54 protein-coding genes (2 of these 54 cut by a window edge) are annotated in these 57,671 nt (G+C 49.7%); 37 read left to right on the forward strand and 17 right to left on the reverse strand.

All coding sequences use genetic code 11. From position 1 onward, the window contains the following. The 9 genes from ffh to GUA87_RS05605 form a co-directional block, all read left to right on the forward strand. Positions 1–855 carry the 3' portion of a signal recognition particle protein gene (gene ffh / locus GUA87_RS05565; RefSeq protein WP_193715505.1) on the forward strand. Its footprint begins 507 nt before the window's first position, so the window shows 855 of its 1,362 coding nt (coding positions 508–1,362); its start codon lies beyond the left edge, outside the window; its stop codon occupies positions 853–855. Between the two features lie 35 nt (positions 856–890). After that, on the forward strand, positions 891–1,298 hold the full coding sequence (gene rpsP / locus GUA87_RS18320; protein ID WP_193715506.1) for a 30S ribosomal protein S16: 408 nt from the start codon (positions 891–893) through the stop codon (positions 1,296–1,298). Between the two features lie 11 nt (positions 1,299–1,309). Further along, positions 1,310–1,888 (forward strand): ribosome maturation factor RimM, encoded by a 579-nt coding sequence (rimM, locus tag GUA87_RS05575; RefSeq protein ID WP_193715507.1) that lies wholly within the window; start codon positions 1,310–1,312, stop codon positions 1,886–1,888. Continuing rightward, the gene (gene trmD / locus GUA87_RS05580) at positions 1,885–2,631 is read left to right on the forward strand and encodes a tRNA (guanosine(37)-N1)-methyltransferase TrmD (RefSeq protein ID WP_193715508.1); all 747 of its coding nucleotides are present in this window, start codon (positions 1,885–1,887) and stop codon (positions 2,629–2,631) included. Before rimM ends, trmD begins: the two co-directional genes overlap by 4 nt. A gap of 11 nt (positions 2,632–2,642) precedes the next feature. Next, positions 2,643–3,029, forward strand: coding sequence for a 50S ribosomal protein L19 (gene rplS / locus GUA87_RS05585; RefSeq protein ID WP_193715509.1), 387 nt, complete (start codon positions 2,643–2,645; stop codon positions 3,027–3,029). Between the two features lie 109 nt (positions 3,030–3,138). Then, a complete protein-coding gene (gene leuC / locus GUA87_RS05590) occupies positions 3,139–4,545 on the forward strand; it encodes a 3-isopropylmalate dehydratase large subunit (RefSeq protein ID WP_193715510.1) in 1,407 nt (468 codons plus the stop codon). 12 nt (positions 4,546–4,557) lie between these two features. After that, positions 4,558–5,169, forward strand: coding sequence for a 3-isopropylmalate dehydratase small subunit (leuD, locus tag GUA87_RS05595; RefSeq protein ID WP_193715511.1), 612 nt, complete (start codon positions 4,558–4,560; stop codon positions 5,167–5,169). Between the two features lie 61 nt (positions 5,170–5,230). Beyond that, the gene (leuB, locus tag GUA87_RS05600; RefSeq protein ID WP_193715512.1) at positions 5,231–6,343 is read left to right on the forward strand and encodes a 3-isopropylmalate dehydrogenase; all 1,113 of its coding nucleotides are present in this window, start codon (positions 5,231–5,233) and stop codon (positions 6,341–6,343) included. Positions 6,344–6,422: 79 nt separating this feature from the next. Continuing rightward, positions 6,423–7,445, forward strand: a complete 1,023-nt coding sequence (locus GUA87_RS05605) for an aspartate-semialdehyde dehydrogenase (protein ID WP_193715513.1) — start codon at positions 6,423–6,425, stop codon at positions 7,443–7,445. A 75-nt stretch (positions 7,446–7,520) separates the two neighbouring features. Here GUA87_RS05605 and GUA87_RS05610 read toward each other — a convergent pair whose 3' ends face one another. Further along, complete coding sequence (locus GUA87_RS05610) at positions 7,521–8,165, reverse strand: hypothetical protein (protein ID WP_193715514.1); 645 nt, start codon at positions 8,163–8,165, stop codon at positions 7,521–7,523. Between the two features lie 364 nt (positions 8,166–8,529). Here GUA87_RS05610 and GUA87_RS05615 point away from each other — a divergent pair, with 364 nt between their 5' ends. From GUA87_RS05615 to GUA87_RS05670, 12 genes are all read left to right on the forward strand, one after another. Further along, positions 8,530–10,830 carry a mechanosensitive ion channel domain-containing protein gene (locus tag GUA87_RS05615; RefSeq protein WP_193715515.1) on the forward strand — a complete coding sequence of 767 codons (2,301 nt, stop codon included), beginning with the start codon at positions 8,530–8,532 and terminating at the stop codon, positions 10,828–10,830. Further along, a complete protein-coding gene (locus GUA87_RS05620; RefSeq protein ID WP_193715516.1) occupies positions 10,820–11,794 on the forward strand; it encodes a zinc transporter ZntB in 975 nt (324 codons plus the stop codon). The genes GUA87_RS05615 and GUA87_RS05620 overlap by 11 nt, the downstream gene beginning before the upstream one ends. Positions 11,795–11,936: 142 nt before the next feature. Next, on the forward strand, positions 11,937–12,812 hold the full coding sequence (locus GUA87_RS05625) for an HpcH/HpaI aldolase/citrate lyase family protein (protein WP_193715517.1): 876 nt from the start codon (positions 11,937–11,939) through the stop codon (positions 12,810–12,812). Positions 12,813–12,823: 11 nt separating this feature from the next. Continuing rightward, positions 12,824–13,888, forward strand: coding sequence for a MaoC family dehydratase (locus tag GUA87_RS05630; RefSeq protein WP_193715832.1), 1,065 nt, complete (start codon positions 12,824–12,826; stop codon positions 13,886–13,888). A gap of 117 nt (positions 13,889–14,005) precedes the next feature. Then, positions 14,006–14,395, forward strand: a complete 390-nt coding sequence (gene sdhC / locus GUA87_RS05635; protein ID WP_193715518.1) for a succinate dehydrogenase, cytochrome b556 subunit — start codon at positions 14,006–14,008, stop codon at positions 14,393–14,395. A gap of 2 nt (positions 14,396–14,397) precedes the next feature. Beyond that, positions 14,398–14,778, forward strand: coding sequence for a succinate dehydrogenase, hydrophobic membrane anchor protein (gene sdhD / locus GUA87_RS05640; protein WP_193715519.1), 381 nt, complete (start codon positions 14,398–14,400; stop codon positions 14,776–14,778). A 5-nt stretch (positions 14,779–14,783) separates the two neighbouring features. Continuing rightward, the gene (gene sdhA, locus GUA87_RS05645; RefSeq protein WP_193715520.1) at positions 14,784–16,577 is read left to right on the forward strand and encodes a succinate dehydrogenase flavoprotein subunit; all 1,794 of its coding nucleotides are present in this window, start codon (positions 14,784–14,786) and stop codon (positions 16,575–16,577) included. 18 nt (positions 16,578–16,595) lie between these two features. Further along, the gene (locus tag GUA87_RS05650) at positions 16,596–17,378 is read left to right on the forward strand and encodes a succinate dehydrogenase iron-sulfur subunit (protein ID WP_193715521.1); all 783 of its coding nucleotides are present in this window, start codon (positions 16,596–16,598) and stop codon (positions 17,376–17,378) included. Positions 17,379–17,444: 66 nt separating this feature from the next. Continuing rightward, on the forward strand, positions 17,445–18,167 hold the full coding sequence (locus GUA87_RS05655; protein WP_193715522.1) for a YdcF family protein: 723 nt from the start codon (positions 17,445–17,447) through the stop codon (positions 18,165–18,167). Positions 18,168–18,264: 97 nt separating this feature from the next. Then, positions 18,265–18,834: a TetR/AcrR family transcriptional regulator gene (locus GUA87_RS05660; RefSeq protein WP_193715523.1), complete on the forward strand. Its 570-nt coding sequence runs from the start codon at positions 18,265–18,267 to the stop codon at positions 18,832–18,834. A gap of 10 nt (positions 18,835–18,844) precedes the next feature. Continuing rightward, entirely contained in the window at positions 18,845–19,816 is a 972-nt protein-coding gene (locus GUA87_RS05665) for an MBL fold metallo-hydrolase (RefSeq protein ID WP_193715524.1), read from the forward strand. A gap of 98 nt (positions 19,817–19,914) precedes the next feature. Next, positions 19,915–20,520 (forward strand): FMN-binding negative transcriptional regulator, encoded by a 606-nt coding sequence (locus GUA87_RS05670; RefSeq protein ID WP_193715525.1) that lies wholly within the window; start codon positions 19,915–19,917, stop codon positions 20,518–20,520. Here the strand turns inward: GUA87_RS05670 and zapE are convergent. Both zapE and GUA87_RS05680 read right to left on the reverse strand, forming a co-directional pair. After that, positions 20,517–21,638, reverse strand: coding sequence for a cell division protein ZapE (gene zapE / locus GUA87_RS05675; RefSeq protein WP_193715526.1), 1,122 nt, complete (start codon positions 21,636–21,638; stop codon positions 20,517–20,519). The two genes, GUA87_RS05670 and zapE, sit on opposite strands and share 4 nt — an antisense overlap. 51 nt (positions 21,639–21,689) lie before the next feature. Continuing rightward, entirely contained in the window at positions 21,690–22,298 is a 609-nt protein-coding gene (locus GUA87_RS05680; protein ID WP_193715527.1) for a hypothetical protein, read from the reverse strand. A gap of 270 nt (positions 22,299–22,568) precedes the next feature. On the opposite strand from GUA87_RS05680, the gene mdh reads away from it, so the two are divergent. The 8 genes from mdh to GUA87_RS05720 all read left to right on the forward strand — a co-directional run bounded on the left by mdh (position 22,569) and on the right by GUA87_RS05720 (position 33,298). After that, on the forward strand, positions 22,569–23,531 hold the full coding sequence (gene mdh, locus GUA87_RS05685; protein ID WP_193715528.1) for a malate dehydrogenase: 963 nt from the start codon (positions 22,569–22,571) through the stop codon (positions 23,529–23,531). A gap of 115 nt (positions 23,532–23,646) precedes the next feature. Further along, on the forward strand, positions 23,647–24,816 hold the full coding sequence (sucC, locus tag GUA87_RS05690) for an ADP-forming succinate--CoA ligase subunit beta (RefSeq protein ID WP_193715529.1): 1,170 nt from the start codon (positions 23,647–23,649) through the stop codon (positions 24,814–24,816). 2 nt (positions 24,817–24,818) lie between these two features. Then, complete coding sequence (gene sucD, locus GUA87_RS05695) at positions 24,819–25,694, forward strand: succinate--CoA ligase subunit alpha (RefSeq protein ID WP_193715530.1); 876 nt, start codon at positions 24,819–24,821, stop codon at positions 25,692–25,694. A 74-nt stretch (positions 25,695–25,768) separates the two neighbouring features. Continuing rightward, entirely contained in the window at positions 25,769–28,657 is a 2,889-nt protein-coding gene (locus tag GUA87_RS05700; protein ID WP_193715531.1) for a 2-oxoglutarate dehydrogenase E1 component, read from the forward strand. 12 nt (positions 28,658–28,669) lie between these two features. Then, positions 28,670–29,965 (forward strand): 2-oxoglutarate dehydrogenase complex dihydrolipoyllysine-residue succinyltransferase, encoded by a 1,296-nt coding sequence (gene odhB, locus GUA87_RS05705; protein WP_193715532.1) that lies wholly within the window; start codon positions 28,670–28,672, stop codon positions 29,963–29,965. A 30-nt stretch (positions 29,966–29,995) separates the two neighbouring features. Further along, positions 29,996–31,399 carry a dihydrolipoyl dehydrogenase gene (gene lpdA / locus GUA87_RS05710; protein WP_193715533.1) on the forward strand — a complete coding sequence of 468 codons (1,404 nt, stop codon included), beginning with the start codon at positions 29,996–29,998 and terminating at the stop codon, positions 31,397–31,399. A gap of 84 nt (positions 31,400–31,483) precedes the next feature. Next, entirely contained in the window at positions 31,484–32,092 is a 609-nt protein-coding gene (locus tag GUA87_RS05715; protein ID WP_193715534.1) for a glutathione S-transferase family protein, read from the forward strand. Between the two features lie 21 nt (positions 32,093–32,113). Then, positions 32,114–33,298: an MFS transporter gene (locus GUA87_RS05720; protein ID WP_193715535.1), complete on the forward strand. Its 1,185-nt coding sequence runs from the start codon at positions 32,114–32,116 to the stop codon at positions 33,296–33,298. Here GUA87_RS05720 and GUA87_RS05725 read toward each other — a convergent pair whose 3' ends face one another. Genes GUA87_RS05725 through fsa form a run of 3 tightly spaced genes read right to left on the reverse strand, consistent with a single transcriptional unit; the run spans position 33,299 to position 35,628 of the window. Beyond that, a complete protein-coding gene (locus tag GUA87_RS05725) occupies positions 33,299–34,300 on the reverse strand; it encodes a tyrosine recombinase XerC (protein ID WP_321575876.1) in 1,002 nt (333 codons plus the stop codon). It lies immediately after the preceding gene. Beyond that, the gene (locus GUA87_RS05730) at positions 34,236–34,955 is read right to left on the reverse strand and encodes a DUF484 family protein (protein WP_193715536.1); all 720 of its coding nucleotides are present in this window, start codon (positions 34,953–34,955) and stop codon (positions 34,236–34,238) included. Before GUA87_RS05730 ends, GUA87_RS05725 begins: the two co-directional genes overlap by 65 nt. 16 nt (positions 34,956–34,971) lie before the next feature. Next, positions 34,972–35,628, reverse strand: coding sequence for a fructose-6-phosphate aldolase (gene fsa / locus GUA87_RS05735; protein WP_193715537.1), 657 nt, complete (start codon positions 35,626–35,628; stop codon positions 34,972–34,974). Between the two features lie 182 nt (positions 35,629–35,810). Here fsa and GUA87_RS05740 point away from each other — a divergent pair, with 182 nt between their 5' ends. From GUA87_RS05740 to GUA87_RS05775, 8 genes are all read left to right on the forward strand, one after another. After that, positions 35,811–37,991 carry a primosomal protein N' gene (locus tag GUA87_RS05740; protein WP_193715538.1) on the forward strand — a complete coding sequence of 727 codons (2,181 nt, stop codon included), beginning with the start codon at positions 35,811–35,813 and terminating at the stop codon, positions 37,989–37,991. A gap of 207 nt (positions 37,992–38,198) precedes the next feature. After that, positions 38,199–38,759, forward strand: coding sequence for a F0F1 ATP synthase subunit delta (locus GUA87_RS05745; protein WP_193715539.1), 561 nt, complete (start codon positions 38,199–38,201; stop codon positions 38,757–38,759). Further along, positions 38,759–40,288: a F0F1 ATP synthase subunit alpha gene (gene atpA / locus GUA87_RS05750; RefSeq protein ID WP_193715540.1), complete on the forward strand. Its 1,530-nt coding sequence runs from the start codon at positions 38,759–38,761 to the stop codon at positions 40,286–40,288. Before GUA87_RS05745 ends, atpA begins: the two co-directional genes overlap by 1 nt. A 30-nt stretch (positions 40,289–40,318) precedes the next feature. Next, positions 40,319–41,194, forward strand: coding sequence for a F0F1 ATP synthase subunit gamma (locus tag GUA87_RS05755; RefSeq protein ID WP_193715541.1), 876 nt, complete (start codon positions 40,319–40,321; stop codon positions 41,192–41,194). A gap of 51 nt (positions 41,195–41,245) precedes the next feature. After that, a complete protein-coding gene (atpD, locus tag GUA87_RS05760; RefSeq protein WP_193715542.1) occupies positions 41,246–42,670 on the forward strand; it encodes a F0F1 ATP synthase subunit beta in 1,425 nt (474 codons plus the stop codon). A gap of 24 nt (positions 42,671–42,694) precedes the next feature. Continuing rightward, a complete protein-coding gene (locus GUA87_RS05765; RefSeq protein ID WP_193715543.1) occupies positions 42,695–43,096 on the forward strand; it encodes a F0F1 ATP synthase subunit epsilon in 402 nt (133 codons plus the stop codon). Between the two features lie 142 nt (positions 43,097–43,238). Next, the gene (locus GUA87_RS05770; RefSeq protein WP_193715544.1) at positions 43,239–44,576 is read left to right on the forward strand and encodes an FAD-dependent oxidoreductase; all 1,338 of its coding nucleotides are present in this window, start codon (positions 43,239–43,241) and stop codon (positions 44,574–44,576) included. Positions 44,577–44,720: 144 nt separating this feature from the next. Continuing rightward, a complete protein-coding gene (locus tag GUA87_RS05775; RefSeq protein ID WP_193715545.1) occupies positions 44,721–46,169 on the forward strand; it encodes a sensor histidine kinase in 1,449 nt (482 codons plus the stop codon). Between the two features lie 33 nt (positions 46,170–46,202). Here GUA87_RS05775 and GUA87_RS05780 read toward each other — a convergent pair whose 3' ends face one another. From GUA87_RS05780 to proB, 11 genes are all read right to left on the reverse strand, one after another. Beyond that, positions 46,203–47,663 carry a class I SAM-dependent methyltransferase gene (locus GUA87_RS05780; protein ID WP_193715546.1) on the reverse strand — a complete coding sequence of 487 codons (1,461 nt, stop codon included), beginning with the start codon at positions 47,661–47,663 and terminating at the stop codon, positions 46,203–46,205. 317 nt (positions 47,664–47,980) lie between these two features. Next, on the reverse strand, positions 47,981–48,463 hold the full coding sequence (locus GUA87_RS05785) for an RNA pyrophosphohydrolase (RefSeq protein ID WP_193715547.1): 483 nt from the start codon (positions 48,461–48,463) through the stop codon (positions 47,981–47,983). Further along, a complete protein-coding gene (locus GUA87_RS05790) occupies positions 48,463–49,959 on the reverse strand; it encodes a divergent polysaccharide deacetylase family protein (protein ID WP_193715548.1) in 1,497 nt (498 codons plus the stop codon). Before GUA87_RS05790 ends, GUA87_RS05785 begins: the two co-directional genes overlap by 1 nt. A 29-nt stretch (positions 49,960–49,988) precedes the next feature. Beyond that, entirely contained in the window at positions 49,989–51,284 is a 1,296-nt protein-coding gene (locus GUA87_RS05795) for a S41 family peptidase (RefSeq protein WP_193715834.1), read from the reverse strand. Beyond that, on the reverse strand, positions 51,284–52,672 hold the full coding sequence (locus GUA87_RS05800) for a murein hydrolase activator EnvC family protein (RefSeq protein ID WP_193715549.1): 1,389 nt from the start codon (positions 52,670–52,672) through the stop codon (positions 51,284–51,286). The genes GUA87_RS05795 and GUA87_RS05800 overlap by 1 nt, the downstream gene beginning before the upstream one ends. Continuing rightward, a complete protein-coding gene (gpmI, locus tag GUA87_RS05805; protein WP_193715550.1) occupies positions 52,659–54,230 on the reverse strand; it encodes a 2,3-bisphosphoglycerate-independent phosphoglycerate mutase in 1,572 nt (523 codons plus the stop codon). The genes GUA87_RS05800 and gpmI overlap by 14 nt, the downstream gene beginning before the upstream one ends. Positions 54,231–54,278: 48 nt before the next feature. Continuing rightward, positions 54,279–54,737: a 23S rRNA (pseudouridine(1915)-N(3))-methyltransferase RlmH gene (locus tag GUA87_RS05810; protein WP_193715551.1), complete on the reverse strand. Its 459-nt coding sequence runs from the start codon at positions 54,735–54,737 to the stop codon at positions 54,279–54,281. A 36-nt stretch (positions 54,738–54,773) separates the two neighbouring features. Next, complete coding sequence (gene rsfS, locus GUA87_RS05815; RefSeq protein ID WP_193715552.1) at positions 54,774–55,133, reverse strand: ribosome silencing factor; 360 nt, start codon at positions 55,131–55,133, stop codon at positions 54,774–54,776. Between the two features lie 75 nt (positions 55,134–55,208). Beyond that, a complete protein-coding gene (locus tag GUA87_RS05820) occupies positions 55,209–55,799 on the reverse strand; it encodes a nicotinate-nucleotide adenylyltransferase (RefSeq protein WP_193715553.1) in 591 nt (196 codons plus the stop codon). 6 nt (positions 55,800–55,805) lie between these two features. Beyond that, entirely contained in the window at positions 55,806–57,092 is a 1,287-nt protein-coding gene (locus GUA87_RS05825; RefSeq protein ID WP_193715554.1) for a glutamate-5-semialdehyde dehydrogenase, read from the reverse strand. A gap of 20 nt (positions 57,093–57,112) precedes the next feature. After that, a protein-coding gene (gene proB, locus GUA87_RS05830; RefSeq protein WP_193715555.1) for a glutamate 5-kinase crosses the window boundary here: on the reverse strand, positions 57,113–57,671 show its end. The gene runs 569 nt beyond the window's last position; the window shows 559 of its 1,128 coding nt (coding positions 570–1,128); the start codon falls outside the window, past its right edge; its stop codon occupies positions 57,113–57,115.

The following is a 57,671-nucleotide window of genomic DNA, read 5'->3' on the forward strand; positions in this document are numbered from 1 at the left end:
GATATCGCACGTCGCGCGCTGGAATCAGCAAAGCTTCAAGGCTTTGATGTGATTATGCTCGATACGGCAGGTCGCCTGCATGTGGATGAGCAGCTCATGACCGAAATGAAGGCGGTTCATGAGATTTCAGCCCCAACCGAGACATTGCTGGTTGTTGATAGCCTGACAGGTCAGGACGCGGTCAATGTGGCCGAACAGTTTAAATCCCGTGTGGATGTCACTGGTATCGTCATGACCCGTATTGATGGTGACGGTCGCGGTGGTGCGGCATTGTCCATGCGGGAAGTAACCGGCTGTCCGATCAAACTTCTGGGTACTGGCGAGAAGATGGATGCGTTGGAGCTGTTCCATCCGGATCGTATCGCCAACCGTATCCTCGGTATGGGTGACGTTGTCTCCCTGGTGGAAAAAGCCGCCGAAATGATCGAGAAGGACGAAGCTGAAAAGCTCGCCCTGAAAGTTCAAAAAGGTATTTTTGATCTGGACGATCTGGCAAGCCAGCTTCGTCAGATGCTGAAAATGGGTGGTATGAATAGCCTTGTTGGCATGCTTCCTGGTGTCGGCAAAATGAAGAAACAACTCGATAACGCGAATCTCGATGACAAATTGCTGCGTCGCCAGATCGCCATTGTCGAAAGCATGACGCCACAAGAGCGTCGTAATCCAAAGATCATCGCTGCGTCCCGGAAAAAGCGTATCGCTGCCGGGGCGGGCATGTCCGTACAGGATGTCAACCGCCTGCTGAAACAGCATAAGCAAATGGCATCCATGATGAAAAAGGTGAAGAAGCTCGGTAATAAGGGCGTCATGCGTGGCGGTCTGCAGGGTCTTCTCCCACCCGGTATGAAATTTTAATTTAAGTATTTGACCTAAGAGAAAGAACGTAAGCTATGGCACTTAAAATTCGCCTCACTCGTCAGGGTGCAAAAAAACGTCCCTTCTACCGTATTGTAGTTGCAGACGTTCGCAGCCCGCGCGATGGTCGTTACATTGAGCGTGTTGGCACATACAATCCAATGCTCACAAAAGACGACGAAAACCGTGTGACTTTGGATGAAGATCGCATCAAGCATTGGATCGGCAATGGCGCAAAGCCAACTGATCGTGTTGCACGTTTTCTTGCTGAAGCCGGCATGATGGACAAGCAGGAACGCAGCAATCCAGAAAAAGCGAAACCAAAAGCAAAAGCACAGGAACGTCTGCGCGAAGCTGAAGAAGCTGCGGCTGCTGCTGCTGAAGCTGCTGCCGAAGCCGCTGCTGCTGAAGAAGCACCAGCTGAGGAAGCTGCAGAAGCCTAAGGGTTTTGAGGATGTCACAGTCCGAACGGCTGCTAATGGGTGTTGTCACAGGGCCGCGTGGTATTCGCGGTGAGGTTAAGGTTAAAAGCTTTACTCAGTTCCCTGAAGATATTGCATCCTACGGCTCTTTAACTGATGAGACCGGTGAGAAGACTTACAAAGTCAAGCTGGTAGCTATGGCGAAGGGGCAGCCGGTCCTGAAGTTTAAAGGCACAAATGACCGGAATGAGGCGGAAGCCTTAAAAGGTCTGGAGCTTTACATTGATAAAGCAAAATTGCCGGCGACTGAGGATGATGACGAGTTTTATCACACAGACCTGATTGGTCTGGAGGTTAAAACCAAAGATGGTGACAAATTCGGCGATATCTTGCGCGTTCATGATTTTGGGGCGGGGGATATGCTGGAAATCCGGCCAGAAGGGAAAGGGGCCAAAGCGGCCGTGCTAATTCCCTTCACGATGGAGATGGTACCAACTGTCGATATCAGGGGTGGATTTGTAGAAATTGATCTACCGGAAGATTTCTTCACGGTTCCTGAAAAGGAAGAAGAAAAGGACGGTAGTAAAAAAGGGAGTGCTGATCCCAGATGAGCGGCGCAACCGATGAGACAAAGACAGAAGAGAAAGCGGTTTGGTCCGCTCATGTTCTGACTTTATTTCCGGAGATGTTTCCGGGACCTGTTGGTCAGTCCCTCGCGGGGCGAGGCCTGAAAGAAGGGGCCTGGAATTTGGAAGTGACCCATATCCGGGATCATGCGGTTGGCAAGCATCTGAATGTGGATGACAGTCCCTTTGGCGGTGGTGCCGGAATGGTCATGCGACCTGATGTATTGGGAAGCGCGATCGAAAAGGCACAGGCCGTATCCGGTAAGGATAAAAAGCTGATCTATTTCAGCCCACGCGGTCGGGTCATGGACCAGAAATTGGTTCGCGAACTGGCAGAAGGTCCGGGGGTCATCCTGATCTGCGGGCGTTTTGAAGGGGTAGATCAGCGGGTGTTGGACGAGCACGATGTAGAAGAGGTCTCTTTAGGGGATTTTATTCTGTCAGGCGGCGAAGTTCCGGCCCTTGCCATGCTGGATGCGGTGGTCAGGTTGTTGCCGGGTGTTACCGGAAACGTGGCATCGCTGGAAGATGAGAGTTTTGAGACCGGGCTTTTGGAATACCCCCATTACACCCGACCAGCGGTCTGGAAGGACCGCGAAGTTCCGGAAGTTCTGCTTTCGGGACATCACGAGAAAATCAAGGACTGGCGGCAACGACAGTCCGAGGAATTGACGAAACAACGACGAGCGGACCTGTGGGAACGCTGGTCAGCGGAAAATTTGAAATAAAGGTGAAAGCTATGGATACAATTCAAAAGCTAGAACAGGAACAGATCGAAAAGCTGGTAGCTGAACGTCCAGTTCCTGAATTCCGTGCAGGTGATACCCTGCGTGTTCACGTGAAGGTTGTCGAAGGTACGCGTGAGCGTATTCAGGCCTTTGAAGGCGTATGTATTGCCCGCAACTCCGGCGGTATCAATGCAAACTTCACGGTTCGTAAAATCTCTTACGGTGAAGGCGTGGAACGTGTATTCCCACTTTACTCCCCACGTATCGACAAAATCGAAGTCGTTCGTCAGGGTGTTGTTCGCCGTGCGAAACTTTACTACCTGCGCGAACTGCGTGGTAAGAAGGCTCGTATCCGCGAACGTCGTGAAGATCGCTACGCGAACAAATCTGCTGAATAGTTCTTATTCGGTCTGAATTTGCTAGAATGATTTTCACCGGCGCGGGACCCCTCGCGCCGGTGCACCTATAATAATGTCATACCACCCGGCATGGAGAGGAACGTAAGCAATGGGCGAGCCAACAACCCTTTATGATAAAATCTGGGACAGCCATCTTGTAGATGTGCAGGACGATGGAGCCAGCCTACTTTACATTGACCGTCATCTGGTCCACGAAGTAACCAGCCCGCAGGCCTTTGAAGGTCTTCGCGTTGCAGGCCGTAAAGTGCGCCGTCCTGATGCAACATTTGCTGTTGCTGACCACAATGTTCCAACTAAAGATCTGGATAAAGGGATCACCGATCCTGAAAGTAAGTTGCAGGTTGAAACTCTTGAAGCAAACGTGAAAGAGTTCGACGTCAACTACTTCTCCATGACAGATGATCGCCGTGGTATTGTGCATATTATTGGCCCTGAGCAGGGTTTGACTTTGCCTGGTATGACAATTGTTTGTGGTGACAGCCACACATCAACACATGGCGCTTTCGGTGCCCTTGCCCACGGTATTGGTACTTCTGAAGTGGAACATGTTCTGGCGACCCAGACATTGATCCAGAAAAAAGCCAAGAACATGCGTGTTCTGGTGAACGGTGCCTTGCCAGCAGGTGTTACTGCGAAAGATCTGGCCCTTGCCATCATTGGTAAAATCGGTACAGGCGGTGGAACCGGCTGCGTGATCGAATATGCGGGTGAAGCGGTTCGCAATCTGAGCATGGAAGGTCGTATGACCCTTTGTAACCTGACCATTGAAGCAGGTGCCCGTGCGGGTCTGGTTGCACCAGATGAAACAACATTTGAATATGTTAAAGGTCGTCCATTCGCTCCTAAAGCTGGTGCGTATGAGCAGGCGGTTGCCTACTGGAAAACGCTGAAAACTGACGAAGGTGCGGTTTTTGAAGAAGAAGTGGTTATGGAAGCATCTGAAATTGTTCCATACGTTACTTGGGGAACAAGCCCGGAAGATGCGCTGCCAATTACAGCAACTGTCCCGCATCCTTCTGATTTTGCTGATGCCGGTAAGCAGGTCGCCGCTGATCGTGCCCTGAAATATATGGGTCTTGAAGCTGGCATGAAGCTAACCGACATCGAAGTCGATCACGTCTTTGTTGGCTCTTGCACCAATGGTCGTATCGAAGACATGCGCGCCGTTGCGGAAATCGTTGAAGGCAAGAAAGTCAAAGACAGCGTAACAGCGATCATCGTTCCAGGCTCCGGTCTTGTTAAAATTCAGGCGGAAGAAGAAGGTTTGGATAAAATCTTCACGGAAGCCGGATTTGAATGGCGCGAACCTGGCTGTTCCATGTGTCTTGCCATGAACGCCGACCGTCTGAGCGAAGGGGATCGTTGCGCATCCACTTCCAACCGTAACTTCGAAGGCCGTCAGGGCCGCGGTGGTCGGACGCATCTGGTAAGCCCTGCAATGGCTGCTGCTGCGGCCCTAACCGGTCATCTGACTGACGTACGTGAATTAGACTAAGGAGAGGCGATCATGGAAAAATTTACTAAACTCGATGGTGTTGCCGCTCCGATGCCGCTTGTGAATATCGACACAGATATGATCATTCCAAAGCAGTATCTGAAAACAATTCAGCGCGCCGGCCTTGGCAAAAACCTGTTCGCAGAAATGCGTTATGACAATGACGGGAATGAGTTGGAAGATTTCGTACTGAACCAGCCTCAATATCGTTCAGCTCAAATCCTTGTTGCAGGTGACAACTTCGGTTGTGGCTCCAGCCGTGAACACGCGCCTTGGGCACTGGCTGACTATGGTATCCGTTGCGTAATCTCCACAAGCTTTGCGGATATTTTCTACAACAACTGCTTCAAGAACGGCATCCTGCCTATCCGTGTCTCTCAGGCGGAGCTGGATAAATTGATGGATGATGCAGGTCGCGGCTCTAACGCGGTTCTGTCCGTTGATCTGGAAGCACAGGAAATCAAAGGCCCGGATGGTGGCACTGTTGCCTTCGAAATTGATCCTTTCCGCAAGCATTGCCTGTTGAACGGTCTGGATGAAGTTGGACTGACACTGCAAAAAGCAGACAAAGTCGACAGCTTTGAAGAAAAACAGAAACTGTCTCAGCCTTGGTTGCAGTCATAAACTAACCAAATAACACTCAAGGGGCTTGTCAAAGCCCCTGCATCAGAGGAATTAAGGAATAATGGCGTCTAATAAATCCCTTCTTATCCTGCCAGGTGATGGCATTGGCCCTGAAGCGATGACCGAAGTCCGTCGTATCGTCGACTGGATGGGCGATCGTCGCGCGGTTAAATTCGATGTGGATGAAGATCTTGTGGGTGGTTCCTCCATCGATGCACACGGTATTCCGATTACCGACAGCGTCGTCGAAAAAGCCCAGAATGTAGACGCCGTTCTTCTGGGTGCTGTTGGTGGCCCGAAATGGGATAACCTTGATTTCTCCATCAAACCGGAACGCGGCCTCCTGCGCCTTCGTAAAGATCTGGAGCTTTTTGCAAATCTCCGTCCTGCGATCTGCTTTGATGCGTTGGTTGATGCGTCCAGCCTGAAACCTGAACTGGTGTCCGGTCTGGATATCATGATTGTTCGCGAATTGACCGGTGGCGTTTACTTCGGTGAGCCGCGCGGTATTGAAGATCTGGGCAACGGCATCCGCCGTGGTGTGAATACACAAGTTTACACTACTCCGGAAATTCACCGTGTTGCGCGCATCGCCTTTGAATTGGCACGGAAACGCGATGGCCGCGTTTGTTCCAGTGAAAAAGCGAATGTGATGGAATCAGGTCTTCTGTGGCGTGAAGAAGTGACAAAAATCGGCGAAACCGAGTTTCCTGATGTAGAATTGTCACATATGTATGCGGATAATGCGGCGATGCAGCTTGTTCGTGCGCCAAAACAGTTCGATGTGATTGTCACCGATAATCTGTTCGGCGATATTCTCTCTGACTGTGCGGCAATGCTGACAGGGTCCCTTGGCATGTTGCCATCTGCGTCCCTGGGTGATGTTGACGAGCATGGTCGCCGTAAAGCGCTTTATGAGCCAGTACATGGTTCCGCACCAGATATCGCTGGGGAAAATAAAGCGAATCCGATTGCGACAATTCTGTCATACGCTATGGCGCTTCGCTATAGCTTCGATATGTCTGACGAAGCTGATCTGGTCGAAAAGGCCGTTCAGAACGTTCTGGCAAGTGGCGTGCGTACCGGCGATATCATGGCCGAGGGCATGACACAGGTATCAACCACTGAAATGGGCGATGCCATCCTGAAAGAACTTGATAATTTGAATGGGTAATTCATATATCAGGTTTTTAAACCTGTAACCGCTTTGGCGGTAATTCTGCCGCCAAAGGCAAACGTAAAAGAGACTTAAAATGGGTTATAATGTTGCTGTAGTCGGTGCCACCGGTAATGTGGGCCGCGAAATGCTGAAAATTCTGGATGAACGTCAATTCCCGGTTGCCGAAGTTACGGCACTGGCGTCTAAGCGTTCTGCTGGTAAACAGGTTTCATTTGGCGACAAGACACTCACGGTAAAGTCCCTTGAAGATTTTGATTTCACGGGAACAGACATTGCGCTGTTCTCTGCTGGTGGATCTGTTGCGGCTAAATTCGCCCCTAAAGCGGCGTCTCAGGGCTGTATCGTTATCGACAACTCTTCTCACTTCCGTATGGACCCGGATGTGCCATTGATCGTGCCTGAAGTAAATGCAGCTGCGGCCTCTGGTTATGCAAAGAAGAATATCATTGCGAACCCGAACTGCTCTACTGCACAGCTGGTTGTTGCGCTGAAGCCTTTGCATGATGCAGCGAAAATCAAGCGTGTGGTTGTTTCCACATACCAGTCCACTTCAGGTGGCGGTCTGGAAGCTATGGATGAGCTGTTCAATCAGACCAAAGGCATTTACGTGAATGACATGCCTTCACCTGAGAAATTCACAAAGCAGATTGCGTTTAACGTAATTCCGCATATTGATGTGTTCATGGATGACGGTTATTCCAAGGAAGAATGGAAAATGACCGCAGAGACAAAGAAAATTGTCGATCCAGCCATCAAACTGACCGCAACTTGCGTACGTGTGCCAACTTTCATTGGTCATGCGGAAAGTGTGAATGTGGAGTTTGAAAACGAACTGTCAGCGGAAGAAGCCCGGAACATGCTGCGTGAAGCGCCTGGTGTTCTGGTTGTGGATGATCCGGAAGAAAATGGGTATGTGACACCTGTTGAATGTGCCGGTGAAGACGCCACCTACATTTCCCGTATCCGTGATGATATCACTGCGGAAAATGCCATCAACTTCTGGTGCGTCTCCGACAACCTGCGTAAAGGCGCGGCGCTCAACGCCATCCAGATCGCAGAACTGATCGGACGCGAGTTCCTGAAAAAAGCAGCCTAAGGCTGCTTTTATAAAGAGAAAAGAAAAGCCGCTGGATTATCCGGCGGCTTTTTTGTGTAAGTCTTTTGATTGGATTTAGGCGCTGCGTTTTCTGCGCCAGCCGATAAATCCGAGGAGGGCCACACCAGCGCCGTAAAGGGGCAGGGCCGCTGGAAGAGGGATTGCGCTGATTTTCTCAACGGTGAGAGCCGCAAGTTTAAAGTCGTGATATCTACCGATGGCACCGATACCAAATTCGGTGCCGCTAAACATAAGGGCGCCCAGAAATTCAAAAGTATCGGTAGGGTTAGCGTTCAGGCTGGAGTCGATCAGTTCCAAGTAACCGTCATTGTCGTTATCCGCAAAAAGTGCGAATCGATCCCCATTATCATTATAGGTGAAGGAGACGCTTTTCAGCTTCACTTCCTGAGTGCCAAAATCAAAGTAGGCCACATCATTGTAACCGGATCCATCGATCTGGTGGTCATTATCACTTTCGTTCCAGATGGCAAGGCCATGGCCATTATACTGGCGGATATGTCCGGAATCATAGATAGCGCCTTGGTAATATTCGGCTGATGAAACAGCCAAATTCAAGCCGTCGACACTGTAGTTCAGTGTACCGCGTGTCCATCCGATGCTACCGTTCGGGCCGCTTAGAAAGTCAAAGGTTGTAGTCGCAGCCATTGCAGATGTGCAGGACATCAGGAGGGCAACAGCTGAAATGATCAGTTTTTTCATTGATCTTCTCAAGAGTAGTTTGACGCAAATCATATTTGGTACGTGAACTAGACTGTCTTGATAGGTAAATTTTTACGTAAAATCAATTTATTAGTTTGAATAACCAGTTTTGAAAATGTGGCAGTTACATTTTTTGTTAATAAAAAATTAACCAATAAATCCCGAAAACGGGTTATGGGTAAATCACTTAATAATTTGCTCAGGCAGTCTCAGGCTTCACGCGTTTTAAATAAATTTCTTTTCTTGATTTGGTTATTTGCCTCTAAAATCACCTTTAAGAACGAATCAACATCCAAACGGGAAGTGAGATAATCGCAAAAGATTGGTTTTATTGGCGAGGCGGCTTCCCCGAATTGAAACACCTATGAAATTCCTGAATAGAGTATTTTTGATTTTCTGCACATTTATCTGTCTGACGACGGTGTCAGCCTTTGCGCAGGGTCAGCAAGAAAGAAACAAGATTGCGGTCCTTCTAAAGCAGGAAGGCGCAAAGATCGAAAGTCTTGATGCAGATCTGTCTACAGCTTCCGTATCTGAAAAACGTCTGCTGGAGATTTCAAAAAAATTACGGCAATCGCGAGAATTTCTGAGTGAATTGGAGGCTAGAACCAAACCCCTTCGTGAAGATGCAGAAGCCAATTTGCAGGATCTGGGACCGGCACCGGAGGCCCCGAAAGAAGGAGAAAGTCAGGTCACGGAACCTGAAAGTATCCAAAAGCAGCGTAAAGATCTTACCAGTGAACTTCTAGAGGTTGAAGGGCTTTACAAGCAGGTTGAAATCCTCACGTCGAGAGTGTCACGGCTTCTTGCAAAAGTGGCGAGTGTCAGGCGCGACAGATTTGTGGGTCAGCTCTTCGAAAAACAAACGCCTCTTTACCGGCCTCAGCTGTGGGTGAACGCCATTTACGCCTATCGTGACCAGTTTGAAAGAGCCTTAAAGTGGGTGACAGAGCGACGAAGCGCTGAGGTGATGGGCGGCGGAGCGGTCCTTATTGCCTTCTTCATTTTCTTAAGTGTTGCGGTAAAGGCAACATCTCGGAAATTCACGAGTTACATCACCGCAGGGAATAAATTCTCCGGGGCTTCCAAGTCACTCCTTTTCCCGGTTTTCGCTGCCGTTCTGGGGGTATTTCTGGCCGTTCAGTCCATCAAGGCGCTGGAGCTTTTCTCCATACAGAATCAATCCATGGCGTACCGATATTTCGGGTTGGTGCTTTTGGTTGTTCTTGTGAGCATTGGTGCCAAACGTTTTAAGGACGCCGGTGTTATCAGGCCGATCATGCGTTGGCTGGTCACAGGAGCGGGTGCGTTATTTATTCTTGATGCGCTTCTTTTGGAAAGTGGCCGGGCTATGGGTGTTGCGCTGGACCTTGCTATTGCCCAGACCTATCTGGTGACCTTTGTTTTCTCTCTGATACTGGGGGTTTGCTCCTTCCTGGTTTTAAAAGATGTCAAAGAAGCTGACGGGTATTTTTTCCCAAAACAGCTTTTTTATATTCTGGCTGGAATAGCGCTCTGCCTGATTGTTTCAAATCTGTTTTCCTACGCAGCCTTTAGCCGATATCTGTTCGAAAAATTCGTCATCCTCTGTACGCTTTTTGTTGTCGTGCTGATGCTCAGATCTATTGCACAGCCCTATTTCAAGGCCTTTGACAAATATATTGGAAGATCGGCTGCATCAGAGGCAGAACAGGATGACCGGGAGCATCTGGTGTTTTTCTGGTTATCGCTCTGTCTGGACGTCATTCTGTTTTTCTTATGTCTGCCAATTGTTGCAAACAGTCTCGGGGCGGATTGGAGAGATATTCAGGAATGGACACTCAAGGCATTCTTCGGGTTTGAAATCGGCTCTTTCCATATCTCTGTTGCCAATGTCGGGATCGCCATTCTGGTCTTTATCGCCTTCTTGTTGGCCACCCGTGTCATACAGCGGATTTTGGATCAGAAAATTCTTCCAAAAACCAAACTGGATGATGCTATTCGGCAGTCCATCACTCAAGTGCTGGGATATGTGGGGCTTATTATTGCCTTGATGGCTGGTATTTCCGCGCTTGGCTTTGATCTGACCAATCTTGCATTGATCGCGGGTGCCTTATCCGTCGGTATTGGTTTCGGGTTGCAAAGTATCGTCAGCAATTTCGTCTCCGGCCTGATCCTGTTGTTCGAAAGGCCGATCAAGGTAAATGACTGGATTATTACCAATTCAGGGGAAGGGAACGTTAAAAAGATCAGTGTGCGTTCCACTGAAATTGAAACCTTTGATCGTACTTCGATTATTGTTCCCAATTCTGAACTGATTTCTTCATCGGTTAAAAACTGGACCCATAAAGACAAGATGGGGCGCGTCATTATTTCGGTCGGGGTGTCCTACAATTCTGATCCTCATCAGGTGAAGGACCTGTTGGCGCAGTGCGTAAAGAATAATAGCGACGCCATGAGCCATCCTGAACCAAGTGTGTTTTTTATGGATTTTGCCGATAGTGCTTTGATGTTTGAAGTCAGGTTTTTTGTAAGAAATATCCGGGAGGTTTTCCGCATCTCCACAGATATGCGGTTGCAGATCTGGGATGTATTTAAAGAGCATGATATCGAAATTTCTTTCCCTCAAAGGGACATTCATATCAGGAGTGCCGAAGGCTTGAAAGGATTGCCCATTGGAGAATAATCATATTCTGTTTGCTGCTGGAATTGGTGAGGATTGTCTGAAACGACAACTTCTTGATGATGAGGTATCCCAAGCAATCAGGGATCGTACGAAAGTATGGGTGCATTTGGATGCCCTTAATCCAAATACAGAGAAATGGCTGAAAAGTGAGCTGAAGGATGTGGACCCAATCGTCAGGGGTGCCTTGCTCGCAGGGGAGACGCGCCCACGTGCGCTGGAATCAGGAAAGGGTGTGCTTCTTATTTTGAGAGGGGTGAATCTAAATGTGAATGCGGATCCAGAAGATATGGTTTCCATTCGGCTCTGGATAGATGAGCACCGTATCATCAGTGCTCAAAGAAGAAACTTAAAGGCCGTTAAAGACATACAGCAGCAATGCCTGAACGGTAAGGGGCCGGCTGATATAGGTGATTTTGTCGTGAGGCTGACAGGTCGTTTATTCGAACGCATGGAACCTGTCATGGTAGAGCTGGATGAGCGCACTGATAATATTGAAGAGCTGATACTGGAAAATCCATCAGTCGAAGAGAGACAGCAAATTGTGGATATTCGCAAGCAGGCAATTATTTTGCGGCGCTATATTGTCCCACAACGGGATGTGATGAACTTTTTGCGAAACTGCGATCTGCCTTGGATGAGCTCCATTCATAAACGGCATATTCAGGAGAATCTGGAGCGCATTACCCGATATGTAGAAGATCTTGATGCCATTCGCGAGCGTGCGCAAATCGTGAAAGACGAATTGGCCAATATTCTGGCGGATCGTATGAATAAAAATATGTATCAGCTGTCAGTTGTTGCGGCAATTTTCCTGCCGCTCGGCTTCCTGACGGGCTTGTTCGGGATCAATCTTGCAGGCATTCCCGGCGCAGAATATCCATACGCATTTGCAATTTTTGCTATTCTCTTGACAGTTATCGTGGGGGTCCAGATTGTCGTGATGAAAAAACTCAAATGGTTTTAGGGGAAACCTGTTGGCTGCGTCTTAATATGTCCGGATCATAACTTTTTCCGCAACTTTGTTGCGTTGCAGCAAAAAAGGCGTATGATGCTCCGCAAAAACGAGAAGACACCGGAGAATCCGGAGATTTTAGCGGAGAAGTAACATGGCCTCATCCATTCGCCCCCGTCGTTCTGTCCTTTATATGCCGGGATCAAATGCCCGCGCTCAGGAAAAAGCCAAAACACTGGCAGCAGACGGCCTTATCCTTGATCTTGAAGATGCTGTTGCCCCAGATGCCAAAGCCGAAGCACGTGAAATTGTGTGCGGCAATGCAGCATCAGGTGATTATGGAAAGCGTGAAATCATTATTCGCGTGAACGGGTTTGACACCCCCTGGGGTCGTGATGATGTTGTCGCTGCTTCCAAAGCGGGTCCAGATGCGATCCTTCTTCCAAAGGTGGAAAGTGCGGCGCAGGTTCACGAACTAGAGAAGCTGATGGATCAGTCTGGCGCACCAAAGACCACTAAAATCTGGTGCATGATGGAAACGCCACTTGGTATCCTGAAAGCCGAAGAAATTGCCGGATCAAGCCCACGGGTTGAATGCTTCGTGATGGGTACTTCTGACTTGGTGAAGGAACTGCAGGCGCAGCACACACCAATGCGTCTTCCTGTCATAACGTCCCTTGGCCTTTGCCTGCTGGCAGGTCGTGCCTATGGCCTTACTGTTCTGGACGGTGTTTATCTGCATCTGGCCGATGAAGAGGGTTTCCGCGAATCTTGCGTACAGGGGCTGGAGCTTGGCTTTGATGGTAAAACTCTGATCCACCCAAAACAGCTTGCAGATACGAACGAGGTTTTTGCCCCTTCGGAAGAGGAAGTTGATTTCTCTCGCCGGGTGATCGAAGCCTTTGAAGAAGCCGAGAAAGAAGGCAAAGGCGTGGTGGTTGTCGATGGCAAGCTGATCGAAAACCTGCATGTTGAAATTGCCAAAGCAAAAGTAGCGCTGGCTGAAGCCATCGCTGAAATGGCCGCTTAAGGGAGCTGATGATGGGATCCACAAAAACAAATCCTGGAAACTATTTTGAAGACTTCAAATTAGGTCAGGTTCTAAATCACGCGACACCACGCACCATTACAGAAGGGGATGTTTCCCTTTACACGGCCCTTTATGGCGGACGCTTTGCCCTTCAATCTGCCGACAGTTTTGCCATTGATTGTGGCCTGCAGGCTGCGCCGATTGATGATTTACTGGTGTTCCACATTGTCTTTGGTAAGACCGTACCGGATGTTTCCTTAAACGCGGTTGCCAATCTTGGATATGCAGATGTGCGTTTTCTGGCCCCAGTTTATCCAGGTGATAGTGTACAGACCACATCTGAAGTCATTGGCCTTAAAGAGAACTCAAATGGCAAAACCGGTGTGGTTTATGTTCGCTCCACAGGCACAAACCAGTTGGGTGAGGTTGTTCTGGATTATGTGCGCTGGGTGATGGTGCGCAAAAAAGACGTTGATGCGCCTGCACCGGAAACTGTATTGCCGGACCTTCCTGAAGTTGTTGATCCGGCCAATTTCCAGCTTCCAGCAGATCTGGACTTTAGCAACGTGGACGCCACCTTGTCTGGCTCCCCTCATTTCTTCGATGATTATGACGTGGGCGAGAAGATCGACCATGTGGACGGTATGACCATTGAAGAAGCCGAACATATGATGGCGACACGTCTTTATCAAAACACGGCCAAGGTTCACTTCAATCAACACATGATGAAAGATGACCGCATGGGTCGCCGTCTGATTTATGGGGGGCATATCATCAGCCTTGCCCGTGGCTTGTCTTTTAACGGTCTTGGCAACGCCTTCTTTATCGGGGCGATTAATGGCGGGTCACATACGGCACCAACCTTTGCCGGTGATACCATTTTTGCCTGGAGTGAAGTGCTGGATAAAGCGGATATTCCGGGGCGCAGTGATGCGGGCGCGCTTCGTATCCGGACATTGGGTGTGAAGAACGCAACTTGCGAAGATTTCCCTGACAAAGGTGAAGATGGCAAACGGGATCCAAATGTTGTTTTGGATTTGGATTACTGGGTGATATTGCCAAAAGCCACAGTTTAGGTATAAAGGACGGATATTTCGTCGGGTTTTGTTGACTTCGCGTTAGCCCGCCTTAAAATCCGTCCGAAAAAACAAGCTGTTCAGTAACGTATTGAAAGCCTAGCTAGAGAGATATCCATGGCGAATATAGAAAGACCCCTATCGCCGCATCTGCAGATTTATAAGCCGCAGATCACGATGGTAACTTCCATCACGCACCGTATCACGGGTGTTGCGATGGGTGTAGGAACCCTTCTTCTGGCCTGGTGGCTTATTGCCGCCGCAACTGGCCCGGAAGCATTTGCAACCGTCAGTGCCTTCATTTCATCGTGGTTCGGCCGCCTTGTCATGTTTGGTTTTACATGGGCGCTTTTCTATCACCTTTGTAACGGTATTCGTCACCTGTTCTGGGATTCCGGTAAAGGCTTCGAGCTGCCTACCATGCGCAAATCCGGCATGGCAGCCATTGTTGGTTCTGTGGTTCTCACACTGCTGACCTGGGTTATCGCATACGGAATGGGAGCCTGATCATGAGCATGAGAACACCTCTTAAAAATGTTCGCCATCTGGGCTCCGCCAAAGAAGGCACAACCCATTACTGGCACCAACGCGTAACGGCGATTGCCATGATCCCGCTTTTTGTGATCGCAATTGCTTATGTGGTATCCTTGGTTGGTGCAGATTACGCACGCGTTCGCGAAATCCTGAGCCTGCCATTCACATCTCTTGTGCTTCTGCTGTTGATTGGTGCGGTTTTCTATCACCTGAAGCTGGGTCTTCAGGTTGTTATTGAAGACTATATCCACACTGAGGGAACCAAAACGGTTCTTGTTCTGCTGAACACTTTCTTTTGCACAATTGTTGGTCTTGCCTCAGCGCTGGCCGTTCTTAAGCTGGCCTTCGGGGGATAAAGTAAATGTCTGAAGCATATCCTATTATTGAACACAAATATGACGTAGTTGTCGTCGGTGCCGGTGGCGCTGGTCTCCGTGCAACTATGGGCATGGCGCAGGCAGGTCTGAAAACCGCCGCGGTTACGAAAGTATTCCCAACCCGTTCTCACACAGTTGCGGCGCAGGGCGGTATTTCCGCGTCCCTTGGTAACATGGGTGAAGATAACTGGCAGTGGCACATGTATGACACTGTTAAGGGTTCTGACTGGCTTGGTGACCAGGACGCCATTGAATATATGTGCCGCGAGGCCCCGCAAGCTGTTCTGGAACTGGAACAGTTCGGTATGCCATTTAGCCGTACTGAAGAAGGCAAAATCTACCAGCGTGCTTTTGGTGGCATGACAACTCAGTTCGGTGAAGGCCCAGCAGCGCAGCGCACTTGTGCCGCGGCTGACCGTACAGGTCACGCCATGTTGCACACACTGTATTCTCAGTCTTTGAAATATGACACTGACTTCTACATCGAGTATTTCGCCCTTGATCTGATCATGGACGAAAATGGCGCGTGTAAAGGCGTTCTGTGTCTTTGCCTTGAAGATGGTACACTTCACCTGTTCCGCTCCCACATGGTGGTACTGGCAACGGGTGGTTTTGGCCGTGCTTACTTCAGCTGTACTTCTGCACATACATGTACAGGTGACGGCGGTGGTATGGTTCTGCGTGCAGGACTTCCGCTTCAGGATATGGAATTCACTCAGTTCCACCCAACAGGGATCTACGGCGCAGGCTGCTTGATTACTGAAGGTGTGCGCGGTGAAGGTGGTTATCTGGTGAACGGTGAAGGTGAACGTTTCATGGAACGTTATGCCCCAAGCGCCAAAGACCTTGCCAGCCGCGATGTTGTGAGCCGTTCCATGACAATGGAAATTCGTGAAGGCCGCGGTGTTGGTAGTCGTAAAGACCACATCTTCCTGCATCTTGATCACCTTGATCAGGCAATGATTGAAGAACGTCTTCCAGGTATTTCCGAAAGCGCGCGCATCTTTGCGGGTGTTGACGTGAACAAAGAACCGATCCCGGTTATTCCAACAGTTCACTACAATATGGGTGGTATTCCAACCAACTATCACGGTGAAGTGGTTGACCTGAAAGACGGTAATCCAGATGCGGTTGTACCAGGCCTGATGGCTGTGGGTGAGGCGGCGTGTGTGTCGGTTCACGGTGCGAACCGTCTGGGCTCCAACTCCTTGATCGACCTTGTTGTGTTTGGCCGTGCGGCGGCCCTTCGTGCGAAAGACACAATCACACCAAACACACCACATTCACCACTTCAAAAAGGTGCGGTTGAAGCTGCGGTTGCCCGTCTGGATCACTTCCGTAACGCAAACGGTGACATGTCTACAGCGACAATCCGTGACAACATGCAGCGCGTGATGCAGGACGACTGTGCGGTGTTCCGTACAGGTGAAAGCCTGCAGGCTGGTGTAAAGAAAATCGGTGAAGTTGAAAAACAGATGTCCGCGATCAAGACAACAGACCGTTCCCTCGTTTGGAACTCTGACCTGATCGAAACTCTGGAACTTGATAACCTCATCCGTCAGGCGGTTGTTTCCATGACAGCGGCTGAAAACCGGAAAGAAAGCCGCGGCGCGCACGCCCGTGAAGACTTCCCGGATCGTGATGATGAAAACTGGATGAAGCACACGCTCACTTACCACAGCGATGGTGAAGGTGTTCGTATTGATTACCGTCCGGTTCACACATACACACTGACCGATGAAATTGATTACATTAAACCCAAAGCCCGGGTTTACTAAGAGCTAGGGAAGATAGAAATGGTAGAGTTAGCATTACCTAAAAATTCCAAAGTAGGCACGGGTAAGACACATCCGAAACCGGAAGGCGCGAAGAACCTGAAGGCTTTCAATGTGTACCGTTGGTCTCCTGATGATGGTGAAAACCCGCATGTAGATACTTACTATGTGGATCTGGATACATGTGGTCCGATGATTTTGGACGGTCTGATCAAGATTAAAAATGAAATTGATCCGACCCTCACATTCCGTCGCTCCTGCCGTGAAGGTATTTGTGGCTCCTGTGCGATGAATATCAACGGTACAAACACACTGGCCTGTACAAAAGGTATGGATGAAGTTGATGGTGACATCAATATCTACCCACTGCCGCATCAGCCAGTTGTGAAAGATCTGGTTCCGGATCTCACAAACTTCTACGCACAATATGCGTCTATTAAACCATGGATGCAGACACAGACACCTCCGCCACCTGATCGGGAGCGTCTGCAGTCTAAAGAAGATCGTGCAAAACTGGACGGCCTGTATGAGTGTATTCTCTGTGCATGTTGTTCAACATCCTGTCCAAGTTACTGGTGGAATTCTGATCGGTTCTTAGGCCCAGCTATCCTGCTTCAGGCATATCGTTGGTTGGCTGATAGCCGTGACGAATTTACAGGGGAACGTCTGGATAATCTTGAAGATCCGTTTCGCCTGTATCGCTGTCACACCATTATGAACTGTGCGAATACATGTCCAAAAGGCCTGAACCCGGCCAAGGCGATCGCAGAGATCAAGAAAATGATGGTAGAGCGCCGCGGTTAATCGGTGCTGAGATATCTCTGAAAAAGGCTGCCTTTTCAGGCGGCCTTTTTTTGTTTTGGGGGAAAGATGTTCGAATATGTAACCAGTACTTTGTCGGCAAGCCTCAATGTACCAAGCATTATGTTATTGTGTGTCATCGCTGCAGGCGCGTATGCGTTAGTAGGAGCAAATTCGCGCTTTTTTAGAATTCTGTGCACTGCCTTTTTGGTGATGAGCATTCCGTTGATTCCCAAGATATTGTTTATGCCGATTGATATTGGCGTTTTGAAAGTCGGTAACTCCGCGGTGCAAAAGGCGGAAGTCATAGTCGTGATTACAAATGGTAGTAGTTCAGATCCCGATATTGGATATCAGGATCTCACAAACGCGACAGGACGACGTATGGCCCATGCCATAAAAATCGCTAAAGAACTTGATTTACCAATGATTGCTTCAACCACCGATAAACAAGAAGCTGACATAATTGCAAGCCGTTACAACAAAGACGTACCTGTCCTTGTTCGGATCGGAGGAACCCGAACACGTGATCATATTTCCCAAATAAACGATACATTACTGAAAGTGGAGTTCAGTAATGTAATTCTAATAACAACAGGGAGTCATGCATTCCGAACGAAAACCGCATTGGAGGCTAAGGGGTTTTCGGTTTCACAGGTGATCGTTGGTGAAAAAGATGGTGAGCTCAATGGTATCGACCTACTTCCATCTTTTCGTGGTTTCCTTTATTGGCAAATCGTGCTGAAGGAATATTGGGCTCTCGGTTGGTATTATTTCAAAGGCATTTTGTAATCTTCGACACAAAATGAATTGATAACTTCCTTGGATTGTTGACGACTGCAACATCATAAAATAAATAGACCGTTCTATATATTTTATGAGAATTGTTATGACCAAGGGTATTCAAACCAAAGCGCGCATTATCGAGGTGGCCTCAGATCTATTGCAACGCAACGGATTTCACGCCATGGGGATAAATCAGATTACCGCAAAAGGTAATTTGCCTAAGGGATCTATCTATTTCCATTTTCCGGGGGGAAAAGAAGAAATCGCTTTAGCAGCCATAGAGCAAGGTGGAGCCGTTGTTGAAAAAATTCTAGTGACTGCGTTGGAGCAATCTGTTTCTCCGATTGAATATTTGGAAACTGTAGTAGCTGCCTTTGCGCACCTTCTGGATGAATCCGCTTTTCAAAAGGGGTGTCCGGTGAGCTCAATTGCATTGGAAATGGTGCCAGAGTCACCTGAAATAACTAAAGCAGTTAGGCAGGTCTTCGACAATTGGCACGAAGAAACTTTGCGTGCGCTTGCCCAGTTGAATTGCACTCATCCAGATCTCCGGTCCTTGACGTCACTTCTCTTAAGTTCGGTTGAAGGCGCGCTAATTTTATGCCGTGCGCAACAATCCACAGCCCCCCTTGAAAATATCTGCGCTTCCTTGCGCCCGTTGTTTAAAAATTAATCAGGAAAACATGATGCTTAGAGCTATTTCGTCCATTGCAGCGTTGTTATTGATAATCTTCGCCCTGATTTTGACGTGGCATTTCTGGCCGCGAAAGATTGATGTGGCCGCTTACCCAGTCCCCAATTATGAGACATCTGGAGTGAATATGGACGTTCAGAAAATGGGAAATGTTCGTCTGGGGTATTTCTCAACAGGGCACAACATTTCTCCTGAAGCCTTTATTTATAGCGGCGGAAGTTTGATCGAAACCCATACGTCTGTTTATTCGGGGATGGTGGTGCAGCATCCAAAGGGTACCTTCATGTTTGAGGGTGGTATTGGTGGTGACGTGGCTGCGAAGATGCAAAGAAACTTCGATAGTTTTCAACGCAGCATTTTCACCTATACGGCTGAAGGGACGGCGCGGGAACAGTTAGAAGCCTCTTCCTTATCAGCGGCGGATATAGATTTCATTCTGCTAACCCATTTGCATTGGGATCATACCGGAGTGATCGAAGGGTTTCCCGATAAGGAAATCTGGACCACGGAAGATGAATTTAATTGGGGCCGGGACCATGGTAGCGGGGCAGATGGGTTCTTTCCCGAAGATTACCTGAAAGAAGAATTGCACTGGAAATTTATCACTTTTGATCCTGTGAAGTACGAAAGTTTTGAGCGGTCGCTGGATCTGTATGGGGACGGATCCATTGTGCTGGTGCCGCTTCCGGGCCATACGGCCGGCAGCGTAGGAATGTTCGTGACGTTGAAAACTGGTAATCGGTTTTTATTTATCGGGGATATTTCTTGGTCACAAAAAGCATTGGATATTCCAGCAAAACGCCCCCCCTTGGGGCAGCATTTAGCAGACAAATTTGATGAAGGGTTAACGGCAAGCCTCGTTCAACTGCATCATTTGAAAAGGAAATATCCGGAGTTGCAAATCATTCCAACCCACGATGAGGCCGCTTTCAAGGACGTCGAACGGCTAAGGAATTGGTAAATCATAAGTGGCCCTGTATGATTTTTTAATCTGGAGCTTTCGTTTTTGCAGGCGCCTGTTAGTCTGGCGCCTGCAAACCAGCTTACCGGATTTTATTCATGTATATCCCGCCGCATTTCAAAGTTCCTGAAAAAGAAACCCTTAAATCCCTTCTGCCAGAGGCCAGCTTTGCCATCATGGCCAGCACGGGGGAAGATGGACTGCCATTTATTACGCATCTTCCAGTAAGTTATGACCCGGATGGGGGATATGGTAACGGATGTATTTATGGTCATGTGTCCAAGGCCAATGGTCATCATCTGTTATTTGGAAAACCCGCGCGGATGATCTTTAGCGGCCCTCATGCCTATGTCAGCCCGCGCTTCTATGCCTCAGATGTCAACGTACCGACCTGGAATTATGTGGCGGTTCATGCAACAGGTACACCTGTCGCCCTTCAGGATCCTGACAAAGTGATCAAAGTCCTGGAGAAACTGACAAAAGAAAATGAAGAGGGGCGAGAGCAGCCCTGGACTATGGGCGAGCTTGATGAAAAGCGTATCCAGGGGTTGCTGAAAGGCATTGTCGCCTTTGAAATGCCTGTTGGTCGCCTGGAAGCAAAAGCAAAACTTGGTCAAAACAAATCCGCCGAAGACAGGCAAGCGTTGTTTGAGGCGCTGGAGGGTAGTGAAATCGGAGGCTGGCAGAAGTCAATTCTGGACTAGCCAACTGCTCCTTTCAAGTAATCTTCGGATCGCATTTCCATAAGGCGGGAGACCGTACGGGCAAATTCAAAATGCCCGTGCCCTTCTTCATAAAGATGTTCTGCGCCCACTTCCGCCGCGATGATCAGGTTAGCGCCGGCCTCGTATAGAACATCCACTAAGGTCACAAAGCGCTTGGCTTCGTTGCGGTTATGGGGGCCGAGCTTTGGGACATCTTCCAGAACAAGGGTATGAAAATTCTCGGTGATATGGAGATAGTCTGAGGCACCTAATGGACGGGCGCACAGCTCTTCAAATGTGCAACGGACTGCGCCGCGTGCGGTTCTGTCCAAAACCAGACTGCGCCCCTTGTGGCTTAAGGTAACACTTTCAACCTCGTTGCCTTCCGTGAGCATATCAAACAGGCGATCAAGTTCTGCCGTTGAGTCTGATCCTAAAGGGTGGAAGTAAACGGGACTTTTTGAAAGCCGGTCCAGTCGGTAGTCTGTTCCGCCGGATAGGTGCAGGATATCCAACTGCTCCTTGATCAGGCCAATAAAAGGCAGAAACAGCTCTCGGTTCAAGCCATCTTTATAGAGATCCTCTGGAATACGGTTTGATGTGGCAATGACCACAACGCCTTTTTCAAAAAGCAACTCAAACAACCGGCCAAGGATCATGGCATCAGCGACATCAGTGACCTGAAATTCATCGAAACAAAGAAGCCAGGCTTCTTTTTCTATTTTCTCCGCCAGGGGAACAAGGGGGTCATCCCCCTTCTTGTTCGGGTTTTGACGCCAGTCATGGATGAAACTATGGGCATCCAACATAAAACTGTGGAAATGGACACGCTTTTTGGCAGTAACAGGGGCTGTGTCAAAAAACAGATCCATCAACATGGATTTCCCGCGCCCAACATCCCCATACATATAGATACCTTGTGGCGGCTCTACGCGGGGTTTGCGGGCGCCAAGTTTGAAGATATCTGTCCAGTGGGCGCTGGTGCGGGGATCGTAATTCTCAAGACGCTTGTGCAGCAGTTGCAGTTTTTCAACAGCAAGCTCCTGAATAGGATCATGCCGAATGTCGCCGGAGCGGCGCATGTCGCGATATTTTTCCAAAGGCCCTTGAATAGTCATCTTGGCCTTAAAGCAATCTTGAACAAAGTTGTAAAGGGATAAAGCGACGGATCAGAACAGATCGCGGGTCAGGCGCTTTCTCAAATCCTGTTTCTCAACTGGTTGAGCTGCTTCCATAACATCCAATTTCGCCGAAGCGACATATTGATTGTTAAATTTAAATGTGGCGTTGGTCAGATGCATAATGCGCTTGCTGTCTTCCGCCGTGAGCACATGAGACGGCACTAAGTGCTTGCTCGTGAGCGCGGCAAGTAATTTGGGAGCAGCATTTTTTGCGCTTTCATTGACGTCTGGATACTGGTCAGTGCCCATCGGGATGTCTGCCAGCTGAATTTGTTCACCTGCAGGGCTGTCAAGCAAGGCGATGAGACCTTTAAAGTCATCTTGAGTGGCAACGGATCCTTTGGGCTCGCAAATAGCGCGTTCTTTTCTGAAAATGGCATCAAGGATCCGGCAATCCTGTCCGGTGACAATATCAAGGGCATGTTCACCCAGGCCTTTACCGCTCATGATTGACGACACGATTGAACCCGCAGTGAAAAGCTCACTGATGGTCAGACCTGCAATGATTGTTTCCGCACAGCCGGTCAGCGCAAGGGCAAGTCCCCCGCACACCACCATGTTACGCACGAATCGTTTTGTCTTTTTCGCTGCCGTCACGGGCCGATCCAGTCTCTCTCGCAAAAATGCAACTTTCACTGTAACAAGCAATCGTTACTAACTACTTACTGCAAAGGGTGTATTTTTATTAAAAAGCCCCTCTTGATCGTCAACTGACACAGAAAATTCACTTTGCTGCAAAAATTTGGTTAATTTTGCCCCCATGACCTTGCCCTCGAAACGAAAAGGGAGTAGTACCCAACCAATGTAATTCAAAGGAGGACCGCCTCCCACCGGAGGTGTTCTTCAGCATCAACACCGGAGATTAGAATGGCTCGCAAAAAAATAGCGTTGATTGGCGGCGGAAATATCGGCGGCACCCTGGCTCACCTGGCCGGGCTTAAAGAACTTGGCGATATTGTTATCGTAGATTTGAATGACGGTATGGCTAAGGGTAAAGCCCTTGATATTGCCTCTTCTTCTCCAGTGGACGGCTTCGACAGTGCCATGTCTGGTACAGATGATTATGCTGAAATCGCTGGCGCTGACGTTTGTATCGTAACTGCGGGTATTGCTCGTAAACCAGGCATGAGCCGCGACGATCTTCTGGGCACAAACATCAAAGTGATGCAGGCTGTTGGTGAAGGTATCAAGAAACACGCACCTAACGCATTTGTTATCTGTATTACAAACCCACTGGACGCGATGGTATGGGTCCTTCGCGAAAAATGTGGTCTGCCACACAATAAAGTGGTTGGCATGGCAGGTGTTCTGGACAGCGCGCGCTTCCGTCTGTTCCTCGCCGAAGAATTTAACGTCTCCGTAGAAGACGTAACAGCGTTCGTACTCGGTGGTCATGGCGATACCATGGTTCCACTGACACGTTACTCCACAGTAGCCGGTATTCCTATTCCGGATCTCATTAAAATGGGTTGGACAACTCAGGAAAAAATCGACTCCATCGTTGACCGTACACGTAACGGCGGCGCGGAAGTTGTAGCCCTGCTGAAAACTGGTTCCGCGTTCTACGCCCCAGCTTCCAGTGCCATTACAATGGCAGAATCCTACCTGAAAGATAAACGTCGCGTTCTGCCATGTGCAGCATATGTTGACGGTCAATACGGTCTGGACGGCATGTATGTCGGTGTTCCAGCCGTTATCGGCGAAAACGGTATCGAGAAAGTTGTTGAGATTGACCTGAACGAAGATGAGCAGGGAATGTTTGATAACTCAGTTGATGCTGTGAAAGGATTGGTCGAAGCCTGTATCGGCATCGACCCAAGCCTGGGATAATTAGAAAAACGGGGTACAACTTAACGGTTGTACCCCTTTTTTTGGCTGTTATAGTCAATTTGAAGGTCATAACTTGCCCTTTTACGGGGCCACAATTTGCGAATAGCGAAATATTATGAATATCCATGAATATCAGGCCAAGGGCCTACTCGGAAAATACGGTGTAACCGTGCCGAAAGGCGGGGTTGCGTACACTGCTGAAGAAGCAAAAACTGTCGCTCAGGAACTGGGAGGTCCGGTTTGGGTTGTTAAAGCTCAGATTCATGCGGGCGGTCGCGGTCTCGGCGGTGGTGTTAAGGTTGTCAAATCCATCGAGGAAGTGGTTGAAACAGCCAAATCCATGATCGGCATGCAACTGGTCACACACCAGACAGGTCCAGAAGGTAAAGAAGTCAAGCGCGTCTATGTTGAAGACGGTTGTGACATTGCACGGGAACTGTATCTCGGTGCGATTATCGATCGCGCAAAAGACTGCGTGACTTTCATGGCGTCCACTGAAGGCGGTATGGAAATCGAAGAGGTGGCTGCGAAAACACCTGAAAAAATTCACATGGTCAGCATTGACCCTGCAACAGGTGTCATGCCTTTCCATGCACGTAAAATTGCATTTGGTCTGGGCCTTGAAGGCAAGCAGGTTGGTGCAGCCGTGAAATTCATCATGGCGCTTTACAACTCCATCATCGACACAGACGCCAGCCTGGTGGAAATCAACCCACTGGTTGTAACAGGCTCTGGTGATGTGATTGCGCTGGATGCAAAAATGAATTTCGACGACAACGCATTGTTCCGGCAGAAGGGCATTGCAGAACTGCGTGACCCGGATGAAGAAGATCCAGCTGAACTGGAAGCGGCTCAGCATGAACTGAACTACATCAAGCTCGATGGTAACATCGGCTGCATGGTGAACGGTGCGGGTCTTGCAATGGCAACTATGGACATCATCAAGCTGAACGGTGGTGATCCGGCCAACTTCCTGGACGTTGGTGGCGGCGCGACGAAAGAGCGCGTAACCGAAGCGTTCAAGATCATCCTGAAAGACAAAAACGTTGAAGGTATTCTTGTGAACATCTTTGGTGGCATCATGCGTTGTGACGTGATCGCTGAAGGTGTTGTCGCTGCGGCGAAAGAAGTTGCCCTTAGCGTGCCACTGGTTGTTCGCCTTGAAGGTACAAACGTTGAACTTGGTAAGGAAATCCTTGCTAACTCCGGTATCAATATTACGTCTGCAAGCAACCTCGGTGAAGCTGCAGAGCTGATTGTTAAAGAAGTGAAGGGAGGGCAGTAAAGATGGCCGTTCTCGTAAATAAGGACACAAAGGTTATCTGTCAGGGCTTCACTGGCTCTCAAGGCACCTTCCACTCTGAGCAAGCAATTGCATATGGCACAAAAATGGTTGGCGGTGTGACGCCTGGTAAAGGTGGCGAAACTCACCTCGACCTGCCAATCTTCAACACTGTTGACGAAGCTGTTCACACAACGGGTGCAAATGCTTCTGTGATCTACGTGCCACCTCCGTTCGCAGCTGACGCGATCCTGGAAGCCGTAGATGCGGGCATCGAACTGGTTGTATGTATCACTGAAGGTATTCCTGTTCTGGATATGGTGCGTGTTAAACGCGCCCTGAAAGACAGCGGTACACGTCTGATCGGTCCAAACTGCCCAGGTGTTATCACTCCTGATGAATGTAAAATCGGTATTATGCCAGGTCACATTCACCGTCGTGGTAATGTGGGTATTGTTTCCCGTTCCGGTACGCTTACATACGAAGCGGTTGCTCAGACAACTGCGGCTGATCTTGGTCAGTCCACTTGTATCGGTATCGGTGGTGACCCTGTGAACGGTACAAACTTCATCGACTGCCTGGACATGTTCCTGAAAGACGATGAAACAGAAAGCATCATCATGATCGGTGAAATCGGTGGTTCTGCTGAAGAAGAAGCTGCTGAATTCCTGAAAGCACAGAAAACGAAGAAGCCTGTTGTTGGCTTCATCGCAGGTGTAACGGCACCTCCAGGTCGCCGTATGGGCCACGCTGGCGCCATCATTTCTGGTGGTAAAGGTGGTGCTGAAGATAAAATGGAAGCCATGCGTAGCGCGGGTATCACAATCGCAGATAGCCCATCAGCGCTTGGTTCTACTTTGGTAAGGGTTTTGAAAGGTTAGTAGTCTAGGACTACTTGTTTGAAACTTTAATTTACTTTTGGGGGCGGGCCTCGTGTCCGCCCAAATGACCGGAAATGGCTCAGCAATTGGACAACTCTTCCTTTCTTTCCGGCTCCAACGCCGGATTTCTCGAAGATCTCTATCTTCGCTATCAGAATGATCCAACCTCTGTAGACGCAAGTTGGCAGCAATATTTCCAGGCCCTCGGTGACGATGCCGAGACTGTTGTCGCCGAAGCAAACGGCGCTCCCTGGACTCCCACGAACGGAACTAATCCTGAAGACGAATATGGTATCCTTGGTGATGCAGCCTATCGCGCCATTGAAAAGGCCGAAAAGAAAGGCCTTCCTCAGCAGGATATCCGTGCAGCGGCTGTGGATACGATCCGCGCGCTTATGCTTATTCGGTCCTACCGGGTTCGTGGCCATCTGAAGGCCAATCTGGATCCGCTTGGACTTGAAATTCCAAAAGAACACCCTGAACTGGATCCGCGCAGCTATGGCTTTGCGGAGGAAGACTGGGATCGTGAAATTTTTATCGATAACGTGCTTGGATTGGAAACATCGTCCATCCGCGAAATCCTTGAAATCGTAAAGCGCACCTACTGCAGCACCATCGGTGTAGAGTTCATGCACATTCAGGAGCCCGACCAGAAGGCGTGGATCCAGGAACGCATCGAAGGTCTCCATAAGGAAGTGACATTTACCCCGGAAGGTAAAGTTGCCATCCTGCGCAAACTGATTGAAACCGAAGGGTTCGAACATTTCCTCAACGTGAAGTACACGGGTACAAAGCGCTTTGGTCTGGATGGTGGTGAAGCCCTCATTCCAGCAATGGAAGGCGTGATCAAACGCGGCGGTCAGCTTGGCGTTCAGGAAATTGTTCTGGGTATGCCTCACCGTGGTCGTCTGAATGTTCTGACCAACGTGATGGCAAAACCTTACCGTGCAGTATTCTCTGAATTTCAGGGCAATCCAGCGAACCCGGAAGATGTTGAAGGCTCTGGTGACGTGAAGTATCACTTGGGTACATCTTCAGATCGTGAATTTGATGGCAATAACGTTCACCTGTCCCTGACAGCGAACCCATCCCACCTTGAAGCGGTGAACCCGGTTGTTCTGGGTAAGGCGCGGGCGAAACAGGCACAAATCGGAAGTAATGTAGGTGGTAAAGTCATGCCTTTACTGCTTCACGGTGATGCCGCTTTTGCCGGTCAGGGTATCGTGGCGGAGTGCTTTGGTCTGTCAGAGCTGAAAGGTTACCGTACTTCCGGTACAATTCACTTCGTGGTGAATAACCAGATCGGCTTTACAACAAGTCCGAAATATTCCCGCTCCAGCCCGTATCCATCTGATGTGGGCAAGATGGTTCAGGCACCTATTTTCCACGTGAACGGCGATGATCCTGAAGCGGTTTGTCACGTTGCCAAAATCGCTACCGAATTCCGTCAACAGTTTGAAATTGACGTTGTTGTGGACATGTTCTGCTACCGTCGTCACGGCCATAACGAGGGCGATGAGCCTGCCTTCACACAGCCGCTGATGTACCGGACTATCGCACAGCATCCAACAACGATGCAGATCTATGCCAAGAAACTGATCGAAGAAGGTACTGTTACTGAAGATCAGGTGGAAGGCTGGATCAAGGAATTCCGTGACTATCTTGAAAAGCAGTTTGAAACAGCCAACAGCTTCAAACCAAACAAAGCCGACTGGTTTGAGGGTCGCTGGCAAGGTTTCGAGCGGGCTGATCAGGGTGCGCGCCGCGGAACAACTGCAGTTGATCTTGATATACTGAAATCCATTGGCGAGAAACTTTGCGAAGTTCCAGAAGGGCACAATGTTCACCGGACATTGCAGCGTGTTCTGAAGAACAAGCGCAAGATGATCGACACGGGTAAAGGTATTGACTGGGCAACAGCCGAAGCCTTGGCATTTGGTTCCCTCTTGAAAGAAGACTATCCGGTTCGCCTGTCCGGTCAGGATTGCGGCCGCGGTACTTTCTCTCAACGTCACTCAGTCTTTGTGGATCAGATGACAGAAGAACGTTATCTGCCGCTCAATAATCTTGGTGGTGAGCAGGCCCATTATGAAGTGATCGACAGTCTGCTGTCTGAAGCGGCTGTTCTGGGCTACGAATATGGCTACTCCCTAGCGGAACCAAAAGCATTGGTTCTTTGGGAAGCGCAGTTTGGTGACTTTGCCAACGGTGCACAGGTTCTGATCGACCAGTTCATCTCCAGTGGTGAAGCAAAATGGCTGCGTATGAGTGGTCTGGTGATGCTTCTACCGCACGGTTATGAAGGTCAGGGACCAGAGCACTCCTCAGCACGTCTGGAACGTTACCTGCAACTGTCTGCGGAAGATAACTGGCAAGTTGTGAACATCACGACACCAGCCAACTACTTCCACGCGCTGCGTCGTCAGATCCATCGTAAATTCCGTAAACCACTTGTGGTGATGACACCAAAATCCCTGCTGCGTCATAAAGATGCGGTTTCCACACTGGAAGATATGGGGCCGGGGTCAACCTTCCACCGTGTTCTCTATGATAATGAGAAACTCTGTGAAGATAAGGATGTGAAACGGATCGTGCTTTGCTCCGGTAAAGTTTACTACGATCTGAAAGCACGCCGCGACGAGATGAACCAGAAAGAAACTTTCTTCCTGCGCCTTGAGCAATTGTTCCCTTACCCGGAAGAAGCGCTCATGGAAGAGCTGAAACGCTTTACGCATGTGGAAGATATCGTCTGGTGTCAGGAAGAACCTAAGAATATGGGTGCCTGGAGCTTTATTGAACCTCAACTTGAAGAGACGTTCAAGAATGTTGGCATGAAGAAAGTAACACGTGCGCGCTATGCGGGTCGTGCGGCTTCTGCTGCAACAGCAACAGGTCTGCTGAAAGTTCATAACCGTCAGCAAGACGCCCTTGTAAATGATGCACTCGGTCTCAAATCCGAATAGGAAAGAATTGAAATGACTGTAGAAATTCGTGTTCCCGTACTGGGAGAATCAGTTACCGAAGCCACTGTTGGCCAATGGTTTAAACAGGTTGGTGACGCTGTTACCAAAGATGAGCCGATCCTTGAGTTGGAAACGGATAAGGTAACGCTTGAGGTCAATGCAACAGAAAGCGGTCGTCTGGCAGAAATCGTCGTTCCTGAAGGGGAAGATGTTGAAGTGGGCGCCCTTCTGGGTCAGATCGCAGCTGGTGAAGCCGGTGCGGTGGCAGCTCCTGCTCCTAAAAAGGAAGAAGCGCCAGCGCCTGCCCCTGCAGCTCCGGCGCCAGCCGCGGCGGCACCTGCACCAGCGGCTCCTGCTCCAGCACCTGCAGCGCCAGTAGCATCCGGTCCTGCGGAAGTTCTGCCAGCGGCACAGAAACTGATTGATGAGAATAACCTGAACGTTGCCAACATTCGCGGTACCGGTAAAGACGGCCGTATCACTAAAGGCGACGTTCTGGAAGCTATGGAAAATGGCGGTGTTTCGCCAGCAGCCCCTGCACCAATTGCAGCGGCGGCCGCGGCCCCAGCTCCGGCGGCACCTGTTGCAACAGGCTCACGCACAGAAGCGGATCGTGAAGAGCGCGTGAAGATGACTCGCCTGCGTAAAAGCATTGCGACAAAATTGAAAGACGCTCAGAACACAGCAGCCATGCTGACCACTTATAACGAAGTGGATCTGACAAACCTTCTGGCACTGCGGGCAAACTACAAAGATCAGTTTGAGAAGAAGCACGGCGTTCGCCTCGGCTTTATGTCTTTCTTCACAAAAGCCTGTATCTCCGCACTTCAGGAACTGCCTGCGGTTAATGCGGAAATTGAAGGCGATCACATCGTCTACAAAAACTACTACCACATTGGTGTGGCCGTCGGCACACCAAACGGTCTGGTGGTTCCAATTCTTCGCGATGCGGATCAGCTCAGCTTCGCTGGTGTTGAAAAAGGCATTGGTGAACTTGGCAAGAAAGCCCGCGATGGAAAACTTTCCATGGCGGACATGCAAGGCGGTACATTCACCATTTCCAATGGTGGTGTTTACGGCTCCTTGTTGTCTTCTCCAATTTTGAACGCCCCTCAGTCCGGTGTTCTTGGCATGCACAAAATTCAGGAACGTCCAATGGTAGTTGATGGAGAAATCCAGATCCGTTCCATGATGTATCTGGCCCTGTCTTATGACCACCGCATCATTGACGGTAAAGAGGCTGTGACATTCCTTGTTCGCGTGAAAGACGCACTGGAAGATCCACAACGCCTTCTGCTGGACGTTTAATTCTGATTTCTGTCCCTGAAGGGGGAGCTTATGAGCGACGATACATTTGATCTGATTGTTGTCGGTGGTGGCCCGGGTGGCTATACCGCTGCTATTCGTGCCGCACAGCTTGGCATGAAAACAGCCTGTGTTGAAAAACGCGGTGCTCTTGGTGGTACATGTCTGAATGTGGGCTGTATCCCGTCAAAAGCACTTTTGAAATCTTCTGAGCTTCTGGAAGAAGCGCAGCATGATTTTGAAAATCGCGGCATCATGGTTGGTTCCGTTAAGGTTGACCTTAAAAAAATGCTGGAACAGAAAGACACAACTGTTGATGGCCTGACACAGGGCATCGAGTTTCTGTTCAAGAAAAACAAAGTCACTTACATCAAAGGTCATGGTGAACTTCAAGGCGGTGGCCGTGTTGAAGTAACCGGTGAAGAGAACAAAGTGATCAAGGGCAAAAACATCCTGATCGCGACGGGATCTGAAGTGACACCTTTGCCAAATGTTGAAATTGACGAAAAACAGATCGTTTCTTCAACAGGTGCTTTGGAACTTCCAAAAGTTCCAAAGAAGCTGATCGTGATTGGTGCAGGTGTTATCGGTCTTGAACTTGGTACAGTGTGGCGCCGTCTGGGTGCTGAGGTTACTGTTGTTGAGTTTCTGGATCGTATTCTACCTGGAACTGACAACGAAGTTGCCAAAACAACGCAGCGTGTTCTGAAAAAGCAGGGCATGAAGTTTATGCTCGGCAAGAAAGTTACCGGCGCGAAAACAGCGAAATCTGGCGTAACTCTGACAGTGGAACCCTCCAAAGGTGGTGACGCAGAAGAGCTGAAAGCAGATGTGGTTCTGGTTGCCATAGGTCGCCGTCCTTTCACAAAAAATCTGGGTCTGGAAGATCTGGGTGTAGAACAGGACAAAGCGGGTCGGATCGTTGTGGACAGCCAGTTCAAATCCAGCGTTGATGGTGTTTATGCCATCGGTGATGTGATTGACGGGCCTATGCTTGCACATAAAGCGGAAGATGAAGGTGTTGTCTGTGTTGAAATGATGGCAGGTCAGAAACCTCATATCAATTACGACACAATCCCGGGTGTGATCTACACATGGCCGGAAGTTGCCACTGTCGGTAAGACAGAAGAGCAACTGAAAGAAGCCGGTGTTGAATATAACGTTGGTAAAGTTCCGTTCATGGCAAATAGCCGTGCACGTGCCAACGGTTTCACCGAAGGTTTCGCCAAAATTCTGGCGGACAAGAAAACAGACAAGGTTCTGGGTGTTCACATTATCGGCCCTGACGCCGGTACCGTGATCCATGAATGTGTTCTGGCAATGGAATTCGGCGCTTCCTCCGAAGACATCGCGCGTACATGCCATGCGCATCCAACACTCAATGAAGCGGTTAAAGAAGCAGCACTTGCGGTAGCAGGTCGGACGATTAATTCTTGACCTTTCGTTCCAGAACGGAAAAATGACAAGGGTCGACTTCGGTCGGCCCTTTTCTTTTTGTCCAATCTAATCCTCAGGTGCTCAATGAAATTCTGCTCAAGTCCTACCTCTCCTTTTGCCCGTAAAGCAATGGTGACTGCCCTTGAAAAGGGTGTTGATAATCAATTGGAAATGGTCAGCCCGGATCTGACCGATGTTTTTAAAGGCATCAACCCATCCAATCCACTTGGTAAAATTCCAAGTCTTGAACTGGATGACGGCACAGTAATTTTTGATTCTATTGTGATCGCAGAATATCTGGACAGCATTTCTGATAGTCCCTCATTGTTTCCATCGGAACCAGCGGCTCGTGCCAAAACAATGACATTGCACGCCCTTGCAAACGGGATGACAGATGCGGCTTTCACTCGTCGGTGGGGATCAACCATGTTGCCAGAAGACGAGCGCTCTCCTTCATGGAATGCCCGTCTGAAACTTGCAATTGATAAATCTTTGGATCAGCTGGAAGCTCAGATTGACGATTTCGCCGGTAAAGTAGATATTGCTGCCATCGCCATCGGGTGTGCGCTTGGGTATCTGGATTTCCGTTTCGCTGAAGAAAACTGGCGTGACGGTCATTCAAAACTGGCCGCATGGTATGAAGAGTTCGCCGCCCGTCCAAGCATGAAAGCCACGGTTCCACCGGAGGGCTAATTCACGATATTGAGGGGGGACATGAAGCCTGCAAGTTTGATCACTGTTCTGTGTATTGCAGAAGTCCTGACCATGACCCCCTTCGCCACCTTTCCGGCACTTCTTCCCTATTATTTTGAAGCGTGGCAGATCACTGGATCAGAAGCGGGCTGGGTCAACGGATCCTTCTTTTTGGGAATTACCCTGTTTGGGGTTTTTGCTTCCACTCTGACAGATCGAATTGACGCCCGTAAAATTGTCCTGTTTGGATTGTTTATGGCGCTTGTTGGTGCCATCGGATTTGCTTTTTTTGCAGATGGATTTGTTACTTCTCTGCCCTGGCGCTTTATATCAGGGGCATCGCTGGCTTGCACTTACATGCCCGGTCTTCGGATGCTGACGGATCGGTTGCAAGCAGCGTCTCATGCACGTGGGATTGCCTTCTACACCGCCTGTTTTTCAACAGGATCCGCGCTGTCTTTTCTTTTAATCGGACAGGTGGAGACATGGCTTGGGGTAGAAGCGGCCGTAAACTCTGCCATATTCGGACCACCTGTTGCGTTAATCATGACGCTTCTTGTGACACGGTCCACACCTCATCCCTCCCCAAGAGGGTGGCGGGAGCTTTTCAATTATCTGCCCGTCCTTAAAAACCGCAAATCCATGGGATATGTGGTCAGCTACTTCTGTCATTCGTGGGAATTGATGGCCATGCGGTCTTTCATCGTGGCGTTTCTGGCGTTTGCCGCGGTCAATAGCGCAGCGCCCGCTTGGATGGATGTAAGTGTTGTTGCGACCATTGTGATTTTTATGGGATTGCCTGCAAGTGTCATGGGGAACGAGTTGGCCCTTAAGATCGGACGAACACCTGCCATTCTCATTTTGATGATGACTGGATTTGCGCTTTCTATTCTGTTGGGCCTCTCCAGCGGATGGCCGTTTATGCTGGTGGCAGCCATCGCCATTCTCTACGGCACTTTCGTCACAGCCGATTCATCATCCATCACGTCAGGAGCTGTTCTGGCGGCCTCCTCGGATTCGCGGGGGTCCACCATGGCGGTTCATTCTTTCTTCGGATTTGCCGGGGCAATGCTGGGGCCGGTTGCCGCGGGTATCATTCTGGAAAGTGGAGGCGGGCATCAGGATGCCGGTGCATGGGCCATGGTTTTCATTTCCATGGGGGCGGTGTCCCTGATTGGACCATTTGCCCTTCGAATGACACGTTGATCAGGATTTTGGGTGCGATTTGCGGTAAGTTTCCAGCAGCTTTTCCGTGTCCAGATCCGTGTATCGTTGTGTGATAGACAAGGACGCGTGGCCCAACAATTCCTGAATGGTTCGAAGATCGCCACCTGCGCCCAACAGATGGGTTGCGAAGCTGTGGCGAAGCGCATGGGGAGTGGCTGTTTCAGGAAGACCCAGTTGCCGGCGCAGGTTTTGCAGTTTTTGTTGAACCTGCCGGGCACCTAAGCGGCCGCCTCTTTTCCCTCGAAATAAGGGGTCCTCTGCTTCTTTTGAAAAAGGGAGAAGGGCAAGATGCTCTTCCATTGCGCTTAAAATCACAGGCAGGATGGGAACCAGACGCTCTTTACCGCCTTTCCCCACCAAAGACATGCTGTCCCCCTTCGGCCGATCTGAAATGTTGAGCGAAAGGGCCTCGTTAATGCGAAGGCCGGCACCGTAAAGCAGGGTGAAGAGGGCCACATCCTGTGCGATGACCCACTCATCGTCATCGGGGTTAAGCTCCAACGTCGCCAGCAGTTTTTTGCTATCCGCTTCGGTTAAGGGCCTTGGAAGGCTTGCCGGGATTTTTGGGGACCGCAGAGTTGAAAGGGCCGGGACGTGAATGATTTTGTCTTTTTCCAGTTTCTTGAAAAAGCTCTTTACGGAGGAGAGAACCCGTGCCAGAGAGCTTTGTGCCAGACCATCCCGTTTCCGCACCGCTAAAAAAGCACGAATGTCTGCGGCTTTTAAGGTGTTGAGATCCTCTAAGGAGAGTTCTTTCCCAAAATGACCGGATAGAAATCCCAGAAATTCTCGGACGTCTCGATCATAGGCTTCCAGCGTGTGGGGGCTGACCCTCTTTTCAAGGCGCAGCCAGTCTATCCATCGGACAAATGCCGCATCCAAAGTTGATGTCGAGGAGGCGGGTTCCGGCATGAGCTTACCCGGCGCCGTTTTCAATCCATAGGCGCAGAAGGGATTCAGTGCAGCTTGCGAAAAACTCAATCAGCTCTGTCCCCTGATCATAATGGAAATGATCTTTATCCCGGCTACCGATGCCGAGAATGGCCCCTGCTTGCAAAGCAGGAACATCAAGCCGAATAAGGCAATCGGAGCGAACCAGATCTTTCGCCGGTCCAAAGACGGCCTTTGATGTGGGGGCATCATCGCGCATGACGATCTTGTTCTCAGGCCAGTATACTCGATCCACGCTGCCCGCTTTCAGGCGTTGCAATCCCGTCATATCCGGAAAACGGATAGGGCTGTCTTCGATGCAAAGGGTGATCACATCAACTTCCAGAACATCAGGCAGGTCTTGCGTCAGGATATGAACAAATTGCCCGAAACTGGTGGCTTCCAGAATTTCGAGGATGGAACGATGAACGATGCTTTGGGTATGCAGGTTCCCACGCGCGGCGGCAACCAGATCCCCTTGCAGGGATTTAAGATCCCGTGTTTCTTTTTGCAGCTTTTCCAGAAGAAAGGATTGCATATTTACAACCCCTTCTTCAGAAACACGGGCTTCTGGCAGGTTGGCAGCAAAAAGATCGTTATTTTCTGATAGGAAATCCGGGTTTTCTATCAGCCATTTACGTACCTGATCTTCCGTCAGTGACGTTTCAGCAGTTTTTGTTTCACTGATTTTACGATCTTTAGCCACGGCGATCTGCCTTCTATCAGAGGATTTTCTGACCAGATTTTTCCCAATCCGCCATAAAGGCGGCAAGGCCTTTATCTGTCAGCGGATGAGAGATCAGCTGTTTCAGAACCTGTGGTGGGATGGTGCAAACATCAGCGCCCATCAGACCTGCATTGACGATATGCATCGGGTTGCGGATGGAGGCCACAAGGACTTCGGTGTTCAGGTTCGTGTAGTTGTTATAGATCTGAACAATATCACCGATCAGGTTCATGCCATCCTGTCCGATGTCATCCAGACGACCAACGAATGGTGAGATATATGTGGCACCGGCTTTGGCCGCCAAAATCGCCTGCGCTGGTGAGAAGCACAAAGTGACGTTGACTTGCGTGCCCTGCTTTACCAGCTGTGAACATGTTTTAAGGCCGGCCATTGTCAGCGGGACTTTCACGGCAACATTTTCGGCGATACCTGCAAGGCGTTTGCCTTCTTCCAGCATGGTTTCATAATCGGTGGCACCAACTTCGGCACTTACCGGACCATCAACGATGTCACAGATTTCTTTGATGACTTCGATGAAATCACGGCCAGTTTTGGCAACAAGGGAGGGATTGGTTGTTACACCGTCCAGAAGACCCGTATCGGACAATTCGCGAATTTCTTCTGTATCTGCGGTATCTACAAAAAATTTCATTCTGCTATCTCTGCAATTTCGGGGGCATCAGCCATCCCGGATTATTCCACAGGCGCGCTGGTTTTCCATGTTGCTTCAGGAAACATTTGGCTCCGCCCACTTTATGGATTAGGAGTTGTAACAGCATATGCCCTCAACGCAACTTCTAAAATTACTGTAGCAAAGGCCTGACTTAAAGCAACATGAACGCTCTTTTTGATGTGCAGATTATTCGTGTTCAGCTCCCCATGGCGAAAGGGGGATGTTACGACTATTCTGTTCCGTCCCATCTGCGGGTCGAAGAAGGTATGTTTGTGAAAGTCCCGTTGGGACCACGAGAAGTTGTAGGTGTGGTTTGGCAGCTGGAGCCTGAACTGGAAGTGGCCGCGGATCGACTTCGTGACATTATAGAAGTTCTACCAACCCCGGCCTTGCCAGCTGTGGCACGTCAGTTTATCGAATGGGTCGCCAAATATACGATGCAGGCCCCGGGGCGCATTTTACGGATGAGCATGAGTGTGCCCGATGCGCTCTATCCACCTGTCCCCAAAAAAGGATATCGGCAAACCGGAAAAATGCCTGACCGTTCGACTGCTGCACGTCAACGGGTGTTGAAGGCTTTGGAAGGTGGTATTGCACGCACCATGTCTGAAATCACTGAACTTGCCGGTGTCAGCAGTTCTGTCGTGAAAGGACTGGAAGCACAAGGTGTCTTGCGCGCCGAGTTGATGGAGGTGAAATCGGCCTTCAAGACCCCGAAAGAAATTACCGATAAAGTAGATCTGTCCGAAGATCAGAAAAAAGCCGCTGATCTGATTGTAGGGGATGTGGCAGACGGGACTTTTCAGGTCTCTTTGTTGGAAGGGGTTACGGGATCAGGTAAAACCGAAGTTTATTTTGAAGGCATCGCCGAATCGTTGCGGCAGGGGAAGCAGGCATTAATTCTCCTGCCGGAAATCGCCTTGTCGTCGCAATGGCTCACGCGTTTTGAGGAGCGCTTCGGCGTGAAGCCTGTGGAGTGGCATTCGGATTTGGGATCCGGCGCCCGAAAAAAAGCCTGGCGGGCTGTGTTGGAAGGGGATGCCAAAGTTGTTGTCGGGGCCCGGTCGGCCCTATTTCTCCCTTTTATCAATTTGGGCTTCATTGTTGTGGACGAGGAGCATGAGGCTACCTTCAAGCAGGATGAAGGGGTGGCTTATAACGCGCGGGACATGGCCGTGGTACGGGGACAGGTAGGGCATCATCCTGTTATCCTGGCCTCTGCGACACCCTCACTTGAGACGATTACAAATACCGAAGCAGGTAAATATCGTCATATCCATATGCCGTCGCGATTTGGCGGGGCGTCCCTTCCTGCGGTGGAACTGATTGATCTGAAGGAGAACAAGCCGGGGGCGCAATGCTGGATTTCAGAACCGTTGGAACAAGCGGTGCGGCAGACATTGGAATCAGGTCAGCAAGCAATGTTGTTCCTCAACCGCCGTGGATATGCCCCGCTCACATTGTGTGATACCTGCGGTTTCCGACTGCAATGCCCGCATTGCAGTGCTTGGCTCGTCGAGCATCGGTTGTCACGCCGATTACAATGTCATCATTGTGGGTATAGCGCCAAAATGCCTAAACATTGCCCGGATTGCGAATCTGAGGACAGTTTTAAGGCTTGTGGCCCGGGAATCGAAAGGCTGACGGAAGAGGCTACCCGACTTTTCCCTGATGCAAGAATCGCCATGGTGGCCAGTGACACCATTACCGGGCCTGCCGCTGCCGCTGAATTTGTCGATGCCATGAGCGAGGGGCGTATTAATCTGTTGCTCGGGACACAAATAGTGGCGAAAGGCTATCATTTCCCGAACCTGACACTTGTCGGGGTGGTCGATGCTGACCTTGGCCTCGCTGGCGGTGACCTTCGCGCGTCGGAGCGAACCTATCAGCTTTTATCGCAAGTAGCGGGCCGTGCGGGTCGTGCGGAGCGGCCCGGAAAAGTACTCCTTCAAACACATATGCCAGAACATCCAGTGATGCAGGCACTTGCCTCAGAGGATCAGGAAGCCTTTATCCGATCTGAAGTGGAGGCGCGTCAAAATGCAGAAATGCCCCCCTTTGGACGGTTGGCATCAGTGATTCTCTCCAGTCCGGATCCTGATTCGCTCAAAAATGTGATGAGGGAATTATCAAGAAGGGCGCCAGAGGGGCGTGATTTCATGATTATGGGCCCCGCACCGGCACCGCTTTCATTAATAAGAGGGCGTCATCGTTTTCGTTACCTCTTGAAAGCAAGCCGAAGCACTTCTTTGCAACCGATTTTAAAAAAATGGCTGCAAGGGGTCAAATTGCCATCTAAAACACGCCTTCAGGTGGATATTGATCCCTATAATTTCATGTGATGCTGTGCCCAAAAAGTGGCATTCGTGAAAATTTGGTGAATTTTGGGCAATAAACTTAACCAGAGCATATTGCTTCATGTAAATCCCTGTGCTAATAACCCGATGCCTTGCAAAGGGGGGCTGGAATGGCGGCCTGTCGTGGTGGGGTAATCGAATTTTTCAATTGACGCCTGATGCGTCATTTTTTTCAGGCTTGGGGATCTTTCCTTGTCAGCTGTGAACGCAAAAGTTTCTGGTATCGCTGGCCGCTACGCGACAGCTCTGTTCGAACTTGCTTCCGATGCGAAGCAATTGGACGCTGTTGCTGCCGATTTGGCCACGATCAAAACATCAATGGAAGAGAGTGCGGATCTCGCACGTCTCATCCGTAGCCCACTGGTTAGTCGCGATGATCAGGAGCGTGCCATCTTGGCCGTTCTTGAAATGCTCGGTGTCAGTGATCTGGTTCGTCGCTTTGTCGGGACGGTGGCGCAAAATCGCCGCTTGTTCGCGCTTGGTGGTATGATTGACGCATTTGGTCGTCTTCTTTCCGCGGAACGCGGTGAGGTGGTCGCCTCTGTAAAATCTGCCAAGAAGCTCACTCAGAAGCAGTTGGATGCTCTTTCTAAAGAGTTGAAGACAGCCATAGGGAGTGACGTCGCTGTCGAAGCCGAAATTGACGAAAGCCTGATCGGTGGTCTGGTGGTCAAAGTCGGTTCGCGTATGATCGATAGCTCGATTAGAACCAAACTTCAAAATCTTAAGTTTGCCATGAAAGGGGTTGGGTGATGGACATCCGCGCCGCAGAAATTTCCGAAATTCTTAAACAACAGATTGCGGGCTTTGATACGCAGGCTGAAGTTTCAGAAGTTGGTCAGGTGCTGTCCGTAGGTGACGGTGTTGCACGTATTTACGGTCTGGATAACATTCAGGCTGGTGAGATGGTTGAATTCCCAGGTGGAATTAAGGGTCTGGCCCTTAACCTGGAAGCCGACAACGTTGGTGCCGTGATCTTCGGTTCCGACCGTGACATTAAAGAAGGTGACACGGTTAAACGTACAGGCGCCATCGTTGAAACACAGGTTGGTAAAGGCCTGCTTGGTCGTGTTGTTGACGGTCTGGGTAACCCGATCGATGGCAAGGGTCCAATCGAAGGTTCTGAAAACCGCCGTGTTGACGTGAAAGCTCCTGGTATCATGCCACGTAAGTCTGTGCATGAGCCAATGATGACCGGCCTGAAATCAGTCGACAGCCTTGTTCCTATTGGACGTGGTCAGCGTGAGCTGATCATTGGCGACCGTCAGACAGGTAAAACAGCGGTTGCTGTTGACGCCATCCTGAACCAGAAGCCTCTGAATGCCGGTGACGACGAAAGCAAAAAACTTTACTGCGTTTATGTTGTTGTTGGTCAGAAACGCTCCACTGTTGCCCAGGTTGTTAAAACTCTGGAGGAAAACGGTGCGATGGAATACTCCATCGTTGTTGCAGCGACTGCTTCCGACCCGGCTCCTCTTCAGTATCTTGCGCCATTTACTGGTTGTGCGATGGCTGAATACTTCCGTGACAATGGTATGCACTCCCTGATCATTTATGATGATCTTTCCAAACAGGCTGTTGCATATCGTCAGATGTCCCTGCTGCTGCGTCGTCCTCCAGGACGTGAAGCTTACCCAGGTGACGTTTTCTATCTTCACTCTCGTCTGCTGGAACGTTCCGCGAAACTGAACGAAGATAACGGCCTTGGCTCTATGACAGCTCTGCCAGTTATTGAAACTCAGGCTGGTGACGTGTCTGCCTACATTCCGACAAACGTGATCTCCATTACCGACGGTCAGATCTTCCTGGAAACAGAATTGTTCTATCAGGGTATTCGTCCGGCGATTAACGTGGGTCTGTCCGTGTCTCGTGTGGGCTCCTCAGCTCAGACAAAAGCCATGAAGCAGGTTGCTGGTACCATTAAACTGGAACTGGCTCAGTATCGTGAGATGGCTGCCTTTGCTCAGTTCGGTTCTGATCTGGATGCGTCCACTCAGAAACTGCTGGCTCGTGGCGCGCGTTTGACTGAACTGCTGAAACAGCCTCAATACTCTCCATTGACTATGGAAGAGCAGGTTGTTGTGATCTTCTCCGGCGTGAAAGGCTACCTTGACCGCATCGAAGTTTCACAGGTTGGCGACTTTGAAAAACAGCTGCTGACAGAAATGCACGCTAAGCATCAGGATCTGCTCGACACGATCCGTGACGAAGCTGCGTTGTCTGGCGACAGCGAAGAGAAGCTGCACAGCATTCTGGATAGCTTCACAACCACTTTTGCGTAACCTTTGAGCTTAAAAAGGGGGTAGCCTCGGATGGCGAACCTTAAAGAACTCAAAAATCGGATCACCAGCGTCACCTCGACGCAGAAAATCACCAAAGCCATGAAAATGGTGGCTGCGGCGAAACTGCGTCACGCTGAAGAAGCTGCAAATGCGGCCCGCCCTTACGCGGAACGCATGGAAGGCATGATGGTGTCTCTTGCCGCCGGCCTTGAAGGCCGCGAGGGACCACGTCTTCTTCAGGGTAACGGTTCCGATCAGCGTCATCTGCTGATTGTTGCCACAGGTGAACGCGGTCTCTGCGGTGGCTTTAACAGCTCCATCGCGAAGGCCGCCGCACAGAAAGCTGAAAGCCTGACTGCCCAAGGCAAGGATGTTAAAATCCTTTGTGTTGGTAAAAAAGGCCGGGACGCTCTGAAGCGCCGCTTTGGTGACAAGATCATTGATCTGGTGGATCTTTCTGGATCCAAGAAAATTGGTTTTGCGGATGCGCAGCCGATTGCACAACGTGCCCTGTCAATGTTTGACGAAGACGAATATGACGTATGTACAATTTTCTACGCCAAATTCGTTTCTGTTCTGACACAGGAAGTAACTGAACAGCAGTTGATCCCGGCTTCTATCCCAGAGAAATCTGAGGGTGAAGAAAGCGAAATCGATTATGATTACGAGCCGGAAGAAGAAGAAATTCTGGCTGATCTGCTGCCACGGAACATCTCTGTGCAGGTCTATAAGGCACTTCTGGAAAATTCTGCGTCTGAGCAGGGTGCCCGGATGAGCGCTATGGATAACGCGACACGGAATGCCGGTGATATGATCGACCGACTGACCTTGCAATATAACCGTGAGCGTCAGGCTGCGATTACGAGCGAATTGATTGAAATTATCTCTGGTGCCGAGGCTCTCTAAGCCTCGTCCCAGTTTGTTGAAGAATGAAGTGACCCTTTAGGGAGCATTAAAATGGCGAATAAGTCTGTCGGCAAAATTACCCAGGTGATGGGTGCCGTCGTTGACGTTCAGTTTGAAGGCGAATTGCCTGCTATTCTGAACGCTCTACATACTGATAACAATGGTCAGCGTCTGGTATTGGAAGTTGCGCAGCACCTTGGTGAGAATACTGTACGTACGATCGCCATGGACGCATCTGAAGGTCTGGTTCGTGGACAGGAAGTACATGACACTGGCGACGCAATTCAGATGCCAGTTGGTCCAGAAACTCTGGGTCGTATTCTGAACGTTGTGGGTGAACCGGTTGACGAACGCGGTCCTGTAAACGCGAAACTGACTGCTCCAATTCACAACGAAGCCCCTGACTTTGCTGATCAGTCTACAGAAGCTGAAATCCTGGTAACAGGTATTAAGGTTGTGGACCTTCTCGCACCATACGCGAAAGGTGGTAAGATTGGTCTGTTCGGTGGTGCGGGTGTTGGTAAAACAGTTCTGATTATGGAACTGATCAACAACGTTGCCATGGGTCACGGTGGTTACTCCGTTTTCGCCGGTGTTGGTGAACGTACTCGTGAGGGTAACGACCTTTACTACGAAATGATCGAAGGTGGCATTATCGACCTCGAAGGCGACAAATCTAAAGTGGCCCTCGTATACGGTCAGATGAACGAGCCTCCAGGAGCGCGTGCTCGTGTGGCTCTGTCCGGTCTGACAATTGCGGAATATTTCCGTGATCAGGAAGGTCAGGACGTGTTGTTCTTCGTTGATAACATCTTCCGTTTCACACAGGCCGGTTCTGAGGTGTCTGCGCTTCTCGGTCGTATCCCTTCTGCGGTGGGTTACCAGCCAACACTGGCCACTGACATGGGTGCGCTGCAGGAACGTATTACATCAACAAACAAAGGTTCTATTACGTCCGTTCAGGCCATTTACGTGCCTGCCGATGACTTGACAGACCCTGCGCCTGCGACATCCTTTGCTCACCTTGATGCGACAACCGTTCTGTCTCGTCAAATCGCTGAGCTTGGTATTTATCCTGCGGTGGATCCGCTTGACTCCACATCCCGTATGCTTGACCCAGCAGTTGTTGGTGATCGTCACTACGGTGTTGCCCGTCGGGTTCAGGAAACACTACAAACTTATAAATCACTGCAAGACATCATCGCCATTCTGGGCATGGACGAACTGTCTGAGGAAGATAAACTGGTTGTGGCCCGTGCCCGTAAGATCCAGCGTTTCCTCTCACAGCCATTCCACGTGGCTGAAGTCTTCACCGGAGCACCTGGTAAATTCGTGAAACTCGAAGATACTATTGATGCTTTTGAAGCGATTGTTGCTGGTGAATATGACGATCTTCCTGAAGCTGCCTTCTACATGTGCGGTGGCATCGAGGAAGTGAAAGAAAAAGCTGCTAAACTCGCTGCGGAAGCAGCGTAACGCGGCCGGTAAGGAGAGCGAAACATGGCTGATATGGTTACCCTCGATCTGGTGTCACCTGAGAAGCTTTTGCTCTCGGATGCGTATGAAATGGTTGTTGTGCCAGGCGCTGAAGGCGACTTTGCCGTTATGGCCGGGCACACACCGATTACTTCCACACTGCGCCCTGGCGTTATCGCCATCTTTGAAGGGGATGCAGAAAAGGACCGCATTTTTGTAAATGGTGGCTTTGTACAGGTTGCTGACGACAAAATGACTGTTCTTGCTGAGGAAGCCATTCATGTGGCTGATCTGGACCTTTCAGATCTCAAGCAGCGCATTCAGGATGCATCCGAAGATATCGAAGATGCGAAAGATGATGAGACGCGTCGCAAGGCGCAGGAAAACAAAGATCATCTGGAACAGCTTCTGGAAGCACTGGCATAAGCGACTATCAAAAAATTTAAAAAGGGCCTTCGGGCCCTTTTTTTGTGCCCGTATTGAAAACACGTATTCAGTTGAAATTATGGTTAATAGATGTACCCTTGAGGTAGATTGATGAGTTGCCTAATGAAACCGGATTATATCAATGTCGACAGCGATTATCGCCGGGGGAAGTGTCGCCGGACTAACTGCCGCTCAGGCTATTGCAGGCTCATATGACAAGGTTCTTGTTATTGAAGCTGATAGCCGGCCACAAAGCGTAGGGCCGCGTAAAGGCGTCCCACAGGGACGACATACCCATGGATTGCTTAAAGGGGGAAGTGACGCCCTTACGGAACTTTTTCCAAATCTCCCCGAACAGCTTAAATCCAAAGGTGCCCCATCTGCCGATTTTTGTCAGGATGTGAAATGGTACCTTAACAAAAGATGGATGCTCGACTTTGAAGGGGGGCTTCCTATTCATTTTCAAACCCGTCCTCTTTTAGAAGAATGTATTCGGGAGAATGTGGAAAAACTGGAGAATGTAGAAATCCGCTATAGAAGCCGGTATCAGGATTTTCTGTTTGATCCATCTTCCAATCGTATTACCGGGGTGAGGATCAAATCATCCGAAGGGGATCTGGAAGATATCGCGGCGGATCTTGTAATCGATGCTATGGGGCGGGGAACACCCCTACCAAAATGGTTAAGTAGTCACGGGTTTGGTGACGTTCCGGTATCAGAAACGCGGGTGGATCTTGGATATGCAAGCTGCCTGTTGAAATTACCTACTGACCCGGCCCGTAAGTGGACCAGCTTGTTAATATATCCAACAGGGCCCGACGAGATTAAGGGTTGCACGTTGGTGCGTGTTGAAAATGATACTTGGTTGCTGACTTTGGCGGGCTATCACAATGACCATCCACCCTCCGATCAGGCGGGGTTTTTGGAATTTGCCAAAAACCTTCCAAAACCAGATGTATATGAAGCCATAAAGGAAGCCGAGTTTGTTACGGAAATCAGTCTCCACAAGTTTCCTTCCAGTATTCGTCGCCACTACGACCGCATGGATAACTTCCCAGATGGCATTATCCCGGTAGGAGATAGTAATGTTAGCCTCAACCCACTATTTGGACAGGGGATGACGGTGGCATTTATGTCCGTTAGAGATCTAAGTCTGTTATTTACGGATGCTGGGGGAACGGATAGCGCGGCTATTCGCGAAATCCGGACCAAGTTCTTCAAACGTATCAACAAGATTTTCAGCACCCCATGGGATCTGGCAATGGGGCAGGATTTCAGATATCCGGCAACGGTAGGCATTCCGCCATTCGGTTATCAGATCAAAAACATTCTTAAAGGAATGATTCTCTCTTCTGTCTCAAAATCAATTATTAAGAGATTTTATAAAGTTGTACATCTAGTAGAAGAAGAAAAAAGTTTTTACCATCCTGCGCGGGTTCTTCAGGTAGTTTTTACCATGAGATCTCGTGGTAAGGGGTAAAGTGCTGAAAAACATTCATTTTTCACGGATATTCAAATGGTTTTATGAAAAATATATGCTTTCCCGTATTAGGCTAATATTAACCCAAAATTTACACTCCGCCTCCTATGGTACCCTCGCTTGAAATAGAACTTGGATAACTACGTGCAACTTTTGGGTCGCTACGCAACATTGGACTCTTTCGCTGACGGAACAGCAATCCGCAGGTTTTCCCTGCGTTTTGTCGATTCTGCGGTTGAGCGTGAATACAATGATGTCGCGATTGCAAAATCTATTGGCGTATTGCGGTTATCCCTGCTGTCAGCAATGCTGATTTACGCTGCATTCGCGTTATTGGATTATTACATCAGTCCAGATGCGTTTCAGTATGCCATCGCCATACGGTTTACCACTACCATTCCTGTGATTATTACCGTCTATTGGCTGTCTTATACAAAATACTATGCGAAGATTGCGCAGGCTGGGGCGGCGCTTTGTATGCTGGTTTCGGGCCTCAGTATTATCTCAATGACGGCTTTCATGTCAGAGCCTGCAAATTATCTGTATTATGCAGGATTGACGCCACTGATTATCTTCTGCTGCTGTCTTCCGCCTACGCGGTTTATTTACGCAACGTCCGTAACGGGTTTCCTAATCGCGGCCTATCATGTGTCGGCGGTGATTGTGAACCCAATCCCCGGCCTGATCTTACTGGCAAATGATTTCTTCCTGTTGACTGCTGCAGGCATGGGCATTTTTGCGGCCTATTTTCAGGAGTTGGCAGAACGCCGCGATTTTATGAATATGCGGATGTTGGATAGCGAACGCAAGAAAAGTGATGATCTGGCAGACAAAGCCCAGTCAGCGAACCATGCTAAATCTGAGTTTTTGGCCATTATGAGTCATGAACTGCGCACGCCGCTTAATGCAATTATCGGATTCTCGGAAATCCTTGAAAAAGAAATGTTCGGCCCGCTCGGGACGGAGCAATATAAAGAATATTCGCTGGATATTAAGAATAGTGGCCAACACCTGCTTGGGATTATCAACGATATTCTGGATCTATCCAAGGCGGAGGCTGGTAAGCTCAACCTTCAGGAACAGGACCTTTCGCTGATCACTGTCATCAACTCTTCCTTGCGTGTTGTTCGCGACCGAGCAACAGAAAACGGTATTCGCCTAGCGTTTGATATACCTAAGGATGACATTATTCTCTACGCAGATCCGCGGCTTTTATCTCAGGTTTTCCTGAACGTTCTTTCCAATGCCGTGAAATTTACACCTAAAGGCGGAAATGTCAGTATTGATGTGGATGTCAGTGAGAGCGGAGAGGTTGTCGTCTGCGTCAGGGATACCGGGATCGGAATTGAAGAAGATAATCTTGAAAAGGTCTTTGCTCCCTTTGTTCAGATCGAAGGAAGCCTTGCCCGCAACTATGAAGGCACGGGACTGGGTCTTCCCCTTAGCAAGAACGTCATGGAGCTTCATCAGGGCGATATTCGTCTGGAAAGCCAGTTGGGTATGGGGACGATTGCGTATCTTACCTTCCCTGCCGATAGAAACAGATCAGCGGAGCATATGCCGCAGGAAGATGAACGTCTGCAAGCCTCCTAAAGAAAAACCCGCTTGGAGAAGCGGGTTTCTTTTTTAGCTTGGCTTGGTCACCATCAGAATGATGCAGTGACCGGTTTTATCTACAATGGTCTTCCGAACAGCATCTTCAGGAAGAGAGTTTGCCATATTCAGCATATTTTCTTCATCTCGGTATTCAAGCTGCCAGTCGGTGATCATTTCTACCTGCCACTCAAGGCTGCTGTCTGAATCATACATGCTACCAATCATCAGCGTGCCGCCCGGGTTCAGGTTTTTATAAAGGTCCTTAACCAGACGCGCGGCACGTTTATCTGTCAGATAATCGACCAGACCCACCGCATAGATCATGTCCTGATTATCCAGTTTCTTAAACAGATTTCCCGCTGCCAGAAACTCAAGGAAGGTGGCGTGTAAACAGTTTACAGTCGCTTTGCCATCAAGTTGCACCACTTGAGGGTAGGCGTTGTTGTAAGCATATGAAAGGGCGTCATCATCCTGATCGATCAGGGTGAAATTGACGTTCACAGGCTGTGCATGCCCACGCAGGAAGTTGGAAACCTCTTGGGCAGGGCCGCATCCAAGGCTGGCGATATTGAACTGCTCAACGCCGTTATGTGCTGCATTGTTAACCAGTTCAGCGATCTTCTGCTTCACAAGTGTCATGCGCGTTGTGATAAACTCACCTGTAGATGTGCCAAGGCGGTGGCAGAATTTTTCGTAAGGGGTCTCCCCCAGCATGGCAAGGTTATAAGCATAATTCATCACTTCGAAATCACCCGGATAACCAAGTGGTTTTTCGTATGACCGTTTCCAGCTGGCACCAGGTGTCAGTTCTGGTGTGAGCGTCCGCTCTGTATATTGTTTGGCGGCTTTCATGACCTCCGGCTTATTACGGATTGTTGTCATGATCTCCATTGATTTTTTGGAAATCTCGCGCCAGCGTTTAAGGGCATCCCGCTCGCATTCCAGAATGATTTCCTGAATCCGTTCTTCTCTTCGCGGGGCTTTGGCCGGCATATCATGTTCGACCTGTTCAAGTGTGGTTCGGACAGACCGGAGAAGATAGACAGCGTCTGAGATCACTGTTTTATATTCGGATGGGACCAGTGGAGAAATATCCTTCATGCCTTCGCGCAACTGACGGCGCATGGCCAGATCATCATGCTGCTCCATCAGCCGTTGGATATCCAAATATCCTTTGGTCAGCTCGATCGCGACCTTTTCCACGCTTTCATGGGCTTCGATACGCCGCACTTTGCCGCTTCCTGAGAAAACTTCCTCAGGTCCCAGCTTCAACGTTAGCGGAATATCTTTTTCAGGTGATACAGAAACCACATCTGAGGCAGGGCGGAAATAGCTCAGTCCACTCATGCTCATATCAAAAATTTCGAAATTGTCGTCATCAAGACTGATAACAGGAGAAATCTCCTGCATTAACGTAGAAGCCTTGAAACGTTCTGCGCGATAGAAGACACGTTTGCCTTCTCCCCCCGTGAGTTCTTCGTAATGCTTCATCTCAACCACACTCGTTCTGCGACTTGTAAATCCCCGCTACAAGAACGCCACTAATGAATCATGTAGATTCGGTACTGGTTATTTCGTGGTCGAAATGAATACGCCTCGCCCCGGGTTGAACCCAATCACCAACCTACTTCTCACCCGCTTCAGGTGTCCCATAACCGTCCACGTTAAAAAAGTATAGGTACATTCGCCCAAAAAAAACAATAGGTTAAGAAAATTTTAACAATTCTCTTTTCGTAAACACTATATATTGTGGGATAGTAACGAAAAATTAACTATAGAACATAAGTTGTATGAATACACCTTATGCGCTATTTCGAATCGTTTACAATGAAGGAAAACCCATCCACGATTTCCTGGTAAATGTCTCGTTTGAAAGGAACGATATTGTCGACAAGGGTGTCAATTGGTGCCCATTTCCATTCGGAAAACTCCGGATGTTCTGTTTCAATGTTGATGTCGTTATCTTCACCAGTGAAGCGAAACAGGAACCACCGCTGTTTTTGTCCGCGGTAGCGACCTTTCCATACCTTCCCTATCAATTCCGCAGGTAAATCGTAAGTCACCCATTGATCGAGTTCTTTCACGAGCTCGGCTTTATCCGTCCCGATTTCCTCCAGCAATTCTCTGATGGCAGCTTCTTCAGGGCTCTCCCCTTCATCGATACCACCTTGAGGCATCTGCCAGTAATCAGAAGGCATATCGATGCGCTGTCCCACGAAGACATGATTATTTTCGTTAATGAGCATAATTCCGGCACAGGGGCGATAGGGGAGATTTTTCGGGTCAGTCATTACTGAATTTCCTGGCTATTGACGACGGCAGACACTGGAGCAAGCACCAGCCCTTTACGGGTTAGGCTTTTTGTCCAAACCGCCAGTCGCTCAAGGGTAACGGGATAGGGATAGCCCACACCGATGGCAACGCCGGTGATACGAGCAATTCGTTCAAGTTCTGCAAGGCGTTGATCGATGCTGGCGCGATCTGCGCGATTGGAGATAAAACGGTTGTTAATGGCGACGGGGACGGATTTTTGCTTGGCCACATATCCAGCAACGCTGCGACCAGAGGTGCGACCATCTACAAACAACAGGCCTCGGTCCCGGATGACATCCATAATCGGCGAAATGTCTTCGCTGGAGGTTGTAAAGCGTGACCCCATCTGATTGGTTACCCCGCTGTATCCCGTAAATCGGCCCAACATCCATTCAAGGCGATTGAGGTTTTCCTTGTCAGTCAGGCGCGATAGCAGACTTTGCGGGCCGGGATCATTATCTGGGTACCCAAAAGGCTCCATAGGAAGTTGTAGCAGAGTTTCATGGCCCGCTGCGCGGGCTTGGGCAACCCAGTTTTGAAGGTCCCTGCCATAGGGGTTGAAGGATAATGTTATTTCTCCCGGTAAGTCCTGAATAGCGGAGCGGGTGGCGAATTTGCTCATCCCCATATCGCCAATGATAATGGCGATGCGCGGCCTTGACAGGGGATCGTCAAATGGCCGGGCGTAAACGCGCCAGGGTTTCCGGCCATCCGGGCTGATAACCGGCAAGAGGCCAAAATCAGATTTCGCCGCCAAGGAGGGATCAGGCACAGGTGGCAAAGGCCCCACCGGCTTTGGTGGCTCTTGGGCGATTTTCGGCTCTGGTGTTACCTCAGGTGTCTTTGGGGCCTCTTCTTTTACTGTTGGCTCAGCTTTTTTCTCTTCCTCAGGCGGTGAGGCCAGTGTTTCTGTGACTTCCGCTTTTTCAGGCTCAACGGGTTGAGGTTTTTCTTCTGCGGTTGGCTCTTCTTTCACGGGCTGTGGTTCAACCGGTTTTTCTTCTGTGGGTTTCTGAATCTGTTCAGGCTCGGAAATCGGCTCTTCTTGTCTTACCGTTTCTGTAGGCTCAGCTGTTTTCTCAGGAGCAGGTGCAGGTGTTTCAGTCTGCTTATCTTCAGATTTTGTTTCAGCAACGGCGATGTCTTTGACTTCTGGATCCTCAGGCTTTTCCAAAGCCGCAGGCTCCTCAACCGTCACCTCAGCCTTAGGGGTTGGTTCTTCTATCTGAACTGGGGGCTCTTCTTTAGCGGCGCGAGAGGGGGGAACCTCACCTTCATGCTTGCCTTTGACGGTGTCGGCAATTGACACCGTAGCTGTAATACGGCCTTCATCCGGGGTGCTTTTCTGCTGGTAAAAGGCGTAGCCTGCAATGCTGGCCAATCCGAGGATCAGCACGCCGTACAAAAAAGAAAGCACCGACAATTTGCGAGATTTCGCCGGTGCTCTGTTTTTAGGGCGTTTGTTCTTAGTCAAAATGTGCCCCCATTTATCTCACCAAAGGATCAGTTAAGTTCCTTTTTGGCAAAAAGGGAGACACCTTTCAACAGGTCTTTCGCTCTCAAGAGTTGATAATCCTGATTCTGACCTTGAGCGCCATTTTTATCGTCACCATCTTTTTTGGCATCAGGAGTATCCGTGCCATCGGACAGATGGTTGCGAAGATCCGCTTCGGAGCGGCGACGCCCATTTTCCAGAACCTCCAGACGGGCCTGCTTCACTTCGATATCTGGTGTGATGCCTTTGGCCTGAATAGAAACCCCTGATGGAGTATAATAGCGGGCAGTTGTCATGCGCATTGCGCCGTTACCCTGAAGGGGGACAATTGTCTGCACAGATCCTTTGCCGAAGCTTTGGGTGCCCAGAACGACAGCGCGGCGATGATCCTGAAGCGCACCAGCCACAATTTCTGAGGCACTGGCCGAGCCGCCATTGATCATGACAACAATTGGTTTACCGTCAATAACATCATCAGGTGTGGCGTTATAGCGTTGAGAATCGCGAGCCTCTCGACCGCGAGTGGAGACAATCTCACCTTTACGCAGGAATGCGTCAGATACCGCTATCGCCTGATCCAGAAGGCCGCCAGGGTTATTGCGAAGGTCAATAATCAAACCCTGGTAATCTCCCTCTAGTTCTTCCTGCAGCTTTTTGATGGTTTTACGAAGGCCGCTATCTGTCTGTTCAGTAAAGCTGGAGATACGCACATAAAGAATATCTTCGTCTTCGATACGACCACGAACGGACTGAACCGTAATGGTCGCGCGGGTAATGGTGATCTCAAGAGGGGCTTTCTCGCTTTCGCGGCGGATGGTCAGATTGATATCTGTATCAACAAGTCCGCGCATGCGCTCAACGGCTTCTGAAAGGGTAAGGCCTAAAACAGGCTCACCGTCCAGATGGGTGATATAGTCGCCCGCCTGAATACCTGCTTCCGCCGCAGGGGTGTCATCAATTGGGGCCACAACCTTTACAAGGCCATTTTCCATGGTGACTTCTATGCCAAGACCGCCAAACTTACCGCGGGTCTGAACCTTCATCCCTTCATAGTTTTTCGGGCTCAGATAGCTTGAATGAGGATCCAATGAAGAGAGCATTCCGTTAATGGCGGCCTCAATCAGTTCTGCGTCATCCACTTCTTCCACGTAATCTTCGCGGATTTTGGCAAAGACATCACCAAACAGATTAAGCTGCTGATAGGTTTCCGAGCTCGCTTCAACGCGCTTCTCTGGTGTTGTGAGTATAGCTAGAGAAAGTACGACCACCGCAAGGGTGAGAATACCCGTCGTAAAATTCCTCATCATCCACTAACCTTTCTTTTTCCCGCTGCAAGCCACGGTTTTGGATTCACCGGGGATCCTTTAGCCCTTAATTCCATATATAGGGTCGGTTTCCCGTCTTTCCCGTTATTCATTCTACCCACAGGCTCTCCGGCCAGTAGAAGTTGACCTACTTCGCCGTCGATACTGCCCATACCGGCAAGAAGAGTATGATATCCCTCACCATGGTCAATAATCAATAACAGTCCGTAATGACGAAAAGGTCCCGCAAAAGCAATCTGACCATCGTAAGGGGAGATAACCGTCGCCCCTTCCCGCGACTGGATCACAATGCCATTTTGCTGCGTGTTTCTTTTCTTGTTGCCATAACTGGACACTATTCTGCCACTAACTGGTAAAGGAAGTGTGCCTTTTTTTGCGGCAAAAGAAAGGCGGCCCGTTTGTGGGGGGAGCGACGCAATCTCAGTTTTCTGGGATTCTTGCGTAATTTCCACTTCATTTTTTCGTGAAGGGGATGGGGTTGGAATGCTATTTTCCTGATTTTTTTTCGCTTCCGCCAGTTTTCGGGCTTTCTCTTCCCGTTGCCGTTTGGCTTCTTCGGCCTGTAATTTTTGCTGTCTGGCAATTTCCGCTTCGATCTGCCTCTTTTCCTCGGCAAGGCGGATTTGTTTTTCCTGCTCCAGCCGCCTTAGAAGGGCAACCAGATCTTTTGCTTCTGCATTCAATCGGCTTTGGGTCCGCCGCTCCCGCGCATTGATATTGGCAAGAACGGCCTGCGCATCCCGTTTTGAGGTGAGGAGCTCTTCCAAGGCGTTTTGTTCGCCTTTCCGGCTTTCAAGCAGATCAGTATATTTTAGCTGTTCAGCCAAATACTGATCCCGAAGGGTGAATAAGGCATCCAACTGCCCAGAGAGTTCACCCGCCTCTTTTTTTAATGTAGGAATGGCCGCTTGCAGCAACGTTGCAGCACGCAATGTATCAAGAAGGCTATCCGGGCTTCCGATCAAGCTGCCTTCAGGTTGGCGGCCAAGCTGAAGAAGTGCCGACAGGGTATCTGCCAGGTCTTCATTTTGTTTGGAAAGGGCGGCCAGAGTTTGCCGCTCAACTTCGGCAATATCTTCAAGGCGGGTTTCTGTCTCCACCATATTCTGTTCGGTTTTTTGAAGACGGGCTGCGGCGGCAACCGATTTCTCCTTAAGCGCCCGTATCTCTCCTGAAAGAAGTTTGAGGCGGGCTGAAATCTCTTCCTGTCGGGCGTTAGACGAGCTGAGTTCTTGCCGCAGCTTTTTAAGCTCTTCTTCAGGGGTTGCAAGCGCGGCATTTGGAAATAAGAAAACGCCGCACAGGGTCAAAGCGGTCAGTAAAACCGCTTTCAGTTTTGCATTATGTCGCCTCTCAGGATGCCTCACGGGTCTCTTCAGCAGGGGAGGCGAGGTTGGATCCGGTCATGTCAGATGGAACATCCAGCCCCATGAAATTAAGAACAGTTGGTGCCAGATCGGCAAGCGTGCCGTCTTTCAATGAAAGGCCGTCACCACCAGCCGTAAGAACACATGGCACCAGATTGGTTGTGTGAGCCGTGTGAGGCTTGTGGGTTGTTGGATCTTTCATCAGCTCAATATTGCCGTGATCCGCGGTAATCAACATAACACCGCCATTGGCATTTACAGCTTCTGCCAGCTCCCCAATGCAGCCATCGATGGTTTCAACGGCTTCCAATGCTGCTTCCATCACACCCGTATGACCCACCATGTCAGGGTTGGCGAAATTGACGACAATCAGATCAAAAGTGCCGGAATTAACCGCGTCGATCAGCTTTGTTTTCACTTCTGGCGCAGACATTTCCGGTTGTAGGTCATAGGTGGCCACTTTAGGGCTTGGCACTAGAATACGGCTTTCGCCCTCATATACGCTTTCCTCACCACCGTTCAGGAAGAAGGTGACGTGGGCGTATTTTTCCGTCTCTGCGATGCGAAGCTGTGTGCGGCCCGCAGCAGAGGCAACTTCACCCAATGTGTTTTTGACGTCCACTGGGGGGAACAATGCCGGGACGGATTTCGCAAGTTCAGAAGAGTATTCGACCATACCTGTGATGGAGGCCAACGTCGGTTGGGCGCTGGTATCGAAGCCGTCAAAACCGTTTTCAGTTAACGCCCGCATGAACTGACGCGCACGGTCAGCCCGGAAGTTCGCCATCAGGAAGGCATCGCCTTCTTTCACGCCTTCATACCCTTCAAGCACTTGAGCTGGCAAAAACTCATCATTGTCACCCGCGTCATAGCAGGCTTCGACAGCCTCCACCGGGTTGGTCATGACGGTGCCAGCAGCGTTGAAAATGGCATTGTATGATTTCACAACGCGGTCCCAGTTATTGTCCCGGTCCATGGCGAAATAACGCCCGATCAAGGTTGCCAGTCGAACACCTTCGATGTCAGAAATGGCGTTCTGGAACTCATCCACAAAGCCGGCGCCGCTTGTTGGTGGGGTATCGCGCCCATCCATGAAGCCATGGATATCAACCTTAACCCCAGCGTCAGAGATAATCTGGGCCAGTGCCACCATGTGATCCTGATGGGAATGGACACCACCGGGGGAGAGAAGACCCGCCAGATGACAGGTGCCACCGCTTTCTTTCAATTTACTGATCATGGCAAGCAGGGTGCCGTTATTCGCCAGGGCTCCGGTATGAATATCAGAATTGATCCGCGGTAGGTCCTGCAAAATGACGCGGCCACTACCGATGGTCATGTGACCCACTTCAGAATTGCCCATCTGCCCTTCTGGTAAACCCACATCCAGACCAGAGGTGGACAGGCGGCTTTTGGGGCAGTTTTTGACCATGTTATCCCAATTTGGGGTGTTGCCGCGCATGATGGCATTATCTGCGCCGTCTTCGCCTTCACCCCAGCCATCTAGAATACAGAGAAGGACAGGGCGGTTTTTCTGGGTGAATGCTGTATCAGTCATGGCTGCTTTATACCGTTAATAGTACTGAATTTCTATAAGTTTAAGGTCTCAGGCTCTATGATAGGGGTGATTGTTCTGGATCGAATGGGCACGGTAGAGTTGTTCTGCCAGAAGCCCGCGCACCATCAGGTGAGGCCACGTCATTTTCCCAAGGGACAGCAATTGATCCGCCTGATCCAATGTTGATCTGGCATGACCATCCGCCCCGCCAATAAGGAAGGCGACATCCTGAAAACCTTCATCTGCATAAGATTTTAAAAGGGCCGCAAATTCTATACTGGTAAATTCGCGCCCCCGCTCATGCAGGACGATTTTCTTTGCCCCTTTGGGCACGGATTTCATAAGAAGTTCGGCTTCACGTTCCTTGAGCTTCTCACCTTTGAGCGGTTTTTTTTCTTCTGATTCTTTTAAGGTGAGTTGCCAGGGAAGGCGCCCTGTATATTCATCAAAAAGCGCCTGCAACGGGCCGCCTTTAAATTTGCCGATACTGGCAATCGTCAGGCGCATCCCATTTCCTCCATTCCGTCAGAAGCAAGGCTTCTGTTAGTTTGTCATTTCCTTGGCAGCGTTCGGTGCCCAGATTTTTTCAAGATTATAAAAATCCCGAACTTCAGGACGGAACAGATGCACAATGACATCACCTGCGTCGACGAGGACCCAGTCGCAGTTGGCTTTGCCTTCGATCTGGGCAATACCAAAACCGGCTTCCTTGATACGATCTTTCAAATGCTCAGCCATCGCGCCAACCTGACGGGAGGAGCGGCCGTTAGCAATGATCATATAATCTGCAAATGAAGTTTTACCGGAAAGGTCGATGGAGACGACATCTTCTGCTTTGTCGTCCGATAGGCTCGTTTGAACCAAGTCGCGGAGCTTTGAAGCAACAGCTTGTTTTGCGTTCATAAGGGGTAAAATCTACTCCTGAAAATATTTATAACTACTCTAAAATGGGGATTTTCATGGATAAGAGCAAGCATTTCATGAAAAATTCGCGCGATTTCTTAGTGATGTGCTGCTCATTTTATGTTTCGTATGCGTAACGAATGTCCAGGCAGGAGCCGGGTAACTCGCAAAATCCAAAATCGGTGCGCCGGGTTTGCTTGGGAAAATGCGTGACTTTTCATAGGCTTTGGCCGCGAATGACCCAAGTGCTTTAAAAGTATAGCCCGGTCTGTCAAACACGGCGATGGGCAGGGTTTCGAAGATATCCCGCCATCGATACCAGTTACGAATTTGCACAAGATTATCCGCCCCCATCAGCCAGACAAAATCCACGTCATAATAGGATTCGCACAGAGCACCGAGCGTATTGGCCGTGTAGCTGTTCCCAAGTTGCTGTTCAAAATCGGAAACCCTGATTTTGGGGTTTCTGGCCTTTGACAAGGCGCTGTCCAGCCGCTCGTCAAATGAGGCCATTTCGTCGGTGGTTTTTAAGGGGTTTTGCGGCGAGACAAGCCACCACACTTCATCCAGACCCAGATGGCGAATGGCTGTCTCGCTGATATAAACATGCCCGTCATGGGCCGGATTGAAGGAGCCTCCTAGAAGACCCACCTGACGCTTTTTCATGTGCGCTTAAGGCCTTGTCTGACCTTCGCCGCGCACTTGATACTTGAAGCTTGTCAGTTGTTCCACACCTACAGGACCGCGGGCGTGCATTTTGCCTGTGCTGATACCAATTTCGGCGCCCATGCCAAACTCACCCCCATCTGCAAACTGGGTGGAGGCGTTCTGCATGACAATGGCGCTGTCCACTTCGTTCAGGAAGCGGGCTGCTGTTTCAGCATTTCCTGTCAGAATGCAGTCTGTATGGTGTGATCCATATGCTTCGATATGCGCGATAGCTTCATCAAGGCTCTCAACCACTTTCGCTGACAGGATGGCGTCCAGATATTCTGTTTGCCAGTCAATCTCAGTGGCTTCATTGATCCGATCGTCAAGCGCCTGTACCGCCGCATCACCGCGCACTTCACAGTCTTCTGACAGAAGACGTTCAATGGCAGCTTTCCCAATAGTGGCAAGCACATCCTTGTGGATCAGCAATGTTTCCAAGGATCCGCAAATACCAGTACGGCGTAGTTTGGAATTTCGAATGATCTCAACCGCTTTGTCCGCATCGGCCTCTTTATCCAGATAGATATGAACCAATCCATCCAAATGAGAAAAGACAGGAATGCGGCTTTCACGCTGGACGCGTTCGATAAGGTTGCGACCACCACGTGGGACGATCACATCTACATATTCAGGCATGGTCAGCAATTTACCGACGGCCGCCCGATCCGTTGTTGGGATCATTTGAATAGCGGCAGAAGGCAGGTTCGCGGCTTTCAGACCGTCTTGCAGGCATTTCCAAATGGCGCGGCTGGAATGATAGCTTTCAGAACCACCGCGAAGAATGCAGGCATTCCCGGCCTTCAGACAAAGCGCACCAGCATCCGCTGTTACATTTGGACGTGATTCATAGATGATGCCAATGACCCCCAAAGGCACACGAACGCGAGCGATATTTAGGCCGTTCGGGCGATCCCAATCTGCCATGACGTCCCCGACCGGATCCGCAAGGGCGGCGATGTCTTCAAGGCCCTTTGCCATACTTTCAATGCGGTCGTAATCCAGTTTCAGGCGATCCAGAAAAGATGACGCGGTTCCGCGCTCTTTCGCGGCGGTCATGTCTTTGGCATTAGCAGCCAGTAGCTCATCTCGTGATGCGCGTAAGGATTTGGCCGCTTCCAGAAGCGCTTTGTTTTTAGTGTCCGCCGGGGCAAGTGACAGAATATGGGTCGCTTTCTTTGCGTCGCGGCCCAGTTCCTCCATCACGTCATCGATCGACTGTGTGTCTGTAATGTTGGAATGTACTGTCATTATCTTGATCCGTTTTTCTTTTAATTAAGGGCCATTTCATCCCGATGGACAAGTTCATCCCGTCCAGAATAGCCCAGCAAATCTGCAATCTCACCACTTTTATGCCCAATGATAAGCTTTGCATCTTCGGACGAGTAGTTTGAAAGTCCTCGTCCTAATTCTTTTCCGTCTGCACTGATCAAAGTCACCAGATCACCGCGTTCGAAATCTCCGTCAATGCGTGTCACCCCGGCTGGAAGCAGACTTTTGCCGTTACCCAAAGCCTTCTCAGCTCCTGTATCCAGTGTCAGTGTGCCGGCGCTGGAAAGGCTGCCAGCGATCCACTTTTTGCGGGCGGTGCGAGGTGTGTCCGTAGCAACAAAGCAGCTAAATCTGGCGTCCCCTTTTTCTATGGCTTGCAAAGGGTGGCGGATCTTGCCGCTGGCGATAATCATGCTGCAGCCCGCCTGCGTGGCAATCTGTGCCGCTTTTAGCTTTGTGATCATGCCGCCACTGCCATAAGCCGTTTGAACACCACCGCCCATGGCCATGATTTCGTCACTTAGATCATGGATTTCCGGTAAGAAGGTTGCGTCTGCA

Source organism: Sneathiella sp. P13V-1, assembly GCF_015143595.1.
Taxonomy (GTDB): Bacteria; Pseudomonadota; Alphaproteobacteria; order Sneathiellales; family Sneathiellaceae; genus Sneathiella.

Coding starts and splice junctions, on each gene's coding strand:
- rpsP (WP_193715506.1), top strand. CDS start 891: ATGGCACTTAAAATTCGCCTCACTCGTCAGGGTGCAAAAAAACGTCCC.
- rimM (WP_193715507.1), top strand. CDS start 1,310: ATGTCACAGTCCGAACGGCTGCTAATGGGTGTTGTCACAGGGCCGCGT.
- trmD (WP_193715508.1), top strand. CDS start 1,885: ATGAGCGGCGCAACCGATGAGACAAAGACAGAAGAGAAAGCGGTTTGG.
- rplS (WP_193715509.1), top strand. CDS start 2,643: ATGGATACAATTCAAAAGCTAGAACAGGAACAGATCGAAAAGCTGGTA.
- leuC (WP_193715510.1), top strand. CDS start 3,139: ATGGGCGAGCCAACAACCCTTTATGATAAAATCTGGGACAGCCATCTT.
- leuD (WP_193715511.1), top strand. CDS start 4,558: ATGGAAAAATTTACTAAACTCGATGGTGTTGCCGCTCCGATGCCGCTT.
- leuB (WP_193715512.1), top strand. CDS start 5,231: ATGGCGTCTAATAAATCCCTTCTTATCCTGCCAGGTGATGGCATTGGC.
- GUA87_RS05605 (WP_193715513.1), top strand. CDS start 6,423: ATGGGTTATAATGTTGCTGTAGTCGGTGCCACCGGTAATGTGGGCCGC.
- GUA87_RS05610 (WP_193715514.1), bottom strand. CDS start 8,165: ATGAAAAAACTGATCATTTCAGCTGTTGCCCTCCTGATGTCCTGCACA.
- GUA87_RS05615 (WP_193715515.1), top strand. CDS start 8,530: ATGAAATTCCTGAATAGAGTATTTTTGATTTTCTGCACATTTATCTGT.
- GUA87_RS05625 (WP_193715517.1), top strand. CDS start 11,937: ATGGCCTCATCCATTCGCCCCCGTCGTTCTGTCCTTTATATGCCGGGA.
- GUA87_RS05630 (WP_193715832.1), top strand. CDS start 12,824: ATGGGATCCACAAAAACAAATCCTGGAAACTATTTTGAAGACTTCAAA.
- sdhC (WP_193715518.1), top strand. CDS start 14,006: ATGGCGAATATAGAAAGACCCCTATCGCCGCATCTGCAGATTTATAAG.
- sdhD (WP_193715519.1), top strand. CDS start 14,398: ATGAGCATGAGAACACCTCTTAAAAATGTTCGCCATCTGGGCTCCGCC.
- sdhA (WP_193715520.1), top strand. CDS start 14,784: ATGTCTGAAGCATATCCTATTATTGAACACAAATATGACGTAGTTGTC.
- GUA87_RS05650 (WP_193715521.1), top strand. CDS start 16,596: ATGGTAGAGTTAGCATTACCTAAAAATTCCAAAGTAGGCACGGGTAAG.
- GUA87_RS05655 (WP_193715522.1), top strand. CDS start 17,445: ATGTTCGAATATGTAACCAGTACTTTGTCGGCAAGCCTCAATGTACCA.
- GUA87_RS05660 (WP_193715523.1), top strand. CDS start 18,265: ATGACCAAGGGTATTCAAACCAAAGCGCGCATTATCGAGGTGGCCTCA.
- GUA87_RS05665 (WP_193715524.1), top strand. CDS start 18,845: ATGATGCTTAGAGCTATTTCGTCCATTGCAGCGTTGTTATTGATAATC.
- GUA87_RS05670 (WP_193715525.1), top strand. CDS start 19,915: ATGTATATCCCGCCGCATTTCAAAGTTCCTGAAAAAGAAACCCTTAAA.
- zapE (WP_193715526.1), bottom strand. CDS start 21,638: ATGACTATTCAAGGGCCTTTGGAAAAATATCGCGACATGCGCCGCTCC.
- mdh (WP_193715528.1), top strand. CDS start 22,569: ATGGCTCGCAAAAAAATAGCGTTGATTGGCGGCGGAAATATCGGCGGC.
- sucC (WP_193715529.1), top strand. CDS start 23,647: ATGAATATCCATGAATATCAGGCCAAGGGCCTACTCGGAAAATACGGT.
- sucD (WP_193715530.1), top strand. CDS start 24,819: ATGGCCGTTCTCGTAAATAAGGACACAAAGGTTATCTGTCAGGGCTTC.
- GUA87_RS05700 (WP_193715531.1), top strand. CDS start 25,769: ATGGCTCAGCAATTGGACAACTCTTCCTTTCTTTCCGGCTCCAACGCC.
- odhB (WP_193715532.1), top strand. CDS start 28,670: ATGACTGTAGAAATTCGTGTTCCCGTACTGGGAGAATCAGTTACCGAA.
- lpdA (WP_193715533.1), top strand. CDS start 29,996: ATGAGCGACGATACATTTGATCTGATTGTTGTCGGTGGTGGCCCGGGT.
- GUA87_RS05715 (WP_193715534.1), top strand. CDS start 31,484: ATGAAATTCTGCTCAAGTCCTACCTCTCCTTTTGCCCGTAAAGCAATG.
- GUA87_RS05720 (WP_193715535.1), top strand. CDS start 32,114: ATGAAGCCTGCAAGTTTGATCACTGTTCTGTGTATTGCAGAAGTCCTG.
- fsa (WP_193715537.1), bottom strand. CDS start 35,628: ATGAAATTTTTTGTAGATACCGCAGATACAGAAGAAATTCGCGAATTG.
- GUA87_RS05740 (WP_193715538.1), top strand. CDS start 35,811: ATGAACGCTCTTTTTGATGTGCAGATTATTCGTGTTCAGCTCCCCATG.
- atpA (WP_193715540.1), top strand. CDS start 38,759: ATGGACATCCGCGCCGCAGAAATTTCCGAAATTCTTAAACAACAGATT.
- GUA87_RS05755 (WP_193715541.1), top strand. CDS start 40,319: ATGGCGAACCTTAAAGAACTCAAAAATCGGATCACCAGCGTCACCTCG.
- atpD (WP_193715542.1), top strand. CDS start 41,246: ATGGCGAATAAGTCTGTCGGCAAAATTACCCAGGTGATGGGTGCCGTC.
- GUA87_RS05765 (WP_193715543.1), top strand. CDS start 42,695: ATGGCTGATATGGTTACCCTCGATCTGGTGTCACCTGAGAAGCTTTTG.
- GUA87_RS05770 (WP_193715544.1), top strand. CDS start 43,239: ATGTCGACAGCGATTATCGCCGGGGGAAGTGTCGCCGGACTAACTGCC.
- GUA87_RS05780 (WP_193715546.1), bottom strand. CDS start 47,663: ATGAAGCATTACGAAGAACTCACGGGGGGAGAAGGCAAACGTGTCTTC.
- GUA87_RS05785 (WP_193715547.1), bottom strand. CDS start 48,463: ATGACTGACCCGAAAAATCTCCCCTATCGCCCCTGTGCCGGAATTATG.
- GUA87_RS05795 (WP_193715834.1), bottom strand. CDS start 51,284: ATGAGGAATTTTACGACGGGTATTCTCACCCTTGCGGTGGTCGTACTT.
- gpmI (WP_193715550.1), bottom strand. CDS start 54,230: ATGACTGATACAGCATTCACCCAGAAAAACCGCCCTGTCCTTCTCTGT.
- GUA87_RS05810 (WP_193715551.1), bottom strand. CDS start 54,737: ATGCGCCTGACGATTGCCAGTATCGGCAAATTTAAAGGCGGCCCGTTG.
- rsfS (WP_193715552.1), bottom strand. CDS start 55,133: ATGAACGCAAAACAAGCTGTTGCTTCAAAGCTCCGCGACTTGGTTCAA.
- GUA87_RS05820 (WP_193715553.1), bottom strand. CDS start 55,799: ATGAAAAAGCGTCAGGTGGGTCTTCTAGGAGGCTCCTTCAATCCGGCC.
- GUA87_RS05825 (WP_193715554.1), bottom strand. CDS start 57,092: ATGACAGTACATTCCAACATTACAGACACACAGTCGATCGATGACGTG.